Genomic DNA, 53,863 nt, shown 5'->3' with positions numbered 1-53,863 from the left:
GGCCCACCTCTTCGCCGTACTCCGGATCGTCGGAGTCGTAGCCGCACTGGGTCGGCAGATCCAGTGCCACCGAAAGCCCGGTGCCACCCTGATCCAGCAGGTAGCGGTATCGGCGATTCGACTCTTCGGCAGTGCCGAACCCGGAATACTGCCGGAACGTCCACAGCTTGCCGCGGTACCCGGACGCGAAGTTGCCCCGGGTGAACGGATAGGCGCCGGGCGCCGGCGGTTCGTGTTCGCGATCGCCCGGCCCGTACACGGGTTCGAGCGGTATGCCCGAGGAGGTCTGCACGAGGTCGCTCATCGATGGATAACGTACTTGCAAAAAATGAGAATGCCAATACCGCTTACAGGGAAACGCCCGCTAGGAGCCGGTGCCGGATGGGACCGCGGCGACCGGGGCACGGTGCGGTCGACCCCGCGTTTCACCTCGACGAGCGGTGCGACACAATCGGTGATTACGCCACTTGCAGATAATGAGAATGGCAATACCATCGAGGGCGAGTCGAGGAGGTCCATTGCCCAGCGAAAACGGGGCGTCCGGCCAGCGAGCGCTGTCCGACCGCACCCTGGTGGTGTCCGGGGGCAGCCGCGGCATCGGACTGGCCATCGCGCTCGGCGCCGCCAAGGCCGGTGCCGAAATCGTTCTGCTGGCCAAGACGGCCGAACCCCATCCCAAGCTGCCGGGCACCGTGCATACCGCGGTCGCCGAGATCGAGGCCGTAGGCGGCCGGGCCGTCGCCGTGGTGGGCGACGTCCGCGAGGAAGACGATGTGCAGCGCGCCGTCGACACGGCCGTCGAACACTTCGGCGGGGTGGACATCGTGGTGAACAACGCCAGCGCCATCGCCACGGAGACGACCGAACACCTCAGGGTCAAGAAGTTCGACCTGATGATGGACATCAATGTGCGCGGGACCTTTCTGCTGACCCAGGCGGCGCTGCCCCACCTTCGCGCGTCCTCGAATCCGCATGTGCTGACCCTGGCGCCGCCGCTGAACACCAGCCCGCACTGGCTCGGCGCGCATCCGGCCTACACCCTGTCCAAATACGGCATGACGCTGCTGACGCTGGGCTGGGCCGAGGAGTACCGCGACGCCGGTATCGCCTGCAACTGCCTGTGGCCCGAGACCTACATCGCCACCTCCGCCGTGGCGAACATGGCCGACGGGCAGCAGGCGCTCGAGTCGGCGAGGAGCCCTGAGATCATGGCCGACGCCGCAGTCGAGGTGCTGTCGCGCCCCGCCCGGGAAGCGACCGGACGGTGCTACATCGACTCCGCGGTGCTGACCGAGGCCGGCGTGACGGACCTCGCCCGCTACGGCGGCGGCGACCGTCCGACCCTCGACATCTTCGTCGACGAATACGTGGACAAGGGCGTGGAAGTGAACGTGGACAAGGCAGCGGCCGGGGTATGAGTATCTCGCTGCTGCTGGAGATGGCGGTGTCGGCCGGGCCCGACCGCACGGCCGTGGTTTGCGACGATCTACGGCTGAGCACAGACGAGCTGAGCACGCTGGCCGACGGCGGAGCCGGTGCCATCGCCGGCTCCGGAGCGGCGCATGTCGTCTACGTCGGCACCGGCGGTGCGCTGCTGCCACTGCTCATCTTCGCCTCCGCGCGCGCGGCGGTCCCCTTCACTCCGCTGAACTACCGCCTGAGCGCCGAGGGCCTGAGTGAGCTGATCGGGCGGCTGCCGGATCCGCTGGTGATCGCCGACACCGAGTACCGCGACATGGTCGCCGGGTCCGGACGGCCCGTCATCGACTCCGCTGACTTCCTCACCGCCGCACGGCAGGCCGAGCCGGCCGCCGAATTCGCCGACCCCGACGCTGTCGCGGTGGTGTTGTTCACCTCCGGCACCACATCGCGACCCAAAGCCGTCGAGCTGACGCACAACAACCTCACCAGCTACGTCACCGGAACCGTCGAATTCGCCTCCGCCGACCCCGCCGACGCCGCGCTGATCTGTGTACCGCCGTACCACATCGCGGGCGTCGGGGCGGCGATGTCGAATCTGTACGCCGGTCGGAAGATGGTGTACCTGCGCCACTTCGACGCCCGCGAGTGGATCCGGCTGGTCCGCAGCGAGGGGGTCACCACCGCGACCGTGGTGCCCACCATGCTCGACCGGATCGTGACCGCGCTGGCCCACGAGCCGGTCGCGCTGCCCACGCTGCGCAACCTGGCCTACGGCGGGTCGAAGGTGGCGCTGCCGCTGGTACGCAGGGCTCTGGAACTGCTGCCGGGGGTGGGCTTCGTCAATGCCTACGGGCTCACCGAGACCAGCTCCACGATCGCGGTGCTCGGCCCGGAGGATCACCGTGCCGCACTGGACTCCGACGAGGATGCGGTGATCCGACGGCTCGGATCGGTGGGCCAGGTGGTACCGGGCGTCGAGGTGCAGATCCGCGCCGAGGACGGGACGGTCCTGGGGCCGGGGCAGACCGGTGAGCTGTTCGTGCGCGGCGATCAGGTCTCCGGGCGCTACACCGAGATCGGCTCAGTGCTCGACGCCGAGGGCTGGTTTCCGACCAAGGATGTCGCCGCCCTGGATGCGGACGGCTACCTGTTCATCGGCGGCCGGTTCGACGACACGATCATCCGGGGCGGAGAGAACATCGCACCGGCCGAGATCGAGGACGTCCTCGTGGAGCATCCGGACGTCCGCGACGTCGCGGTGGTCGGACCCGAGGACCCCGAATGGGGACAGATCATCGTCGCCGTCGTGGTGCCCCGCCCCGGCGCGTCGCCCGACGCCGACGATCTGCGTCGTCACGTACGCAGGCACCTGCGTGGCTCGCGGACCCCCGACCGGGTGGTCTTCCGCGAAGAACTGCCCACCAATGCCACCGGTAAAGTCTTGCGCCGCGAGCTGATCCGAGAATTGCACGCCGCCGCCGACGAACCCACGAAGGAGCCCGCATGATCAAGAACGGCACGCGCCTGCAGAGTCAGGTGTGCGACACCCAGGTGATCGTCGTGCGCAGCGCCGACAGCCTCGACGACCTACGGGCCGGCGGGGTGCCGATGGTCGCGCTGGACGCACCGAAGTCCGACGATGTCGCGCTGGACCCGGCCTTCGGCGGCGGATCCGTGATGGGTAAGCGCTACGTCGACGAAAGCGGCGCGGAGGTCCTGGTCACCAAGGCCGGTCAGGGCACGCTGTCGGTCGGCGGGACTGCGCTGAGCCTCAAGGAGGCCAAGCCACTGCCAGCCAGCGACTGAGCAGCTGACGCGCCGGGATGTTGATTTCCCGGCGCGATCGGGAATGCACAGCTTCACACCATCCGGGGAGCTGCCATGACCATCGCCGAAGGAAGTAAGCGCCGCGACGCCCCACCAGCCGAACTGCGCCGAGCGATCCGTGGCGCGTCGGTCGGTAACACCGTGGAATGGTTCGACTTCGCCATCTACGGCTTTCTCGCCTCCTACATCGCCGACAAGTTCTTCCCTTCCGGCGATGACACCGCGGCGCTGCTCAACACCTTCGCCATCTTCGCCGCCGCCTTCTTCATGCGGCCGCTCGGCGGTTTCTTCTTCGGCCCGCTCGGCGACCGCATCGGCCGCCAGCGGGTGCTCGCCCTGGTGATCCTGCTGATGTCGGGTTCGACGCTGGCCATCGGTCTGGTGCCCAGCTACGACACCATCGGGGTGTTCGCGCCGATCCTGCTGCTTCTGCTGCGCTGTCTGCAGGGGTTTTCCGCCGGCGGCGAATACGGCAGCGGCGCCTGCTTTCTCGCCGAATACGCGCCCGACCGCCACCGCGGCTTCGTGGTGTCCTTCCTGGTGTGGTCGGTCGTCATCGGATTCCTGCTCGGCTCGATCACCGTCACGGCGCTCGAGGCGATGCTCAGCGAATCGGCGATGGACGCCTACGGCTGGCGAATCCCGTTCCTGCTCGCCGGGGCGCTCGGCGGCGTCGGCCTCTACATCAGGCTGCGTCTGGGTGACACGCCGGAATTCGAACAGTTGCGGGAATCAGGTGAGGTGTCGACGTCACCGTTGCGCGACGCGGTCACCACGTCGTGGAGACCGATCCTGCAGATCGCCGGTCTGGTGGTCATCCACAACGTCGGCTTCTACACGGTGTACACCTTCCTGCCCAGCTATTTCACCGAGACCCTGGGATTTTCGAAGACCGACGCGTTCATCTCGATCACCGTGGCCAGTGTGGTCGGTCTGGTACTGATCCTCCCGCTGGGCGCGCTGTCGGACCGCATCGGGCGCAAGCCCGTGCTCATCTGCGGTGCAACAGCTTTCGCGGTGTTCGCCTACCCACTGTTCCTGCTGCTGACCTCCGGGTCGCTGCCGGCAGCGGTGGCCGGGCACGCGGGGCTGGCCGCGCTGGAGGCGCTGTTCGTCTCGACCTCGCTCGCGGCGGGCGCCGAACTGTTCGCCACCAAGGTGCGCTCCAGCGGCTATTCGATCGGCTACAACGCCTCGGTCGCGCTGTTCGGTGGAACCGCACCCTACGTCGCGACGTGGCTGACCGACCGCACCGGCAACCCGCTCGCGCCCGCCTACTACGTGATCGTCGCCGCGGTGATCTCGTTGGCGACGATCCTGACCATGCGGGAGACCTCGCGACGGCCGTTGCGCAGGCAAGTCTGAATGCTGCGCTAACCGGTGATGTCGGTGATCGCCTCGGCGGTGTGCAGATCGGCGTAAGCGGCTGAATACCGTTGCGCCAGTGCGACGGCGATATCCGGCCGCTGCCATAGTTCGCCCGCGCTGGCGGTGCACAGCCACAACGTCAGTCCGTGTGCGACCGACGCCCGGTAGCGCAGCCAGATGTCGTCGAGGGAGGGGATCTCGGCGGCGGGCAGGTCCAGCGCGTCGCGGTACTCCTCGATCAGCTGCCGTTCGGCCGAGCGGCGGTCCGCGATGGTCAATGCGCCCTGGAGGAAATAACCCAGATCCAGCGACCAGTTGCCCCGCCGGGCGACCTGCCAGTCCAGGAACCCCACCTCATCCGACGGCAGCAGGTACGTGTTGCCGATGTGTGGATCCCCGTGCAGCAGCGTCTGTGTGGTGCTGGTCAGCGTGGTGATGTAGGGCTTCCAGATCCCGTCGATCAGCCGCTCGATGGTCAGTGACATGACCTCGTCGGGGGCGACGTCACCGAGGCGGTTGAGCGCCTCCTGCAGCGGCGCGGCTCCCATACCGTCCCACGGGACGAAGGGTTCCAGCCAGCCGAGCGCCGGGTCATCGGTGACCCGCCCCCAGAATCGGCCGTGCATCCGTGCCAGACCACGCACCCCGGTGGCGGCCTGTTCGACGGTCAGCGGTCGGGTGGCGTCGCGCGGATCAGCGCCGCGGGCGGTCAGATCTTCCATGACCAGGATGAAGTCCTCGGCCTGTTCATCGATCAGCGCGGCGTAGACCGTCGGATGTTCCAGCGGCAGTTCGACACCTGAGGTGAACAGTCGCGGTTCATGGAACAGCCCACTGGTCAGGCGCACCAGATCCCGATGCGCCGGATCGACCGCCTTGACGAAAACCGTCGCGGGACCGTCGCCCGTCGCATAGGTCAGCCCCAGCCGGGCCCGCCGGTTGGTCCCGTCGTCACGCAATTCGACGGTGACCGCGTCGACGACCACATCGGGGTGTCGCTTCGACAGCGCCGCGGTCATCCATTGCGGGGTGATCTCCTCCCAGTCCCGCGGGACGGCGAGCTCGACGCTGGTCACCGCAACACCGCAGGCATCGAATCCCAGCCTCGCACAGTCGATGTCGGTGAGATTCTGGCGTTGGCGAGGTCGACGTCCCACTCGGGGAACCGCTTGAGGATCTCCTCCAGCGCGATGCGGCCCTCCAGCCGCGCCAGCGCCGAACCGAGGCAGTAGTGCGTGCCGACGCTGAACGCGAGATGCTGACGCGGTTCGCGGTGGATGTCGAAGACGTCGCCGTCCGGCGGGAACTGCCGATGATCGCGGACGGCCGCGCCGATGAGCATCATCATCACACTGCCCGCCGGCACCGTCTGTCCGTGGACGTCGACGTCGCGGGTGACGTAACGGGCCACGTGCGGAGCGGGCGGCTCGAAGCGCAGCAACTCCTCGACCGCCAAGGGGATCAACGCCGGATTGTCGACCAGTTCGCGGCGCTGCTCGGGATGTTCGGCGAGCACCTTGGCCGCCCAGCCGATCAGCCGGGTGGTCGTCTCGTTGCCGGCGCCGGCGACGACGTTGAGGTAGACGAGGAGCTCGTCGCGACGCAGCCGGCGTTCGACGCCGTTCTCGTCGGTGAAGACCACGTTGAGCAGGTCGGTCATGATGTCGTCGGACGGGTGGTCAGTACGCCAGTCGATGTATGCCTCGAACACCTCACCGGCCACCATGCCCCGTTCGGCGGCGGCCATCGGCTTGCCCGCCTGGGTGCGCAGCTGGGCGTTGCCATAGTCGCGGATCATCTCCTGGTCGTCCTCCGGGATGCCCAGCAGTGAACTGATCACCTTCATCGGCATCTGCGCGCCGAAGTCGGCGATGAAGTCGAAGCCGCCGGACCCGACCAGCGGATCGAGGCTCTGCGCGCAGAACTCTCGGATTCTCGGTTCCAGCGCGTTGACCTTGCGCGGGGTGAACATTCGCGCCAGCAGCTTGCGGTGCACGTCGTGGATCGGCGGGTCCTCGAAGATCACCGTGCCAGGCGGAATGTCGATGTTGGCTTTGATCAGTTCGACGATCGCACCGCGCGCCGAACTGTAGGTCTCGTGATCGACCAGCGCTTCGCATACGTCGGCGTAGCGACTGACGGCGAAGAAGTCGTGCTGGGTGTTGTAGTACAGCGGCGCCTCTTCCCGCAGCCGCTTGAACATCGGGTACGGATCGGCGTTCAGTTCCACATCGTAGGGATCGAAGTAGATGTCGGGGCTGGCGCTCACGGTCACGGCTATCACCTCTCTCCGCGCAGAGATTACACGCGTAAGTGCACGATAATAGTGACATCAGCGGGCTCGAATGTAATCCTCAGGTGGAGGCGCGCTGAATCAGCCTCGCGACGTCACCCGGGCTGGATTCCGGCTCGGCCGGTAGCCCCAGGGCCGTCATCATCGCCGCAACCGCGACGTCGACGATCACCTCCGCGTCGAAGGCGACCGAACTCAGCGGTGGGCCGGCGACCGCGCCCAGCGGCCGGGCGTCCACACCGAGGACGGCGAGATCGGCCGGGCACCGCAGTCCCGCCTCGCGCACACCGTGCAGGGCCACGAACGCCGTCTCGTCGCTCTGGGCGCAGACGGCGGTCACGTCATCGGCCACCCACCGGGACACCACGACTGCGGCGTTGGCGCCGTCACTGATGAGGGTGTCGACCGCCAGTTCGGGCAGCCCGCGCCGCCGCGCGGCGATGCGCAGCCCCTCGAGCCAGTAGTCGCCCAGCGCCCGCAGTTGCGGGACATCCGAATAGGCGAACGCGATGCGCCGGTGACCGCGGGAGACGAGATGCTTGATCCGAAGTTCGCCGATCGACAGGTGGAGTTCGCCGAGTGCACGCAGCTGGGCACTGCCGAGGTGGATCTGCGGGATCCCGGCCGCGTCGGCGGCGGCCCGTGCCGGCCCGGTCAGGGGGAAGACGCCGGCGACCGCCAGTGGGTTGAGATCGTTGATGGCGTCGACGACGTTGCGGTCGTCGTCAGTCTCGAACTGCAGCGACAACACGATGCCGTGCCGAGCCAGGGCGGTGGTCAGCCGGCTGCCCACCTCCATGAGGAGCTCACCGAGGGACAGCCGTGGCACGATGTAGAGCACGACGCCGCTGCCGCCCACCGCCAGATTTCGCGCCGCGAGGTTTGGACGGTATCCCAGCGTTCTCGCGGCATCGCGGACCGCGTCGCGGGTCCGAGTGGAAATACGTTGCGAGGCAACGTTGTTGAGCACATAACTGACGGTGGCTGTCGACACCCCGGCCAGTCGGGCCACGTCGGCCTTGGTCGGCCGGGCCGATCCCCTGGCGCTCACCGAATCATCGTCGCACGTCCACCCCGCCCGTCGTGGCCAGCGGCCGGCCGGCGGTCTCGGCCACGGTGAGCAGCGCGCCCAGCGATACGACGGCCGCGACGCTCAGATACAGCGCCGGCGCGAGTCGGTTGCCGGACGTCGAGGTCAGCCAGGTCACCACGTACGGGGTGGTGCCGCCGAACGCGGCCACCGAGATGTTGTAGCCGATCGAGAACCCGCTGTAGCGGACCCGCGTCGCGAACAGCTCCACGCCCGCGGTCACCGCCGCCGACACGTACACCGACTCGATCGCGGCGAGGAGGCAGTGCGCGGCGACCGCGGCGACCACCGACCCCGAGTTCAGCAAGACGAACAGCGGATAGGCCAGGACGATGTAGGCCGCCGCCCCGCCGAGGAGCAGCGGCCGTCGGCCCACCCGGTCCGACAGCGTCGCCAGCGGGAGGATCAGCACCAGCGCGACCAGACTCGCCAGCGTGATCGACACGAACGACACCGTCTTGCTGAACTGCAGCGTCCTGATGAAGTACGTGGGCAGGAAGGTGAACACCACGTAGTAGCCGACGTTGAACACGATGAACAGCCCGATCACCTGCAGGATCGGCCGCCAGGCCGTGGTCGTGGCCTCACGTAGCGGCGAGGTGGCGACGTGGTCGGCCCGGCTGAGTGCCTCGAACTGCGGCGTGTCATCCAAGCGCAGACGGATGTAGAGACCGACCAGCCCCAGCGGTGCGGCGATGAGGAAAGGGATGCGCCAGCCGTAGCTCTCCATCGCCTCGGCGGGCAGCAGCGCCTGTAGCAGGGTGACGGTCACCGATCCGAGCAGGAACCCGAGCACCCCGGACCAGGCGATGAACGTCACGGTCAACCCGCGCCTGCCGTCGCGGGCGTATTCAGCGAGATAGACTGCACCACCGCCGTATTCGCCGCCTGCGGAGAAGCCCTGCACACAGCGCAGTAGCAACAGCAGCAGCGGCGCCGCGACACCGATGGTCGCGTAGGTGGGCAGCAGGCCGATGCCGAGTGTGGCGGCCGACATCAGCAGGATGACCACGGCGAGCACCTTCTGGCGACCGATGCGGTCACCGAGCGGTCCGAAGACGAATCCACCCAGCGGGCGGACCAGAAACGCCGCGGCGAAGATCGCGAAAGTGTTGAGCAGGGCGGCGGTGTCGTCACCGGACGGGAAGAAGTTCGCGGCGATGAAGGTGGCCAGGAAGCCATAGATGGCGAAGTCGAACCACTCGACGGCGTTGCCGATGGACGCGCCGGTGATGGCTTTGCGCACCGCGGCGCCACGGGCCGTGTTGTCCTCCATGACGGTGAGACGCTACCCGGACTTACCCGCATAAGCGGCCGTTGAGCAGGGCGCTTAGCAGTTGGTGTCGACCAGCCGGGGCCGTAGCCGCGCGGCGTCGATGTCGGCGCCTGCGTCGAGGGCGGCGACGAGCGCCGTCGCGTGGTCGATCAGCCCGGAGACGTCGATGCGATACGGGCCCGCCGACCGGTACGGTGCGATCCGCTCGGCTCCACGGCTCAGCAGGGTGCGCGCGCCGCGACGGTTGCCCCGCTGGATGTGGGTGATGCCGACCATCAACTGGGCCAGCCCCTGCCACAGCGGCTTCTCCCCCGCCGGACCGTCCTTCCAGGCCGCCTCGAGCACTTCATGGGCGTGGAAAGCCCGGCCGCCGTCGAGGAGTTCCTGGGCGTAGGTCAGCGATTCGGCGGGCGCGAGGTGGAGGTCGTCGGGAATACGGTCGACGCCGGTGCTGCCCGGCGGCAGCGGACGGCCCAACGCGTCGCGGGGGCGGGTGTTGCGCGGCCGGCCCTCGTCGTCGCGATCCCGATCGGCCATCGGTCCATCATGCGCTTCCGGTGTCAGGGCGCCGCCACGCCGCCCATGCCCCGGTCGCCCACAGGGCCCAGATCACCAACAGCGGTTGGAACAGCAACCGGATCGCCCGCGCTCGATCGGAGTCCAGACCGAACGCGTCGGTGTGCGTGACGAACTGCGAGATGTTGCCGGGGAAGACCGCCACGAAGAACGCCGCGGCGAGCCACCCGAGCGCAACCCGCCAGCGGCCGAGCAGGACCAGCGCCGCACCGAGGACGATCTCCACCACACCCGAGGCGAGGACGACGAAATCGGCGTCGAGCGGGAGCCATCCGGGCACCTGCGCCTGGAACTCGGTGCGGGCGAAGCTCAGATGCGCGACACCGGCGTAGCCGAGCATGACGCCCAGCAGCATGCGGAACAACGATCGGATCAAGTGCGGGCGGAGGGACTCGAACCCTCACGCTCTTTCGAACACGGGCACCTAAAGCCCGGGTGTCTGCCAATTCCACCACGCCCGCGAGGCGAGCCCACCTTACCGCCCGCGCGGTGGTGGGCGCTGCGGCCGCGGACCAGGCGGTACCGTGGGAGCGTGTCCACTACACGGCGTAGGAGGCCTGCGCTCATCATGCTGGTCGTGGTCGCCGCGGCCGGCTGCCTGGCGCTGGCCTGGTGGCAGTGGACCCGTTGGGAGTCGACCTCGGGTAGCTTCCAGAACCTGGGCTACGCACTGCAGTGGCCGGCGTTCGCGGTCTTCTGCTTCTACGCGTATTTCAAGTTCGTCCGCTACGAGGAATCGCCGCCCGAACCGCGCCGGGCCGATGAGGTGACCGAACTGCCGGCCGGCCTGCTGCCCGAGCGGCCGACCATCACCCGGACTCCCGACGACGGGGCCGACGACCCGGCACTGCGCGAGTACAACGCATATCTGGCGAACCTCGCCGAAGCCGACAACGAAGGCAGAACCCCCTCATGACCGCATCGCCGACGCCCGCGGGCGTGTCGATCGAGACGATCCGCAAGGCCGTCCGCAACTACCGGGTGCTCGCCTGGGCCACCGGCATCTGGCTCATCGTGCTGTGCGCCGAGATGGTGCTCAAATACATCGTCAAGGTCGACTGGCCCTTCCTGTGGCTGGTCGCGCCCATCCACGGCTGGGTGTATTTCGCCTATCTGCTCGTGACCGCGAATCTGGCGGTGAAGGTCCGCTGGCCGATCGCCAAGACGGTCGGCATCCTGCTGGCCGGCACCATCCCACTGCTCGGCATCATCGTCGAGCAGCGGCAGAGCCGCGTGTTCAAGGAGCGGTACGGGATCTGACGAGTTCTCCGACCGAGTCGGCGACGCCCGGCGCGGAATCGGAGCTCGGCTGCGGGATCATCAGCGCGATCACCCCGGCCAGGGCGGCCGCACAGGCGGCGATCATCAGCGCCGCGTGGAAGCCGGCCAGCGACGGCACGAGCTGGCCGGCGAACGACGTCGTCATCCCGGCGAGCACCGCACCCATCACCGCACTGGAGATCGACGTGCCCAGTGAGCGAGCCAACGCGTTGATCCCGTTGGCCGCCGCCGTCTCGGTCACCGGCACCGCCGCGTTGATCAGCGCGGGCAGCGATGCGAAGGCGAACCCGACCCCGACGCTGACCAGGACATTGAGCATCAGCACCTCGATGGGACTGTCCAGCAACCACAGCCCGCCGACGTAGGACGCGGCGATGATCGCGCATCCGGCGACCAGCGTCGAGCGGGGTCCGCGCCGCGCCGCGATCCGGGCCGCGAGCGGGGCGGACACCATCATGGCCAACCCGCCGGGCGCCATCCACAGGCCGGTGTGCAGCATCGACTGGCCGAGCCCGTAGCCGGTCTGCTCCGGCAACTCCAGCACCTGCGGGGCAACCAGGGAGAGCGCGAAGAGCCCGAAGCCGACGCCGACCGAGGCCAGGTTCGTCGTCAGCACGGGCCGGCGCGCCGTGGTACGCAGATCGACGATCGGCGAGCGGGCGCGCAACTGCCACCAACCGAACAGCACGAAGATCACCGGCGAGGCGACGAACATGCTCAGCGTTGCGGCACTGGACCATCCCCACGTCTGGCCCTTCGAGATGCCCAGCAACAGGGTCACCAGACCACCGGCCAGTCCGAGCGCCCCGACCACGTCCACGCGGTCGGGGCTGCGCGCGTCCACGGCCGGGATGAGCGCCGCGAAGGCCACCAACGCGGCCGCGCCCAGGCCGGCGGCGAACCAGAACAGGACGTGCCAGCTGAAGTTCTCGGCGATCACCGCCGACAGCGGCAGGCCGAGCGCACCCCCGACCCCGAGCGACGCGCTCATCAGACCCATCGCCGTGCCGACCTGCTGCGGCGGGACCGCCGCGCGCAACACGCTGATACCCAGGGGGATGATCGGCATGCCGAAGCCCTGCAGGCCGCGCCCGACGATCACCGGGAGTAGCGAGTCGCTCACCGCGGCGACCACCGAACCGGCGGTCAGCAGCGCCGCACACAGCATCAGGATCGGCTTGGGCCCGTAGATGTCGCCGAGCCGGCCGAACAGCGGGGTCGCGACCGCCGCAGTCAGCAGGGTCGCGGTGATGGCCCACGACGCATTGTCCGCACTGGTCTTCAGGAGTGTGGGCAGCACCGGGATGAGCGGGATGATCAGCGTCTGCATCAACGACACGCTGATGCCCGCGGCGGACAACACGGCGACGAGCACACCGGGATGGGTCGTCGCCTGTCGATTCACGACGGGGATGCTACCCATTAGGTTGTCTATCTAAAACTCGAACCGGTCAGGCCAGTGCGCGCAGCTCCGGCACCAGCTGAGCCAGCGCACGCCCGCGGTGCGAGACGGCGTCCTTCTCCTCGGGCGTCAACTCGGCGGCGGTGCGGTCCGAACCGTCCGGCAGGAACACCGGGTCATAGCCGAAGCCACCGTCGCCCCGGGGCGCATCGACGATCGCTCCACGCCAGACGCCGCGCACCACCACCTCACCCCGGTCGCTGACCAGCGCGCAGGCCGAGACGAATCCGCCGCCGCGCCGCTCACCCGGGACGTCGCGCAGCTGCCCGAGCAGCAATGCGGTGTTCGATTCGTCCTGACCGTGGACGCCCGACCACCGGGCCGACAGCACCCCGGGCATGCCGTTGAGCGCGTCGACCTCGATACCGGAGTCGTCGGCCAGCGCGGCGATACCGGTGGCGCGGTACGCGTCGCGCGCCTTGGCGAGCGCGTTCTCCTCGAACGTCGCGCCCGTCTCGGGGGCCTCGTCGAACCGGTCGACGTCGTCGAGAGAGAGCAGCGTCAGCCCGGAGATGCCTGCCGCGTCGAGGACGCGCTGGAGTTCGGCCAGCTTCTTGCGGTTGCGGCTGGCGACCAAGAGCCGGGTCATGGGCCGATTGTCGCCCATCGCATCGCTCACCTGAACGCCGGTGCGACGAAGCGCCGCAACAGGTGCTTCTCGGTGCGCGGGTCACCGGTCGGCCAGTAGGCCAGCGACACCACCACCCGCACGATCCATTGCGCGGCCTCGGGATCGTCGTCGGTGATACCCGTCAGATCAGCGGCAAGGCGTCCGAGCAGCGGCGAGTCGTGCAGGCCGCCCAGATCGAGCGCGTTCATCCCGGCCACCATGAGCCGGCGCATCGGATCGGCCCGGATCTGTTCGAGGGCCACCTCGATCGCCGCGATCACCCGTTCGGGTCCACTGCGCCCCTCGACGGCGACGCGCACCTTCTCGACGACACCGGCCGCCAACCGCATGAGCACCGCGTCCCGGATCGCCGCCTTACCGCCGGCGTAGCGATACACCGTCGCCCGCGAGCAGTGCAGCCGCGCGGCCAGGACGTCGATGTCCAGCCCGTCGAGCCCGTCGGCGAGCACGAGGTCGACGGCGGCGCGGTGGATCCGCTCGGCGGCGGCCGCGCGCCGGTCTCCGTCGAGCATCCAGTCGTCGCGAGTCATACCGCCCCCTGAGAAGTCGAGTCCCAGTGTCGCAGAACTGAGACAGATTCCGCTCAGCACCACAGCATTCATCCTGCTCGTGGCGTTGCGGTGAGACATCGACGTGTCGGTGCGTTCGAAGGGCGTTTCGACTTCACCGCCACCCGTTGACCCGGCGCACCCACCGCGTCAGCGTGGGGGCCATGACATCCGGGGACGGCGCGCTCGGTCTCGCACTCTTCGACGACCGCTGTCTGCAGGACCGGTATCCGCTGTACGCCCGGATGCACGGCCACGGACCGGTACACCGCATCGGGACCTCGGACTTCTACGCGGTCAGCGGGTTCGACGCCGTCACCGAGGCCGTCCAGCGCTGCGACGTCTTCTCGTCGAACCTGACCGCGACCATGATGTACCAGCCCGGCGGGCAGGTGACAGCCTTCACCGTCGGCGAATTGGGCGGTGCCACACAGGCTCTGGCCACGGCCGACGAACCGTCGCACGACGTCCACCGCAAGGCGCTGCTCCCCCAGCTGGCGGCCAGGCGCATCCAGGCCTTCAAACCGTTCATCGGCGACAGCGCCGCCGAGATCCTGGACGGCGCGGGCGACGGGACCGTCGAGTGGATGGCGACGATGGCCAACCGGCTGCCGATGATGGTCGTGGGCCGGATCATCGGCGTGCCCGACACCGACATCGACCGGCTCATCCGGTGGGGGTACGCGGCCACCCAGGTCGTCGAGGGTCTCGTCACGCCCGAGCAGATGGAATCCGCGGCGGTCGCGGTCATGGAGCTCGGCGGCTACATCACCGAGCAGTTCGCGCGGGCTGCGGCCGACCGGCCCGACAACCTCCTCGGCGATCTCGCGGCGGCATGCGCGGACGGCACCCTGACTGACCTCACGGCGCTGGCCATGATGATCACCCTGTTCAGCGCCGGTGGGGAGTCGACGGCCTCGCTGATCGGTTCGGCGGCGTGGATCCTGGCGACCCGTCCGGAGATTCAGCGCCAGGTGCGCGCGGAACCGAAGTTACTCGGGGCGTTCCTGGAGGAGACCCTGCGCTACGAACCGCCGTTTCGTGGCCACTACCGGCACGTGGTCCGCGACACCGAACTGGCCGGCGTCGAGTTGCCCGCGGGGTCGCGACTGCTCCCACTGTGGGGTGCGGCCAACCGCGACCCGTCCCACTTCGCGGAGCCCGACGACTTCCGGTTGCAGCGCGCGGGCGCCAAGGGCCACGTCGCCTTCGGTAGAGGCGTGCACTTCTGCGTGGGGGCCGCGCTGGCCCGGATGGAGGCCACCGTGGTGATCGGTCAGCTGCTCGAGCGGACCGCCTCGGTGGAAGCGAGCGACGTCGGACGGTGGCTGCCGAGTCTGCTGGTGCGCCGGCTCGAATCGCTGCGACTGACGCTGCGGTGAGCGCCGGTCAGCTTCCGAAAGCCTTCTTCGGCGGCGTCTTCGGCTCGGGCAGCACCCCGGGATACGGCGCCTCGAGGGCCTCGCGCTGAATCGCGAACAGCTGCTCGCTGGCCGACATCGCGAGATCGAGCAGCTTGTCGAGCGTCGACCGCGGGAACGTCGCACCCTCGCCGGTGCCCTGGATCTCCACCAGCGTGCCGGTGTCGGTGGCCACCACGTTCATGTCGACCTCCGCGCGGGAGTCTTCGGAGTAGGGCAGGTCGACGCGGACCCGCCCGTCGACGACGCCGACGCTGACCGCGGCGATCGCGCAGGACAGCGGACGCGGATCCGAGAGCTTCTCGGCGGCCGCGAGATACGTCACCGCGTCCGCCAGCGCCACGTAAGCCCCGGTGATGGCCGCGGTGCGGGTGCCGCCGTCCGCCTGCAGCACGTCGCAGTCGATCGCGATGGTGTTCTCGCCCAACGCATTCAGGTCGATACACGCGCGCAGTGACCGCCCGATCAGCCGGCTGATCTCCTGGGTGCGGCCACCGACCCGGCCTTTGACCGATTCGCGGTCCGAGCGGTCATGGGTGGCCGCGGGCAGCATGGCGTATTCGGCGGTCAACCAGCCCAGCCCGGTTCCCTTACGCCAGCGCGGCACGCCCTCGGTCACGCTGGCGGTGCACATCACCCGGGTCTGGCCGAACTCCACGAGGACCGACCCGGCCGGATGCGAGGTGAAGCCCCGGGTGATCCGCACGGGCCGCAGCTCGTCGTCGAGGCGGCCGTCTTCTCGTCTGGACACCGCCCAACCCTATCGGGTGACCTAACGCCGGGTGACGTCGAAGGACTCGTTGGTCACCACGGCGTGCACCGGACCGTCGAACTCCGCCTTGGCCTCGCTGATGACATCCTCCCGCGACGTCCACGGCGGAATATGGGTCAGCAGCAGTTCGCCGACACCGGCGCGGGCGGCCGCCCGTCCGGCTTCGGTGCCCGACAGGTGCAGCTTCGGTGGGCGATCCGGGGAGTGCGTCCACGACGCTTCGCACAAGAAGACGTCGGCGCCGCGGGCGAGTTCGATCAGCGAATCGCAGAAACCGGTGTCACCGGAGTAGACGAACGTCGCGCCGGAGGGATCGGTCAACCGCATGCCATAGGACTCGGTCGGATGGCAGACCAGCCGCGGCAGAACCGACAGCGCGCCGATCTGCACCTCATGATTGTCCGACCAGTTACGGACGTCGAAGATGTCGGAGAAGTCGTCGATCTCGCCGCCCTCCGGTGAACTGGCCGCGCCCAGACGGGCCCACGTGTTGGCCGGTCCGTAGACGATGCCCCGCGTGGTCGCCGGTGACGGGTGGTAGCGCCGCCATACGAACAACCCGGGCAGATCCAGGCAATGGTCGGCATGCAGATGCGAGAGCAACACGGAGACGTCGTTGGGGTCGGCGTGGCGCTGCAGCGCCCCCAGCACGCCACCGCCGAAGTCGAGTACCAGCGGCGGAGTGTCCGGTGCGGTCACGAGGTATCCAGACGCCGGCGAATCAGGTCCGACGACGCTGCCGGAGCACCCCAGAACGGTGATTCGCACGCCCATTAGCTTGCCATGCCCACCGGGCGGTTGACGAAAACATCGGCCGTTTCGCGCAGGATCTCAGCGAAGCGTCACGCTCACGCGTCGATGTGACGGCGCGCCGGCCGGACCCCGTCCAGACTCGGCCCGAGGAACCGCGCGGCGAGAGCGGTGAACGCGACCGGATCGCCGGTGGACTCGAACTGCCGGATCGGCGGTTCGGCGCCGGGGTCCTGCGGGTGCGGCCGCAACAGGTCACCCTCGGTCAGCACTCGCAGCAAATCCTTGGCCGTCTCCTCGGCGCTGGAGACCAGGGTGACGTGATCGCCCATCGCCAGCTGGATCAGTCCGGACAGCATCGGATAGTGGGTGCAGCCGAGGACCAACGTGTCGACCTCCGCCCGCTGCAGCGGTTCGAGGTAGCCCTCGGCCAGACCGAGGACCTGCCGCCCGCTGGTGACGCCGCGCTCGACGAAGTCGACGAAGCGCGGGCACGCCACCCCCATCACCTCGATGTCGCGGGCGGCGGCGAACGCATCCTGGTAGGCCCCCGAAGCGATGGTGGCGGCGGTGCCGATCACCCCGACACGCCCGGTCCGCGTGGCCGCGACCGCGCGGCGCACCGCGGGCAGGATGACCTCCACCACGGGCACCGGCGCGTAGCGCTCGCGGGCATCGCGCAGACACGCCGCCGAGGCCGAGTTACACGCGATGACGAGCGCCTTGACCCCGCGCTCGACGAGGTCGTCACCGATGGCCAGGGCGTGTGCGCGGATCTGCGAGATGGACAGCGGACCGTAGGGTCCGTTGCCGGTGTCGCCGACATAGACGATGTTCTCGTCGGGGAGCTGGTCGATGACGGCGCGCGCCACGGTGAGCCCACCCACCCCGGAGTCGAAGATCCCGACCGGCAGCAGGCGGGCGTCGGCGTTGTCGGTCACGACGTGAGGTACGGCGGCGTAGTGGGCGACCGGCGGAGTTCGCGCGCTTTGCGCTCCGGACTGGACAGCAGATACGCGGCGACGACACCGGCGACCGCACCGCACAGGTGGCCCTGCCAGGACACCCCGAGCGTCCCCGGTAACACGCCGAGCAGGATGCCACCGTAGACGAACAGGACGACGACCCCGACGACGATCTCCCACACCTTGCGGGTGAAGAACCCGAAGACCAGCAGGAACGTGAGCCATCCGAAGATCAGCCCCGATGCGCCGATGTGGTTGGTCTCGACCGGGACGCCTCGATAGCTGGGTGCACCGACGTTGCCGATCAGCCACGTGCCCAGACCGCCGAGGATCCACACGATCGCGGTGGCGTAGATGAACCGCGCCATCCCGGCCAGGGTCATGAGGAACCCGAGGACCAGCGCTGGACCGGTGTTGGCGATCAGATGCTCCCAGTTGGCGTGCAGCAGCGGGGAGACCACGATGCCCCACAGTCCGTCGGTCTCCAGGGGGCGGATGCCGTTCTCGTCGAGGCGGTGTCCGGTCAGGGAATCGACCAGCTCGATCACATAGAGCAGAGCGACGAAGCTCACGATGGTGACCCCGCCGACCACCCACGCCGGTCGCTTGCCGGCCGCGGGCCGGCCGGGCGAACCGGCCGGATATCCGGTCGGACCGGTCACGCCCATAGCTGCCCTTCCAACGCGTCTTCCGCGTCGTCCAGGCTACCGGCGTAGGCGCCGGTCGACAGATACTTCCAACCGGCGTCGCAGACCACGAACGCGATATCGGCCCGCTCCCCGGCCTTGACCGCTTTCGCCGCCATTCCGAGCGCCGCGTGCAGGATGGCTCCGGTCGAGATACCGGCGAAGATGCCTTCCTCTTCGACGATCTGGCGCGTCCTGCGGATCGCGTCGAATGACCCGACGGAGTAACGGGTGGTCAGGACGTCGGGGTCGTACAGCTCCGGGATGAACCCCTCGTCGATGTTGCGCAGTGCGTAGACCCCTTCGCCGTAGCGGGGTTCGGCCGCCACGATCTGGATGCCGGGCACCTGCTCGCGCAGGAACCGACCGGTCCCCATCAGGGTGCCGGTGGTACCCAGGCCGGCGACGAAGTGGGTGATCTCCGGCAGGTCGGCGAGCAGCTCGGGGCCCGTGCCGTAGTAATGCGCATCGGCGTTGGCCGGGTTGCCGTACTGATAGAGCATCACCCAGTCGGGATGTTCGGCCGCGAGCTGTTTGGCGGTCGCCACGGCGGTGTTGGAGCCGCCCTCGGCCGGGCTGAAGATGATCTCCGCGCCGTAGAGCGCCAGCACCTGGGTGCGTTCGACCGAGGTGTTCTCGGGCATCACGCAGATCATCCGGTAGCCCTTGAGCCGGGCGGCCATCGCCAGCGAGATCCCGGTGTTGCCGGATGTCGGTTCCAGGATGGTGGCGCCCGGTGTGAGCAGCCCGTCGTGTTCGGCCTGCTCGATCATCCGCAGCGCGGGCCGGTCCTTGATGGAACCGGTCGGGTTGCGGTCCTCGAGCTTGGCCCACAGCCGCACGTGCGGACCGTCGGCGTCATCGTCCCAGCGCGGGGAGATCCGCGGCAACCCTACGAGCGGGGTGTTGCCCAACGCCTGCAGCAGGGAGTCGTGCCTCGTCATCGCCCCCGACTCACCCGCCCGCGACGGCGGGCAGGATGGTGACCGAGTCGCCGTCGGAGATCTCGGTGTCCAAGCCGCCGGAAAACCGCACATCCTCGTCGTTGACGTAGACGTTGACGAAGCGGTGCAGCTTGCCCGAGTCGACCAGCCGTTCGGAGATCCCGGAGTAGTTGCTCTCCAGGTCGGTGATCACCTCACCGAGGGTGGCGCCGGTCGCGCTGACCCGCTTCTCGCCGCCGGTGTGCGGGCGCAGGATGGTCGGGATGGAAACGGTCACAGCCATGGGTCGGCCTTTCTAGTACTCGGTCACGATGTTGACGGGCTCCTCGGTCACCACACCGTCGGCGATGCGGTAACTGCGCAACTCGTGGACCTCGGGATCCCTGGTGGAGACCAGGACGTAGTGGGCATCCGGTTCGGACGCGTAGGAGATGTCGGTGCGGCTCGGATACGCCTCGGTCGCCGTGTGGGAGTGGTAGATGACCAAGGGCGCATCGCCCGACTCGTCCAAGGCGCGCCACACTTTGAGCTGTTCACCCGAGTCGAAGCGGTAGAACGTCGGCGACCGTTCGGCGTTGAGCATCGCGATGTGCCGCTCGGGCCGGTCGGATCCCTCCGGACCGGCGATGATGCCGCACGCCTCGTCGGGGTGGTCGGCGCGCGCATGGGCGACCATGGCGTCGACCAGGTCAGCGCGGATTGTCAACACGTCAGGACTCCTTTCCCAGCGCTCCGGGCAACAGGCTGCGGTACGTCGGTATTCCGGCGGCCGGCCCCGCGCCGAGCACACCCACGAGTACCGCCCGGGCCAGACAGTCCGCCGCGGCCGCCCCGATCGCGGTGACCAACGGCACCTCGGGTGACATCGACGCCGGGGTCTGCGGATCCGGGGGCACCTCGACGGCTCCGGTCGCGAGCGCGAACACCGTGTCGCCGTCCAGCGGGGTGTGACAGGGCCGCAGCGTGCGGGCCAGGCCGTCGTGGGCGGCGACCGCGACCCGGCGGCACGCCGCCTTCGACAGCACCGCGTCCGTCGCGACGACCGCGATCGTGGTGTTGAGCGGTCCGAATTCGGCGTGCCGGCCGGCGTAGGACGCGACCTGCTCGGCGGGCGGCGCCGTGAGTCCGAACTCGACGATGTGCTCGGCCATCCACGGCAGCCCGGTGGTGGTGTCGAACGCCTCTCCGGCCGAGTTCACCACCACCAGAGCACCGACGGTCGCACCGGAATCCAGGACGGTCGAGGCGGTGCCCACCCCGCCCTTGAGCACCCCGGCCCGCGCGCCGGCCCCTGCCCCGACCGAGCCGATCGCCACGTCGACACCCGCCGATTGCGCTGCCAGGTAACCGAACTCGGCGGTGGGGCGGCAGGACCACGCCCCGACCGGCAGATCGAAGATCACCGCCGACGGGACGATCGGCACCACACCGCCGTCCAGGGCGACGCCCCGGTCCTGCTCCTCGAGCCAGGTCATCACCCCGTCCGCGGCGGCCAGGCCGTAGGCACTGCCGCCGGTGAGCACGATCGCGTCGACGTGGCGCACCGAATTGCTGGGTTCGAGCAGATCGGTCTCCCGCGTCCCGGGAGCTCCACCCCGGCCGTCGACCGCACCGATGGTGCCCGGCGGGGTCAGCACCACGGTGGTGCCGGTCGCCCACCCGGAGCCCAGTGCGGCGTCCGGGTCGAGGCGGTGGTGCTGGCCCACCCGGATACCGCCGATATCGGTGATCGAGCCCATCGTCATCTCGTGGGTCACCGCTTACCCATGAGGCCGACCACCAGGTATTCCTGCAGCACCGTCAGCCACTGGTAGACGTCGAGATGGTGGGCCATCGGATGTTCGGGCGGCAACCGATCGGGACCGTGCGCCCCGATGTCGAGCATGGCGCCCAGCGCCAACCGCACGTCGTTGACGGCCGCAGCCCAGGCGTGCGCATCGTCCTCGGTGAGCTCGATCTTCCCCCCGCCGGCCGGCACGGTGTCCAGAACCCGTTGCGCGGCCTCGCGTTTGGCGTCGATGATGTCCGGTTCGTGCAGGCTGCGCAGGGCACTGTTGAGGCTCTCGGCGGTTCCCGAACCGGCCGGGTGGTCGGTCTGTGTCCGGTAGAAGTCCGGCAACAGGCGTTTCATGGTGGCGTCTTGCGGTGGACTGGAATGTCCGGTGCGCATCCCGGTGATCTCTTCGAGTTCGTCTGCCGGAGCGGACGATTCACGTTCCTCCAGCATGGCGATCAGCGACGTCACCAGACTGCGCAGCAACGCCGCCTCGTGGGATTCGACGGACGACCGCAGGCGGGCGCCCCGGGATGTCTCCACCCGCTTCCATTTGCGCACTCCGTCGCCCTGCCGGTCAGCGATCCTGCTGCATGGTGGCCCACAGGCCGGCCGCATGCAGCTTGGTGACGTCGATCTCCATGGACTCGCGGCTGCCGGCGGAAACCACGGCCTTGCCCTCGGTGTGCACCTGCATCATCAGTTTCGTGGCGTGCGGCTCGCTGTACCCGAACAGCTTCTGGAACACATAGGTCACATAGGTCATCAGGTTCACCGGGTCGTCCCAGACAATGGTCACCCAGGGTGAGTCGGTGGCCTCCCCGGTCTCCACACTGCGGTCCTCGTGGGTTTCCGGGCGGGCCTTCGCCGGCGTAACCATGTCGCCAGGATACCGGGGCGCCGCCAACGGCTACGGTGACACCTGTGACGGCCGCGCTGCTGACCGACAAGTACGAACTGACGATGCTGGCGGCCGCGCTGCGGGACGGCACCGCGCAGCGGCGCACCTCGTTCGAGGTGTTCGCCCGGCGACTCCCCGAAGGCAGACGCTACGGCGTGGTCGCCGGCACCGGGCGCTTCGTCGATGCGCTGCGTGACTTCGTGTTCGACGACGCGGCGCTGAGCTCGCTGTCGGACTTCGTGGACGCGACCACCCGCGACTACCTGGCCGGCTACCGATTCAGCGGAGACATCGACGGCTACGCCGAAGGCGAGTTGTACTTCCCCGGATCGCCCCTGCTGTCGGTGCACGGCACCTTCGCCGAATGCGTGATCCTCGAGACGCTGGCCCTGTCGGTGTTCAACCACGACAGCGCCATCGCCTCGGCCGCCGCGAGGATGGCCTCGGCGGCCGAGGGCCGACCCATGATCGAGATGGGGTCGCGCCGCACCCACGAGCAGGCCGCCGTCGCCGCCGCCCGCGCCGCCTATCTGGCCGGCTTCGCCGGAACGTCGAACCTAGAGGCGCAACGCCGATACGGCGTGCCCGCCCTGGGCACCAGCGCGCACGCGTTCACGCTGCTGTACACACGGGCACCTGGCCCTGGTGATGAGCCCCTCGAGCGAAGAACATCCGAGTGGGAGAAGGCGGCGTTCCGCGCCCAGGTCGACGCGCTGGGTGCGCAGACCACGCTTCTGGTCGACACCTACGACATCACTGCCGGCGTGGCCAACGCCGTCGACGTGGCAGGTCCGCAGCTCGGCGCGGTGCGCATCGACTCCGGTGACCTCGGTGTGCTCGCCCGGCAGGTGCGCGCCCAACTCGACGGGCTCGGCGCCACGAACACCCGCATCGTCGTCTCCGGCGACCTCGACGAGTTTGCGATCGCCGCCCTGCGCGCAGAACCGGTGGACAGCTACGGCGTCGGGACGTCGGTGGTGACCGGATCGGGCGCACCGACCGCGGGCATGGTCTACAAGCTGGTCGAGGTCGACGGCATCCCGGTGGAGAAACGCAGCAGCCACAAGGAGAGCCACGGCGGCCACAAGGAGGCGGTCCGGTTGGCGCGGGCGTCGGGCACCGTGGTCGAGGAGGTCGTGTACCCGGCCGGCCGCCCGCCCGCCGACGTGGCCGGTCTGTCCGCACGGCCGTTGATCACCCCGCTGGTCCGGGCGGGGGAACCGGTCGCCCCGCCGGATCTGACCGCGGCGCGCGAACGTGTCGCCGCGGGTCTGAAGAGCCTGCCCTGGGACGGGCTGGCGCTCTCGCGTGGTGAACCGGCGATCCCGACCCGGATGGTCGCGCCCAGAACGTGGTGAAGAAGGACTGTCCCGCCTCTGTCGCCGAGCTGCTGGCCGCGGCCGTCGCCGCGGTCGGCGGCGCTGAACGGCCGGGCCAGGTGCAGATGGCCGAAGCCGTCGCGCGCGCCTTCGACGACAGCGAACACCTGGCCGTGCAGGCCGGCACCGGTACCGGCAAATCGCTGGCCTACCTCGTCCCGGCGATCGCGCATGCCCTGGCCGCCGAGGAGCCGGTGGTGGTGTCGACCGCGACCATCGCGCTGCAGCGCCAACTCGTCGACCGCGATCTGCCCCGCCTCGCCGACGCCCTGGCGCCCGTGCTCCCGCGCCGTCCGGAATTCGCACTGCTCAAGGGACGCGGAAACTATCTGTGCCTCAACAAGATCCACAACGGCAGCGCCGGTGCCGCCGACGAACCGGCGGACCGTCCGCAGGAGGAGCTGTTCGATGCGGTCGCGGCCACCGCGCTGGGTCGCGACGTCCAACGCCTCACCGCCTGGGCGTCGGACACCGAGACCGGTGATCGCGACGAGCTCAAACCCGGGGTCGCCGACCGGTCATGGGGTCAGGTCAGCGTGTCGGCCCGCGAGTGCATCGGGGTGGCCCGGTGCTCCTTCGGCGCCGACTGTTTCTCCGAGAAGGCGCGCGGCCGGGCCGGGGCCGCCGATGTGGTGGTGACCAACCACGCCCTGCTGGCCATCGACGCGCTCTCCGACGCCGCGGTGCTGCCCGAACATTCCGTCGTCGTCGTCGACGAAGCGCACGAACTGGCCGACCGGGTGACCTCGGTGGCCACCGCCGAATTGTCGGCCAGCGCGCTGGGCGTCGCCCAACGGCGGGCCGCCCGTCTGGTGGATCCCGAGATCGCACAACGGCTCGAGGCGGTCGCGGCCACGCTGATGTCGGCGCTGCACGATTCCTCACCCGGGCGCATCGATCGCCTCGACGACGAGCTCGCCACCTATCTGACGGCGCTGCGCGACGCCGCCGATCGCGCCCGCACGACCATCGACACCCGGCCGACCGATCCGAAAGCGGCCGCGGCGCGGGCCGAGGCCGTCACCGCGCTGTCCGACATCAGCGCCACGGCCTCCCGGGTGGTCGATTCGTTCGTCCCGGCCATACCGGAGCGCACCGACGTGGTGTGGCTCGACCACGAAGACGTGCGGGGCGCGACGAGGGCCGTGCTGCGGGTGGCGCCGCTGTCGGTGGCGGGCCTGCTGCGCACCCGGCTGTTCGACCACGCCACGACGGTGCTCACGTCGGCGACGCTGACCGTCGGCGGATCGTTCGACGCCATGGCCCGGGCCTGGGGTCTGGCCGAAACGACCTGGCACGGCCTCGACGTGGGATCGCCGTTCGAGCACGCCAAATCGGGAATTCTCTACGTCGCCGCGCATCTGCCGGCCCCGGGCCGCGACAGTACCGGCTCTGCCGAACAGCTCACCGCGATCGAGGAGCTGATCACCGCCGCCGGCGGGCGCACCCTCGGTCTGTTCTCGTCGATGCGGGCTGCCAAGGCGACCGCCGAGGTGATGCGCGACCGGCTCGACACCCCGGTGCTGTGCCAGGGTGAGGACGCCACGTCGGTGCTGGTGCAGCGGTTCGCCGACGATCCGGAGGTGTCGCTGTTCGGGACGCTGTCGCTGTGGCAGGGCGTCGACGTTCCCGGCCCGTCGCTGTCGCTGGTGCTGATCGACCGGATCCCGTTCCCGCGGCCCGACGACCCGCTGCTGACCGCACGCCAGCGGGCGGTCACCGCGCACGGCGGCAACGGGTTCATGGCGGTGGCCGCATCGCACGCAGCCCTGCTGCTGGCCCAGGGCGCGGGCCGGCTGCTGCGCCGCACCGACGACCGCGGCGTCGTGGCGATCCTCGACTCACGGATGGCGACCGCCCGCTACGGCGGATATCTGCGGGCGTCGCTGCCCCCGTTCTGGGCCACGACCGACACCGGCCGGGTGCTGGCCGCGCTCGAACGCCTCCGTGCCGACACCTGAGATCACTATCCTCGGAGCGAACCGTAGAGCGCGACGGCGAGCCGCCGGGCGATGTTTTCGGGAGGAACAGATGGGCCGACGGCAGCTGCTGGGCACGGTCGTCGCCGTGGCGGCAGGGTGGGCGGTGTTCTCCGCGACGGCCTGCACGACCACCTTGGCGGGCCGACCGGTCTCGGTGTTCGACGATCCGTTCCGGGTCGCCGGCATGGTGGCCACCGACGGGCCGACCGGACTGCGCCCGGACGCCGAGAAGCCGTCGCGCGAGGTGCGGGACACCGACGGCGGTGACATCGACCGGCTCGCGTCCTCGGCCCTCAGTGACGTCGAGGCGTTCTGGGCCGGCACCTACCCCCAGGTGTTCGGCCACGACTTCCGTCCGGTCGACGCCCTGATTTCCTGGGACTCGCAGGGGTTCGACGGCTACTTCTGCGGGAGCGACACTTACGACCTGGTCAACGCCGGCTTCTGCGACGCGGACAACACGATCGGCTGGGATCGCGGCGAGCTGCTGCCGGCCCTGCGGTCGGCCAATGGCGACATGGGCGTGGCGATGGTGCTGGCCCACGAATACGGTCATGCGATCCAGCATCAGGCCGGGTTCAACCCGCCGGATGTCCCCATCCTGGTGAACGAGCAGCAGGCCGACTGCTTTGCCGGTGCCTACATGCGCTGGGTGGCCGAGGGTGAATCGCCGCGCTTCACCCTCAACACCGGCGACGGTCTCAACGACGTGCTGGCCGCGGTCATCGCCTTCCGTGATCCGCTGTTCACCGAAGGTGACGCGATGGCGGGTATCGACGAACACGGCTCGGCGTTCGAACGGGTGTCGGCGTTCCAATTCGGCTTCACCGACGGGGTGGCGTCGTGTGCGGCGATCGATCTGCGCGAGATCGGCCAGCGCCGCGGAGATCTACCCGTGCTGCTGCCGGAGGATCAGACCGGCGAACTGCCCGTGACCGAGGACTCGGTGCAGTCCATCGTCGACGCGATGAACGTCGTGTTCTCCCCGGCCGCGCCGCCGAAGCTGGTGTTCGACGCCGCCGCGGCGAAGGACTGCCGGGACGCCCGGCCCAGCCCGCCGGTGTCCTACTGCCCCGACACCAATTCACTCATCGTCGATCTGGACGAACTGGAGGCGATGGGTGCGCTGAACGACGCGGGCGGCGACGGCCTGGCCGCGGGCGACAACACCGCGTACTCGGTGCTGATGTCGCGCTATCTGCAGGCCGTCCAGCACGAGAAGGGGTTGGTACTCGACTCCGCGGAGGCGGCGCTGCGCACCGCGTGCCTGACCGGTGTCGCGACCACCGAACTGTCGCAGGACATCACGACGCCGGGCGGCAACACCATCGCGCTGACCGCAGGCGACCTCGACGAAGCGGTGTCCGGCATCCTGACCAACGGCCTGGCGGCCAGCAATGTCAACGGCGACTCGGTGCCGTCGGGCTTCGCCCGGATCGACGCGTTCCGGATCGGCGTACTCGGCGATCAACAGCGCTGTCTGACCCGGTTCCCGTGAGCCGGCCTCAGATCATCTTGGTGGTGCCGTACCAGGCCAGCACCGCCTCGGACATGTCGGTCTCGTGGGTGAGCAACGCGTACGACCGGATGAACGACTGACCGACGCAACCGTCGATCTTGACGCGGAAGTTGCTCACCATCAGCCACGGCTGCGCGCCGGTGTACTCCTTCTCGCTGACCGGTACGACGTTGATCAAGCCGGGCTTGAGGCCGACGGTGATACCGCCGCCGATGTTTCCGCCGATGCCGGGCAGGATTCCGTCGGGCAACGGGGAGATGACATCGGTGCCGATCACGCCCAGCGACGGGTTGAGGCCGACGGTTCCGGTCAGCGCGACACCGTTGGATGTGCTCATGTCGATGCCGCAGCCGATCTCGTAGCCGACCTCGATCTGGCCGCTCGGGGGCTCGACATCCTCCGGTCCGGTCAGCGCGCCCCGGAAGGTCCCGCCCACGACGTATTCGCGCGAGGACAGTGCGGTGGTCAGCGGCGGAATCGCGGTCTGCGTCTCGTCCTCGGCCGACAGCGTCAGCGTCCAGCCGTCCGGGGTGTCGATGGTCGCCGGCGGGGTCGAGACGACCGCGCCGTCGGGGGCGGGCGGCGGTGCCGCCTCGGGTGCGGGCAGATCGGCGGCGGCGGGTTCGGCATCGGGTTGCGACGATCCGACCGCCGGGTCGATGCCGCCGAGGACACCCAGCAGAACCATCACCAGCGCGCCGCGGCGCAGCGTTGCCCGAACTTTCACGACCGTGCCTTCCCCGGACGAACCGGCGAAAACCAGCCGGACTGACCAGGAACCTACAATGCGGGTCGACGCCTGCGGGCAAGGTGCGGTAAATCGTCACCGGCGTCAGTGCGCTAGTCGCAGCGCATGCCCGGACTCCAGCGCCACCCACACCGCACCCTCGGGCCCCAGGCCCAGTCCATGCGGTTCGCTGCCCGGGGGTAAGTCGACGGTGACGACATCGCCGTCGTTGCTCACCCGGGCGATCTGGTCGGTGCCCCACAGCGTCACCCACACGCCGTCGTCGGGGTCGGCGAGTACCGCGTGCGGCCGCCCGGGCAGGTCCATCTCCTGCAGCGCGCCGTCGACCGGAATGCGCCCGAGCCGGCCCCCGGTGATCTCGGTGAACCACACGGCGTCGTCATGGCTGGCCGCGATGCCCACCGGCCCACTGTCCGGGTGCGGCAGGTCGCGCACGGTGAGCCCGTCGCGCGGATGGAGACGGCCGATCGCGTTGCGCCGGTTCAGGGTGAACCACAGCGCATCGTCGGGGCCGCGGGTGATCATCGCCGGCAGGTCGCCGACCCCCGGGTGCCTGCTGACCTCACCGTCGACGGTGATGCGCCCAACCGCGCCCGCGGCCGTCTCGGTGAACCACAGTGCGTCGTCGGGGCCCGCGCAGATGCCGTAGGGCGCAGCGCCCTCGGGCAGCGCGAACTCGCCGAGCTCGCCCGAGGGGGTGACGCGGCCGATCCGGTCGTCGCCGTTGCGGGTGAACCACATCGCGCCGTCGGCGCCCTGCGCGATCAGCGACGGCCGCGACCCGTCCCCCACCGGGATCCGCTCCACCGAACCGTCACCGTCGATGCGGGCCAATGCGCCGGCCTGCACCAGCGTCACCCACATCGCGCCGTCGAGTCCCGCCGCCAGCGCGTAGGGCCCGCCGTCGACCGCGATGGTCTGCGACCGGCTCACGCCAGCGTGACCAGACCCAATTCGTTGTCGGCGGCCAGCAGGCGGTGATGCGGAAGCACCCGCACGGTGTAGCCGACCGGCCCGGCCACCGGCAACGGTGTGCTCGTCTCGAAGATCTCCACGCCGCCGTCGGAGCTCGCGGTGTGGACCATCGGGATGGTGGTCGGCTCCACCAATGAATCGCCGTCGTCGACGCGGCCCAGCACCGCCTGCACCGACACCTCGTCGGGGCGCAGGCCGGCCAGCTGCACGGTCGCCGTCAGAGTCAGTTCCGAGCCGAGCAGCGGCGTGTCGGGCAATCCGGAGCTGTCCACCTCGGTGATCTCGATCTTCGGCCATGCCTCGCCCACCCGGCGCCGGTAGCTCGCCAGTTCACCGGCCGCACCGAAGGCGGCACCGTCGACCTCCGCCACCGTGCGGCGCAGCGACTGCGCCGCGGGCGCGTAGTACTTCTCGGTGTAGTCACGGACCATCCGCGAGGCCAGCACCTTGGGCCCGAGCACCTTGAGCGTGTGGCGGACCATCTCCACCCACCGCAGCGGCACCCCGTGTTCGTCGCGCTCGTAGAACTTGGGTGCCACCGACCGCTCGATCAGGTCGTAGAGGGCGGCGGCCTCGATGTCGTCGCGGCGCCCCTCGTCGGCCAGCCCGTCTGCGGTGGGAATCTCCCAGCCGTTCTCCCCGTCGAACCACTCGTCCCACCAGCCGTCGCGGATCGACAGGTTCAGACCGCCGTTGAGCGCGCTCTTCATCCCCGACGTGCCGCAGGCCTCGAGCGGGCGCAGCGGATTGTTCAGCCAGACGTCGCAGCCCCAGTAGAGCTGCCGCGCCATCGACATGTCGTAGTCCGGCAGGAAGGCGATGCGGTGCCGGACGTCGTGGCGGTCGGCGAACCGGACCACCTGCTGGATCAGCGCCTTACCGCCGTCGTCGGCCGGATGCGATTTGCCCGCGACGATCAGCTGGACCGGACGTTCGGGGTCGAGCAGCAACCGGGAGAGCCGGTCGGCGTCGCGCAACATCAGGGTCAGCCGCTTGTAGGTCGGAACTCGGCGGGCGAAGCCGATGGTCAGCACGCCGGGGTCGAAAGCGGTTGCGATCCAACCCAATTCGGCATCGGAAGCGCCACGTTCCAGCCAGCTGCGCCGCAACCGGGAACGGACGTCGTCGACGAGCTGACCGCGCAGCTGCGACCGGATCCACCACATGTGGCCCGGGTCCACCTCGTGCAGCCGCTCCCAGGTCTCCGGTTCGGTCAACGAGGCCAGGTCTTGGCTGCCGAGCAGTTCGCGGCCGAGCTCGAGCCACTGCGGGGCCGCCCACGTGGGTCCGTGCACGCCGTTGGTGATCGATCCGATGGGCACCTCACCGGGGTCGAAGCCCGGCCACAGTTCGTTGAACATCTCGCGGCTGACCCGCCCGTGCAGCAGGGAGACGCCGTTGGCCCGCTGCGCCAGCCGCAACCCCATGTGCGCCATGTTGAATTTCGAAGGATCGTCCTCGGCGCCGAAGGCCACGATCCGGTCGAGCGGCACACCGGGCAGCAGGCGGGATTCCCCCCCGGACGGCGGCTCGGCGGGCGGGCGCTCGTCGGCCGGGTCACCGGACGGATCGCCGGCCTGATCACCGAAGTACCTCTTGACCATCTCCACCGGGAACCGGTCGATACCGGCCGGCACCGGGGTGTGGGTGGTGAACACCGTGGAGGACCGCACCACCGTCAGCGCGGTGTCGAAGTCCAGGCCGGCGTCGATCAGTTCGCGGATGCGCTCCACGCCGAGGAAGCCGGCGTGGCCCTCGTTCATGTGGAACACCTCCGGAGCGGGCCTGCCCTCGATCTCGGTGAACGCGCGGATCGCCCGGACGCCGCCGATACCGGCCAGGATCTCCTGCTTGATGCGGTGCTCCTGGTCCCCGCCGTAGAGCCGGTCGGTCACGCCCCGCAGATCGTGCTCGTTCTCCGGGATGTCCGAATCGAGCAGCAGCAACGGAATCCGACCGACCTGCGCAATCCACACGCGGGCGTACAGCCGGCTGTCCTCGAGGTCGAGGTCGATCAGCGCCGGCCGGTCGGCGGCATCGGTGAGCAGCCGCAGCGGCAGACCCTGCGGATCCAGGGACGGATAGTTCTCGTGCTGCCAGCCGTCGGCGGTCAGCGACTGGCGGAAGTATCCGGATCGGTAGTGCAGCCCGACCGCGATGAGCGGTAGGCCCAGGTCCGAGGCGGACTTCAGGTGGTCGCCGGCCAGGATGCCCAGGCCACCGGAATAGTTCGGCAGCACCTCGGCCACCCCGAACTCCATGGAGAAATAGGCGATGCCGTTGGGCAGCTGCACGCCATCGGCGATCTGCTGCTGGTACCAGAGCGGGCGGGTCAGATAGTTGTCGAGATCCGAGGCCAGCGCGTCGAGCCGCCGCAGGAAACCCTCGTCGCCGGCCAGCTGGTCGAGCCGGGCCGGGGTGACGCCGCCGAGCAGCGCCACCGGATCGCAGCCGAGCCGTTGCCACAGGGCGGGGTCGATGTCGGCGAAGAGATCCTGAGTCGGTTTGTCCCACGACCAGCGCAGGTTCACCGACAGCCGCTCGAGGGCGGCGAGCCGGTCGGGTAGATGGGCGCGGACGGTGAACCGGCGCAGTGCTTTCACGCGGATTTACCTTACTGACTTCTCGGCTCGGCGCAGGCCGCTCCGGCCAGCCGGTCGCCTCGGCCACGAATCGGTCGGCCTTCGGTGGTTGGGCCGGACGCTGGTGTGGGTATAGGCCGCGGGAGAGGATGGAAGAGCTTCCCGCGGCAGTTCGGTGAATGCAGCCGGAACAGCGGGTTCCAACCGACAGTGCACCCGATTCAGGGGCCGCGCGCAACGACGCTCGTGGCTGCGCCGATCTAAGGAGTGGTGGTGGCCGGTCGTATCGGCATCGATGACGTCCAGCCCGTCGTATCAGGCGGAAAGTACCCGGCGAAGGCAGTGACCGGTGAGGTGGTGCCGGTCAGCGCCACGGTGTGGCGCGAGGGCCACGACGCCGTGTCGGCGACCTTGGTGGTGCGCTATCACGGGACGGCGTACCCGCAGTTGGCCGACGACCCGGCCGGCCGGGTGAAGACGCCCCCGGTTCCCATCGAGGACGTCATCGCACCGGCGCCGCGCAAGCGGCCTCAGGCGCTGCCGATGTCACAGGGCCGCACACCCGACGTCTTCCACGGTCAGTTCGTCCCGGATGCGGTGGGGTTGTGGACGTACCGGGTGGACGGCTGGGGAGACCCGATCGCGACCTGGCGCAAGGCCATCAACGCCAAGCTCGACGCCGGCCAGGGCGAATCCGAGCTCGACAACGACCTGCTGGTGGGCGCCAAGCTCCTCGAACGTGCCGCCGCGGGCGTGCCGCGCCAGGACCGCTATCCGCTGATCGAGGCTGCCGAACAACTCAGCCGGCCCGGTGACCCGTTCACCCGCGCGGCGGCCGCGCTGGCACCCGATGTCACCGAACTGCTCGAGCAGTATCCGCTGCGTGAACTGATCACCCGTGGTGACCAGTACGGCATCTGGGTCGATCGTCCGTTGGCCCGGTTCGGCTCGTGGTACGAGTTCTTCCCGCGTTCGACCGGCGGGTGGGACGCCAGCGGCAATCCCGTGCACGGCACGTTCGCCACGGCCACCAAGGCGCTCCCGCGAGTCGCGCGGATGGGGTTCGACGTGGTGTATCTGCCGCCGATCCACCCGATCGGAAAGGTGCACCGGAAGGGACGCAACAACTCCGTCACCGCCGCCCCCGGCGACGTGGGTTCACCATGGGCGATCGGCAGCGACGAGGGCGGCCATGATGCCGTGCATCCCGACCTGGGCACGATCGAAGACTTCGACGAGTTCGTGGCCGCCGCCCGCAGCGAAGGTTTGGAGGTGGCGCTCGACCTGGCGCTGCAATGCGCACCGGACCATCCGTGGGCCCGGGATCACCCGGAATGGTTCACCGTCCTGCCCGACGGGACCATCGCCTATGCGGAGAATCCGCCGAAGAAGTACCAGGACATCTATCCACTGAACTTCGACAACGACCCGGCGGGGTTGTACGAAGAGGTGCTGCGGGTGGTGCGGTTCTGGATCTCCCACGGGGTGAAGGTATTCCGCGTCGACAACCCGCACACCAAGCCGCCGAACTTCTGGGCGTGGCTGATCGGCCAGGTCAAGAACGAGGAACCCGACGTGCTGTTCCTGGCCGAGGCATTCACCCGGCCCGCTCGGCTCTACGGGCTGGCCAAGCTGGGTTACACGCAGTCCTACACGTACTTCACGTGGCGCACCTCGAAGAGCGAGCTCACCGAGTTCGGCCAGCAGATCGCCGAGCACGCCGACTACGCCCGGCCCAACCTCTTCGTCAACACGCCGGACATCCTGCACGAGAGCCTGCAGCACGGCGGTCCGGGCATGTTCGCGATCCGGGCGGTGCTGGCGTCGACGATGAGCCCGATCTGGGGGGTGTACTCCGGGTATGAGCTCTTCGAACACCGCGCGGTGCGGGAGGGCAGCGAGGAGTACCTCAACTCCGAGAAGTACGAACTGCGCCCGCGCGACTTCGACGCCGCGCTGGCCGACGGCGAATCGCTCGAGCCGTTCATCACCCGCCTCAACGAGATCCGCCGAGTCCATCCCGCGTTGCACGAGTTGCGCACCATCACGTTCCACTACCCCGACAACGACGCCATCCTGGCGTACAGCAAATTCGACCCGGTCACCGGCGATCAGGTGCTGGTGGTGGTGACGCTCAACCCGTTCGGGCCCGAAGAGGCCACGTTGTGGTTGGACATGGGCGCATTGGGCATGGAGCCCTATGACCGCTTTTGGGTGCGCGACGAGATCACCGGGGAGGAATACCAGTGGGGCCAGTCGAACTATGTGCGCATCGAACCCTCGAGGGCGGTCGCGCACGTGCTGAACATGCCCCAGATCCCGGCCGACCAACGGCTCAACCTACTGCGTAGGGAGTGACACGCATGACCAATTCGACCAAGCAGACCACCAGCCCGAATCTGCGACCGCACACCGCCGACCTCAACCGGCTGCTGGCCGGGGAGCATCACGATCCGCACTCGATCCTGGGCGCTCACGAATACGACGATCACACCGTCATCCGCGCCTATCGACCGCACGCCACCGAGGTGGTCGCGGTCGTCGGCGGGGACCGTCACGTGTTCACCCACCTCGAGTCCGGTCTGTTCGCCGTGGCGCTCCCGTTCACCGATCTTGCCGACTACCGGCTCGAGATCAGCTATGACCACGGCGGGGACCAGCCGCACGTGCACCGTACTGCCGACGCCTACCGCTTCCTGCCCACCCTGGGCGAAGTCGACCTCCATCTGTTCTCCGAGGGGCGGCATGAGCGGCTGTGGGAGGTCCTCGGGGCGCACCCACGGACCTACACCACCCCCGACGGCGAGGTGAGCGGGGTTTCGTTCGCAGTGTGGGCGCCCAACGCCAAGGGCGTCAGCCTGATCGGCGACTTCAACCACTGGGACGGCACCGAGGCACAGATGCGGGTGCTCGGCTCGACCGGGGTGTGGGAGGTGTTCTGGCCGGACTTCCCGATGGAGGGCCTCTACAAGTTCCGCATCCACGGCGCCGACGGGCAGATCACCGAGCGCGCCGATCCCATGGCGTTCGCCACCGAGGTGCCGCCGCAAACGGCGTCTCGGGTCACCCGCAGCGATTACCGCTGGGCCGACGACGCGTGGATGGCCCAGCGCGCGGCGCAGAACCCGGTGTTCGAGCCGATGTCCACCCTCGAGGTGCACCTGATGTCGTGGCGGCCCGGGCTGTCGTACCGGGAACTGGCCGACCAGCTGACCGAATACGTCCTGGAGAACGGGTTCACCCACGTCGAGATGCTCCCGGTGGCCGAGCACCCGTTCGGCGGATCGTGGGGCTATCAGGTCACGTCCTACTACGCGCCCACATCGCGGCTGGGAAATCCGGACGATTTCCGCTATCTGGTCGACCGGCTGCACCAGGCCGGCGTCGGGGTGATCGTGGACTGGGTTCCCGCCCACTTCCCCAAGGACGCGTGGGCGCTCGGACGATTCGACGGCACCGCACTCTACGAGCACGCCGACCCGCGCCGCGGCGAGCAACTCGACTGGGGCACGTACGTCTTCGACTTCGGTCGGGCCGAGGTGCGCAACTTCCTGGTCGCCAACGCGCTGTACTGGCTGCAGGAGTTCCACGTCGACGGCCTGCGCGTGGACGCCGTCGCATCGATGCTCTACCTGGACTACTCACGCCCCGAGGGCGGGTGGACGCCCAACATCTACGGTGGCCGCGAGAACCTGGAGGCCGTTCAGTTCCTGCAGGAGATGAACGCCACCGTGCACAAGGCCGTGCCCGGCATCGTCACCGTCGCCGAGGAGTCGACGTCCTGGCCGGGTGTCACCCGCCCGACGAACCTCGGCGGCCTGGGCTTCTCGATGAAGTGGAACATGGGCTGGATGAACGACACGCTGGCGTTCATCCAGCGCGACCCGATCCACCGCAGTTTCCACCACCACGAGATGACGTTCTCGATGCTCTACGCCTACAGCGAGAACTACGTCCTGCCGATCAGTCACGACGAGGTGGTGCACGGCAAGGGCACGCTGTGGGGGCGCATGCCCGGCGACGACCACCGCAAAGCGGCGGGGGTGCGTCAGCTGCTGGCCTATCAGTGGGCGCATCCCGGTAAGCAGCTGCTGTTCCAGGGCCAGGAGTTCGGCCAGCGCGCGGAATGGTCCGAGGAGCGCGGGGTCGACTGGTATCAGCTCGACGAGAACAGCTTCTCCGGGGGCATTCTGCGGATGGTCTCCGATATGAACCAGATCTACCAGGGTCGGCGTGCCCTGTGGTCGCAGGACACCAGCCCCCAGGGGTACTCCTGGATCGACGCAAATGATTCCTCGAACAACGTGTTGAGTTTCCTGCGCTATGGCGACGACGGCTCGGTCATGGCCTGCGTGTTCAATTTCTCTGGAGCCGAGCACAGCCACTACCGGCTGGGTCTGCCGCATGCCGGCACGTGGCGTGAGGTGCTCAATACCGACGCGACGTCCTACAACGGCGGTGGCGCGGGCAACTACGGCGCGGTGTACGCCACCGACGAGCCCTGGCATGGCCGCCCGGCATCGGCCGCGATGGTGCTGCCGCCGCTGTCGGCCCTGTGGTTCGAGCCGGTGTCCGAGGACGCGGCGGTCGAGCTGGAACCGGCGACCGACCCCCCGCTGTCGTAGCGGGGGGCGGCGGCGCCGCGGGTCAGTAGAGCGCGTTCGCGAGGTTGCGGCGGCCGGCGATCACCTCGGGGTCGGCCGGATCGAACAGCTCGAATAGCTCGATCAGCCGGGTCCGCACCCTCGTGCGCTCGTCGCCCGCGGTCCGCTTGACGAGCCCGATCAGCCGGTCGAAGGCCGCGTGGACCTGCTGTTGCAAGATCTCGACGTCGGCCGCGGCGAACGCCGCATCGATATCGCCCGGGGCGGCATCGGCGGCGGCCACGGCATCCGGGCGATGGGTCGTCGCACGCTGCAGGAAGGCGATCTGCCGGACCGCACCCTTGGCTTCGGCATGGTTGGGCTGGCCGTCGAGAATCGCCTGATAGGCCGCCAGCGCGGCGTCGAACTCGCCGTCGTCGAGCAGCTCGCGCGCCCGGGCGACCTCGGGATCGATCTCTTCTGGTTCGCCGGTGTCCGGTCCGCCGGCCAGCTTGCCCGCGGTGGCCTCGAGCAGCGAGTCGATCCAGCGGCGCAGCTGATCGGCCGGTTGCGGCCCCTGGAAGCTGGAGATCGGCTGCCCGCCGGCCAGGGCGACGACGGTCGGGACGGCCTGCACCCCGAACATCTGCGCGACGCGCGGGGTGGTGTCGACGTTGACCGTCGCCAGAGACCACTTACCGCGATCGGCGGTGACCAGATCGGCCAGCGTCTGCCCCAGTTCGACGCTGGCGTCGCTGCGAGGTGTCCAGAGCAGCACCACCACCGGAACCTGGGTGGAGCGGACCAGGACCTCGGCTTCGAGGTTGGCTTCGGTGACCTCGACACCGCCGGGTCCGCCCGGGGCGGCAGCGGAGTCGGCGGCCTCTGCCGCGGGTCGCTGTTTGAGAGCTGACAGATCAACGGCGCCGGCCAGCGCGGGCCCGATCGAAGGACGTGGACGTGTCACAGAGGCAAGTCTGTCACGTCGTTTCGGTGGCCGTCCGTCCCGGCCGAGCGACCAGCGGCGCGGCCCCGTGACGGCCCGCCCGCCCCGTCTTGTCGGCCCATATGAGGAAGATCACAGTACCCAGGGGGACGATGCTCGCGAGCAAAGCCAGCAACCACGTTCCGATCCCCCAGGCGAACCCGATCCCCGCGACGATCGCCACCACGACGAACGCCACGAAGACCCCGCCGTGGATCGGCCCGAAGACCTTCACCCCTACCTCGGTGCGCGGGCTGCCGAGATATTTGAAGTACATACCGGTCAGCAGGCCCACCCAGCTGACCGCCTCGAGGAGGCCGACGAGTCGGAGCCAACCGCCCCGGCTGCGGAGATCGAAAGCGCCAGTCATGGCGCCATTGTGCCTGAAGACCCGCCCGATTACTACGGGCCGTCGTAGAGGCGGTGGCGCCGTCAGCGGCGCAGGATCAACGCGTCGCCCTGGCCGCCGGCCCCACACAACGCGGCCACGGCGTATCCGGAGCCGCGGCGCTTGAGCTCGAGTGCCGCGTGCAGCGCGACGCGCGCACCCGACATCCCGATCGGATGGCCGATGGCGATCGCACCGCCGTTGACGTTGACCTTGTCCGGATCGACGCCCAGCTCCCTGGTCGAAGCCAGGGCCACCGCCGCGAAGGCCTCGTTGAGTTCGATCACGTCGAGCTGATCGACGCTGATGCCCTCGCGGGCGACGGCCTTCTTGACGGCGTTGGCCGGCTGCGATTGCAGGGTGGAGTCCGGTCCGGCCACCACGCCGTGCGCGCCGATCTCACAGAGCCAGTCCAGGCCCAGTTCCTCGGCCTTGGCTTTGCGCATCACGACGACCGCACAAGCGCCGTCGGAGATCTGGGAGGCCGAACCCGCGGTGATCGTGCCGTCCTTGCGGAACGCGGGCTTGAGGCCGGCCAATGAGTCGGCGGTGGTGTTGGCCCGGATCCCCTCGTCCTCGGCAAATTCGAGCGGGTCCCCTTTGCGCTGCGGGATGGACACCGGGACGACCTCGTCGGCGAAGACCCCGTCCTTCCACGCGGCGGCCGCGCGCTGGTGGGACTGCGCGGCGTACTCGTCCTGTTCAGCGCGGGTGAAGCGGTCCTCGTCGTTGCGCTGTTCGGTCAGCGCACCCATCGGCTGATCGGTGAAGACGTCGTGCAGCCCGTCGTAGGCCGTGTGGTCCACGGCAGTCACGTCGCCGTACTTGTAGCCGGCACGGCTGCCGATCAGCAGGTGGGGCGCCTGGGTCATCGATTCCTGACCACCGGCCACCACCACGTCGAATTCACCGGCGCGGATCATCTGGTCGGCCAGGGCGATGGCATCGATGCCGGACAGGCACATCTTGTTGATGGTCAGCGCCGGCACGTCCCAGGGGATCCCGGCGGCGACGGCAGCCTGACGGGCCGGCATCTGGCCCGCGCCGGCCGTCAGCACCTGGCCCATGATCACGTATTCGACAGCCGACGGCTCGACCCCGGCCTTCTCGAGGGCGCCCTTGATGGCGATCGCACCGAGATCGCTGCCCGAGAAATCCTTCAGCGAGCCCATCAGTTTGCCGACCGGCGTGCGCGCGCCAGCAACGATCACCGACACCGAATCATTGGCTGCCATCACTACCTCCATGGGGGTTTCGGGGGGCTCCGCGGCGGCTATCCATTTCCCGACGTTTCGGAACCGATGTCGTTAGGTTACCTTTGCGATATGACTGCCGAGCAAATTGACGCCCGTCCAGTACTGGCCACCGCCCTGGTGACCGCCGTCGACCACGTCGGCATCGCGGTGCCCGATCTCGACGCCGCGATCAAGTGGTATCACGACCACCTCGGGATGATCGTCCTGCACGAGGAGATCAACGATGAGCAGGGCATCCGCGAGGCCATGCTGGCCGTGCGCGGCGCGCCGGTCGGCAGCACCCAGATCCAGCTGATGGCGCCGATCGACGACGAATCGACCATCGCGAAATTCCTCGACAAGCGCGGGCCGGGTCTGCAGCAGTTCGCCTACCGCGTGAGCGACATCGAGGCCCTCAGCGACCGCCTGCGCGAGCAGGGCGTGCGGCTGATCTACGACGCTCCGCGACGCGGAACCTCGAATTCACGCATCAACTTCATCCATCCCAAAGACGGTGGCGGCGTGCTGATCGAACTCGTCGAACCGGCCGCTGAGGCACATTAGGCGTCATCGGGACCGCATCAGGACCATTTCCTGGTCGGACCGCGGGTGCCGCGGCGGGCCCAGCACGGGCTGTGCCAATGCCTGCGGTCGTCGGCGGCCGCGTCCCCGCCGTCGGCCGGCCACACCACGAGATGCGGTGTGCCGAGCGCGATCTGATGATCACAGCCCGGGCAGCGGTAGAGCTTGACCGCCCGCGCACCCGCGATCGGCCGCACCTCGTATTCGTAGCCATCCGGGCCGGTCTCCACACGCCGCCCGGCGAACGCCGGCGGCAGCGGACGCGACCGCCGCGGCTGGGGGCGGCGCCTGGGCATCACCCCAGTGTAGGTCCTCAGAACAGCCGGAACTCGTTGCTGTCCATTCCGCGCATCTGATCGTAATCAAGTGTCAGACAACGGATTCCGCGATCAGTAGCGAGCGTGCGCGCCTGGGGCTTGATCTGCTGGGCGGCGAACACGCCACTGACGGGGGCCAGCAGGGTGTCCCGATTGAGCAGTTCGAGATACCGCGTGAGCTGCTCGACGCCATCGATCTCCCCGCGCCGCTTGATCTCCACGGCCACCGAACCGCCGGTCGCATCGCGACACAGCAGGTCCACCGGGCCGATGGGGGTCATGTACTCGCGTCGCACCAGCGTGTAACCCTCACCCAGGAGTTCGACGTGCTCGGCCAGCAGCTTCTGCAGGTGCGCCTCGACGCCGTCCTTGACCAGGCCGGGATCGACGCCGAGTTCGTGGCTGGAGTCGTGTTCGACGTCTTCGACGGTGATCCGCAGCTGTTCGCCGGCCTTGTTCTCGACGACCCAGATCGGATGCGGATCTCCGGATTCCTCTTTGAGCCAGCAGGGCGGGCTCATCCAGTTGAGCGGCTTGTAGGCGCGGTCGTCGGCATGCACGCTCACCGACCCGTCGGCTTTGAACAGCAGCAGCCGCCGGGCCGAAGGCAGGTGGGCGGTCAGCCGGCCGACATAGTCGACGGTGCACTGGGCGATCACGAGGCGCACCCGGACAACCATAGGCGCTGGGCCCGGCGCACCCTAGGCTGACGTCACCATGAACGCCACCAAGAGCGTCCCGCAACGACTGGGCCGTGTCCTCGAACGGGTGACGCGGCAGAGCGGTCGGCTGCCCGACACTCCCGACTACGGTTCCTGGCTGCTGGGCAGACCCGACGAGGATCAGCGCCGCCGGCGCATTCGCATCCAGGTCATCCTCACGTTCTTCCTGATCTTCACGAACCTGTTGGGCATCGGCGTCTCGCTACTGCTCAACGCCGTGGCCATCCCGGTGCCCAGCGTGTTCACCGATGCACCCGCATGGCTCACCTGGGCCGTCGTGCCCGCTTACATGCTGCTCGCGCTGCTCTTCGGCACCGCGTGGATCACGTCGCGGACGGTGAACTCGTTGCGCTGGTCCATCGAGGAGCGCACCCCCACCCGAGCCGATCAGCACAACGTGTTCCTGGCGCCCTGGCGGGTGGCCAAGCAGGCGCTGTTGCTCTGGGGCATCGGCACGGTGCTCCTGACGGTTCTCTACGGTCTGCACGACTCGGCGTTCATCCCGCGGTTCCTGTTCGCCGTCGGCTTCCCCGGCATCGTGGTCGCGACCGCGTGCTATCTGATCACCGAGTTCGCCCTACGACCCGTCGCGGCGCAGGCACTGGAGGCCGGGCGGCCACCGCGCCGGTTGTCCCAAGGCGTGATGGGCCGCACGATGACGGTGTGGCTGCTCGGCTCCGGGGTGCCGGTGCTGGGCATCCTGCTACTCGCGGTGTTCTCACTGTCCCTGCAGAATCTCAGCGCCACCCAGTTCGGCGTGGCGGTGATGATCATCGCGATCGTGGCCCTGGTGTTCGGCATGGTCCTGATGTGGTTGCTGTCCTGGCTGATCGCCACCCCGGTGCGGGTGGTGCGGTCCGCGCTGAAGAACGTCGAACGCGGCGACTTCGATTGCGAGCTGGTGGTTTTCGACGGCACCGAATTGGGCGAACTGCAGCGCGGATTCAACTCGATGGTGCACGGTCTGCGGGAGCGCGAACGGGTACGGGATCTGTTCGGCCGGCACGTCGGCCGTGAGGTCGCCTTGGCCGCCGAGCAGCAACAGGTCGAGCTCGGCGGCGAAGAGCGCCATGCCGCAGTGATCTTCGTCGACATCATCGGCTCGACCCAGATGGTCACGAGCCGGCCGGCCGCGGAGATCGTCGAACTCCTCAACCGGTTCTTCGCGGTGATCGTCGACGAGGTCGACCGTCATCACGGCCTGGTCAACAAATTCGAGGGAGATGCCGTGCTCGCCGTGTTCGGGGCGCCCGTCGCACTCGACAACGCCGAGGACGAGGCGCTGGCCGCCGCGCGGGCGATCGCCGCGCGACTGGCCGACGAGGTGCCCGAGTGCAAAGCCGGCATCGGAGTCGCGGCCGGGACCGTGGTCGCCGGAAATGTCGGCGCGAAGGAACGTTTCGAGTACACCGTCATCGGCGAGCCGGTCAACGAGGCGGCTCGGTTGTGCGAGCTCGCCAAGACCGCGCCCGACCGATTGGTCGCCTCGTTCGAGACGGTCGACAACGCGACCGAGAGCGAGCGGGCGAACTGGACGCTCGGGGACACCGTCACACTGCGGGGCCATGATGAGCCGACCCGGCTGGCGCTGCCGGTCTGACGCGGTCCACGTCACAGCCCAAGGTATGTGATACCAGCCGTCACGGTAACTAAACTCGACGGTATGAGTGAGGGCCTGCTGCAGATCGAGGACTGCCTCGACGACCGGGGCGCCATCGTGCTGCCGCCGGGCGTCACCCTGATCTCGCTGATCGACCGGAACATCGCCCACGTGGGTGACGCGGTGGCCTACCGGTACCTCGACTACACCGCCGGGCAGGACGGCCGGGCCGCGGAACTCACCTGGGACCAGCTCGGCCGCCGGATCAGGGCCATCGGCGCACGGGTCCAGCAGCTGTGCGACCGCGGCGACCGGGTGGCGATCCTCGCGCCCCAGGGGTTGGACTACGTCGCCGGTTTCTTCGGGGCTGTGAAGGCCGGCGCCATCGCCGTACCGCTGTTCGCCCCCGAACTGCAGGGACACGCCGAACGTCTCGACACCGCGCTGCGCGACTCACGCCCGCGCGTCGTGCTCACCACCACGGCCGTGCGCGGTGCGGTCGTCGACCACCTCTGCACCGTCAATCCCGACATCCGCGTGGTGGTGCTCGACGAGATCCCCGATACCGACGGTGACGCCTTTGCTCCGGTGGTGCTCGATGTCGACGACGTCTCCCACCTGCAATACACCTCCGGAGCGACGCGCGCGCCCGTCGGCGTGGAGGTCACCCATCGGGCCGTCGGGACCAATCTGATCCAGATGATCCTGTCCATCGATCTGCTCGACCGCAACACCCACGGCGTCAGCTGGTTGCCGCTGTACCACGACATGGGCCTGTCGATGATCGGCTTTCCCGCCGTGTACGGCGGCCATTCCACGCTGCTGTCCCCCACCGCCTATCTACGCCGGCCGCAGCGCTGGATCTCCGCGCTGTCGGACGGCTCCCGCCACGGACGCGTGGTGACGGCCGCGCCGAATTTCGCCTACGAGTACACCGCTCAGCGCGGTCGGCCCGCCGCCGAGGACGACGTCGACCTGAGCAACGTCGTGATGATCGTCGGATCCGAACCGGTCAGCATGGCCGCCATCCGGACGTTCAGCGCCGCCTTCGCGCCCTACGGTCTGCCGCCGACGGCGATCAAACCGTCCTACGGCATCGCCGAGGCGACGCTGTTCGTCTCGACCATCGCACCCGACGCCGAACCCCGTCAGACGTTCTTCGATCGCGCCGCGCTGACCGACGACCGGGCGGTCGCCGTCGCGCCGGACAGCGACCGCGCCGTGGCGCACGTGCCGTGCGGGCAGATCGCGCGGTCCCAGTGGGCCGTCATCGTGGACCCCGACGGCGCCGAAGTGCCCGACGGGCGGGTGGGCGAGATCTGGTTGCACGGGGACAACGTCGCACGGCGGTACTGGGACCGCCCGACGGAGACGCGGGAGAAATTCGGCGCCGTCCTGCGATCGCGACTCGCTGCGGGCAGCCACGCCGCCGGCGTCCCGGACGGGGCAGGCTTCTTCCGGACCGGCGATCTCGGGGTGTTCGTGGACGGCGATCTCTACGTGACCGGCCGAGTCGCCGATCTGATCGTGCTCGACGGTGCGCACCACTATCCCCAGGACATCGAGAAGACCGCGGCGGACGCGTCGCCGATCGTGCGGGCGGGATACGCGACGGCATTCACGGTGCCCGATGGGCGTCTGGTGATCGTTGCCGAACGTGCGTCGGGCACTCGGCGCGTGGATCCGGAACCGGAGCTACAGGCGATCCGCGCGGCCGTCGCGGCCCGCCACGGGCTGGTGGTCGACGATGTCCGTCTGGTGCCGGCCGGCGCCATTCCGCGCACGACGAGCGGCAAGCTGGCCCGCCGGGCCTGCCGCGACGGCTATCTCGCGGGCACCTTCGCGGGCGTGATCAGCACTCCACGACGTTGACCCCGACCTGGGCGGCCAGCCCTCCGAGTGCGGTCTCCTTGTATTTGTGACTCATGTCGAGTCCGGTGACGCGCATCGTCTCGATGACCTCGTCGAGGCTGACCCGGTGGGTGCCGTCGCCGCGCAGCGCCATCCGCGCCGCGGTGATCGCCTTGTTGGCCGAGATCGCGTTGCGTTCGATACACGGGATCTGCACCAGCCCGCCGATCGGATCGCAGGTCAGCCCGAGGCAGTGCTCCATCGCGATCTCGGCGGCGTTCTCCACCTGTTCGGGCGTGCCACCGAGGATCTCGGCGAGGGCACCCGCGGCCATCGAGGCCGCCGATCCCACCTCTCCCTGACAGCCGACCTCGGCGCCGGAGATGGACGCCCGCTGCTTGTACAGCGATCCGATCGCGCCGGCGGTGAGCAGGAACCGCACCGCGACGCGGTCGCGATCGGCCTGCCCGGCGGCGGTGTAGTGCTCGGCGTAGTGCAGGACCGCGGGAATGATGCCGGCGGCGCCGTTGGTGGGTGCGGTGACGACCCGTCCGCCGGAGGCGTTCTCCTCGTTGACCGCCAGGGCGATGAGGTTGACCCAGTCCTGCGCGAAGAGCGGATCGCGATCGGGGTCTTCGGTGCGCAGGCGCTGATGCCAGCCGTGGGCCCGGCGGTGCACCGCCAACGCGCCCGGCAGATCGCCGGTGCGTGCCATGCCGTTGGCGGCACAGTCGGCCATCACGTCGCGAAGGTGCAGCAGTCCCGCGGTGATCTCGGCGCGGGGTCGCAGCGTCGATTCGTGGGCGAACATGACGTCGCTGACCGGTAGATGATGGCGGCGGGTCAGTTCGAGGAGTTCCGCAGCGCTGCTGAACGTGTAGGGCGACGGAGTCTCGGCGGTTGCGGTCTCGGGTTCACCGTCGGTCACGACGAAGCCGCCGCCGACCGAGTAGTAGGTCCGCTCGAGTGCGACGGCGCCGGCGTGTCGGGCGGTGAACGTCATGGCGTTGGGGTGACGGGAGAGCATCTCGGTGGGACGACGGACGATGTCGGCGCTGCTCAACCGGATGGACGATCGACCGTCGAGGCGGATCTCACCGGTCGCGCGCTGGCGGGCGAGCGTCTGCTCCATCTCGTCCACCGTCACCGCGTCTGGCTGTAGCCCCTCGAGTCCGAGCATCATCGCGGTGAAGGTGGCGTGTCCGTCGCCGGTGGCCGCGAGCGATCCGTACACCGTCACGTCGAGACCGTCGACGACGGAGAGGAGATTCTGTCGGCGCAGGTCTGCGGCGAACGTGGCCGCCGCACGCATCGGTCCGACGGTGTGGGAGCTCGACGGGCCGATACCGACGGAGAAGAGGTCGAAGACGCTGACGGTCATGGGTCGCTCCGGGGATCGGCGTCCGACGGTGATGTCGAACGGCTCGCTGTGGCCCCTCCCCGCTCTGTCCGTGGGACCTGAGAGATTGGCGGCCGACGCAGGCGGCTGCGGTTCACCTTCGGTAAGCGCGGAGCGCTTTCTCCAGAGTTGCCTCGTCGCAGCGGTACTGGTGCCTGAGAGATTCCCGGGGAGGACATTGCTCCTACGGCGCCCACCTCGGTGGGTTCTCCCGCTGCGCGTCGGTGGCGTGTGCAGTTGTATCCGTCATCAAATCACAGGTCCGCGCGGTGGACCACCATGTCGGATTTCCGCCAGTGCTGTCGGTGGCCGGGTGTAAGTGTGGACATCGTGCACGACGACTTCGACCGCTGCTATCGGGCCGTTCAGTCCAAGGACGCGCGATTCGACGGCTGGTTCGTCACGGCGGTGCGCAGTACCGGAATCTACTGCCGCCCGAGTTGCCCGGTCCGGCCGCCGTTCGCCCGCAACATACGCTTCTTCGCCACGGCGGCGGCCGCTCAGGCCGAAGGTTTCCGCGCCTGTAAACGATGCCGGCCCGACGCGTCGCCCGGTTCGCCGGAGTGGAACGTCCGGGGTGACGTCGCGGCGCGGGCGATGCGCCTGATCGCCGACGGGGTGGTCGACCGCGACGGAGTGACCGGGCTGGCGGCGGGGCTGGGCTACACCTCCCGCCAGCTACAGCGCATCCTGCACGCTGAGGTCGGGGCGAATCCGTTGGCGTTGGCGCGGGCGCAGCGCGCGCAGACCGCCCGGCTGCTCATCGAGGCCACCGAGCTGGCATTCTCCGACGTCGCCTTCGCCGCCGGTTTCGCCAGCATCCGCCAGTTCAACGACACGGTGCGCGCGGTGTGCGATCTGACCCCCACCGAACTTCGCCGCCGGGCCCGCGGGCGGACGGTGAACACGTCGGTCGGACCCGGTCCGATGTCGTTGCGCCTGCCGGTGCGGACGCCGTTCGCCTACGAGGGTCTGTTCGGCCACCTCGCGGCCAGCGCCGTCCACGGGGTGGAGGAATTCCGGGACGGCGCATTTCGCCGCACATTGCGGTTGCCCCACGGCAGTGCGGTGGTGAGCCTGACGCCGCAGCACGACCACGTCGGCTGTCGGTTGTATCTCGACGATCTGCGTGATCTGACCAGTGCGATCGCCCGCTGCCGGCGGTTGCTCGATCTCGATGCCGATCCGGAGGCGGTCATCGACGCGCTGTGCGAGGATCCGGCGCTGGCCGCACTGGTCGCCAAGGCACCCGGTCAACGGATCCCGCGCACGGTCGACGAGTCCGAGCTCGCGCTTCGGGTGGTTCTCGGCCAGCAGGTCTCGCTCAAGGCGGCGCGCACCCATGCCGGCCGGCTGGCCGCCAATTACGGCCGGCCCGTCTCGGATCCCGTCGGCGGTCTGACACATGTGTTCCCCAGCGTCGAACAGCTGGCGGAGATCGACCCGGCGCATCTGGCACTTCCCCGCGCCCGGCAACGGACCGTGGTCGCGCTCGTGGGCGCCCTGGCCGCCGGCGAGGTCGAGCTCGGCCCCGGTAGCGACTGGAACGCAGCGCGCGAGCGACTGCTCGCGGTACCGGGCATCGGCCCCTGGACCGCCGAGGTGGTGGCAATGCGCGGCCTCGGCGATCCCGACGCCTTCCCGGTGGGAGACCTCGGCGTGCGCGCCGCAGCGCGGGCGCTCTCGCTGCCCGACGACATCCGCGGGTTGACCGAGCGTAGTTCGGCGTGGCGACCCTGGCGCGCCTACGTCACACAACACCTGTGGACGGCGCTCGATCACGCGGTCAACGACTGGCCGCCGAAGGAGACGATGTCATGAGCATGTTCTTCCGGACCGTGGACAGTCCCGTAGGCCCGCTGACGCTGGCCGGACGCGACGGCCGACTGATGCATCTGCGGATGGTCGATCAGACCTACGATCCGAACCGCACCGGCTGGTCGCGCGATGATGGCATCTTCGACGATGCGGTCGCCCAGTTGGCGGCGTACTTCCGCGGCGAACTCACCACATTCGATCTCGAACTGGAGTTGACGGGAACAGCGTTTCAGCGCCGGGTATGGGAGGCGCTTTTGACGATTCCGTACGGCGAGACCCGCTCCTATGCGGAGATCGCCCGCAAGATCGGGGCGCCGGGTGCGTTCCGGGCGGTGGGGCTGGCCAACGGCCACAATCCCGTCGGCATCATCGTCCCGTGTCATCGCGTGATCGGGGCGAACGGCAGCCTCACCGGATATGGCGGTGGACTCGACCGCAAGCGACTACTGCTCGCATTGGAAAGAATGGCGAATTCGGCGACTCCGACCCTATTCGACTGAAACCAATTCCCTTCGAACACATATGAAAAAGCCTCGGCCCCCAACCGAAGTCGGGGGCCGAGGTGAAAGGGTGTTCGGCGGTGTCCTACTTTTCCACCCGTGTGGGTAGTATCATCGGCGCTGGCAGGCTTAGCTTCCGGGTTCGGGATGGGACCGGGCGTTTCCCTGCCGCTATGGACCGCCGTAACTGTATTCACTCGTTTTTGAGTGATCCCCCGTGGTGGGGGAAGTGTTTTTTGGTGGTGGGGTGTGAATCGTGGTTGATTCTGGTGTGGGTGTGGTTGCGGGCGTCGTTGGTGTTAACACACTCACCTTTGGTTTTGGGTGTGTGTAAGTTTTCGGCCGGTTAGTGCCAGTTCCCTACGCCTATTACTAGGTGTGCAGGTCTGGTCTATCGATCCCGTGGTCTGCGGGGGGCCTTATCCCACTTAATGGGTGAGAAGCCTGGTCTTGGAGGGGGTTTCCCGCTTAGATGCTTTCAGCGGTTATCCTGTCCGAACGTGGCTATCCAGCGGTGCTCCTGGTGGAACAACTGGTAGACCAGAGGTTCGTCCGTCCCGGTCCTCTCGTACTAGGGACAGATTTCCTCAAGCTTCTGACGCGCGCGGCGGATAGAGACCGAACTGTCTCACGACGTTCTAAACCCAGCTCGCGTGCCGCTTTAATGGGCGAACAGCCCAACCCTTGGGACCTGCTCCAGCCCCAGGATGCGACGAGCCGACATCGAGGTGCCAAACCATCCCGTCGATATGGACTCTTGGGGAAGATCAGCCTGTTATCCCCGGGGTACCTTTTATCCGTTGAGCGACACCCCTTCCACTCAGAGGTGCCGGATCACTAGTCCCGACTTTCGTCCCTGCTCGACATGTACGTCTCGCAGTCAAGCTCCCTTGTGCACTTACACTCAACACCTGATTGCCGTCCAGGTTGAGGGAACCTTTGGGCGCCTCCGTTACATTTTAGGAGGCAACCGCCCCAGTTAAACTACCCACCAGGCACTGTCCCTGAACCGGATATACGGTTCGAGGTTAGAAGCCCAATACGACCAGAGTGGTATTTCAACAACGACTCCACACTCACTGGCGTGAATGCTTCACAGTCTCCCACCTATCCTACACAAACCGTATCGAACTCCAATACCAAGTTGTAGTGAAGGTCCCGGGGTCTTTTCGTCCTGCCGCGCGTAACGAGCATCTTTACTCGTAATGCAATTTCGCCGAGTCTATGGTTGAGACAGTTGAGAAGTCGTTACGCCATTCGTGCAGGTCGGAACTTACCCGACAAGGAATTTCGCTACCTTAGGATGGTTATAGTTACCACCGCCGTTTACTGGGGCTTAAATTCTCAGCTTCACCCCGAAGGGTTAACCGGTCCTCTTAACCTTCCAGCACCGGGCAGGCGTCAGTCCGTATACATCGTCTTGCGACTTCGCACGGACCTGTGTTTTTAGTAAACAGTCGCTTCTCACTGGTTTGTGCCACCCCCTCACGCTCGAGACCGTAAAGATCCGTCACGCCATGGGGGTCCCCCTTCTCCCGAAGTTACGGGGGCATTTTGCCGAGTTCCTTAACCATAGTTCACTCGTACGCCTTGGTATTCTCTACCTGACCACCTGTGTCGGTTTGGGGTACGGGCCGTGTGCGCACTCGCTAGAGGCTTTTCTTGGCAGCATAGGATCACCGAATTCGCCTCAAACGGCTATGCATCACCTCTCAGGATCTGTGAACGACGGATTTACCTATCGCTCTCCCTACAGGCTTACCCCAGTACAACCACTGACTGGTACGGCTACCTTCCTGCGTCACCCCATCGCTTGACTACTACCACCGAAGGTCCCACGCAGCGGAGAAGACCCGCACCCCGAAGGGATTGGTGACTCCTCGTTTGGATGGTTAGTACCGGTGATTCATCAGGGACGCTCACACACGGGTACGGGAATATCAACCCGCTGTCCATCGACTACGCCTGTCGGCCTCGCCTTAGGTCCCGACTCACCCTGGGCGGACTGGCCTGGCCCAGGAACCCTTGGTCTTTCGGCGGGCAAGGTTCTCACTTGCCTTATCGCTACTCATGCCTGCATTCTCACTCCCACACCCTCCACAACACGATCACTCGGCTGCTTCACCGGATGCAGGACGCTCCCCTACCCATCAACAAAAGTTGATGCCGCGGCTTCGGCGGTGTGCTTGAGCCCCGCTACATTATCGGCGCACAATCACTTGACCAGTGAGCTATTACGCACTCTTTCAAGGGTGGCTGCTTCTAAGCCAACCTCCTGGTTGTCTTCGCGACTGCACATCCTTTTCCACTTAGCACACGCTTAGGGGCCTTAGCCGGCGATCTGGGCTGTTTCCCTCTCGACGCACGGAGCTTATCCCCCGCCGTCTCACTGCCACACTTTCACTTGTCGGCATTCGGAGTTTGGCTGACGTCAGTAACCTAGTAGGGCCCATCGGCCATCCAGTAGCTCTACCTCCAACAAGAAACATGCAACGCTGCACCTAAATGCATTTCGGGGAGAACCAGCTATCACGGAGTTTGATTGGCCTTTCACCCCTACCCACAGCTCATCCCCTCAGTCTTCAACCTAAGTGGGTTCGGGCCTCCACAACATCTTACTGCTGCTTCACCCTGGCCATGGGTAGATCACTCCGCTTCGGGTCCAGAACACACCACTACACACGCCACTATTGACGTGATACGCCCTATTCAGACTCGCTTTCGCTGCGGCTACCCCACACGGGTTAACCTCGCGACATGTCCCTGACTCGCAGGCTCATTCTTCAAAAGGCACGCCATCACCCCACGTTAAAAACGAAGGCTCTGACGGATTGTAAGCGCACGGTTTCAGGTACTATTTCACTCCCCTCCCGGGGTACTTTTCACCATTCCCTCACGGTACTATCCGCTATCGGTCACTGAGAAGTATTCAGGCTTACCGGGTGGTCCCGGCAGATTCACAGCAGATTCCACGGGCCCGCTGCTACTCGGGCATCCATCACTACAGAGCACGTGTTTTCACCTACGGGACTCTCACCCTCTACGGCCGGCCATCCCAAACCAGTTCGACTAACACGAGCTTTTCTCACTGCAGCCCAGACCGGCAGATCTGAGATTGATGAACCCCACAACACCACACACACAACCCCTGCCGGGTATCACATGCATACGGTTTAGCCATCCTCCGCTTTCGCTCGCCACTACTCACGGAATCACTTTTGTTTTCTCTTCCTACGGGTACTGAGATGTTTCACTTCCCCGCGTTCCCCCCCGTACCCTATGTATTCAGATACGGGTGACACGACATCACTCGTGCCGGGTTTCCCCATTCGGACATCCTCGGATCCACGCTCGGTTGACAGCTCCCCGAGGCATAACGCAGCCTCCCACGTCCTTCATCGGCTCCCAGTGCCAAGGCATCCACCATGCGCCCTTAAACACTTACAACACAACACCAAAAAATGAGTTCAGAAAAATTGCATTAACACCAACAACACACCACACCCAGAAGCACCCCCACCCCACAAGGAGGAAGAAGCCCTCTACGCGCAGTACATCGTTGAGATGCTCGCAACCACTATCCACAAATCAAACACCACACCCCACCACCAAAGCAGGGCAGCAACCAGAACCCCCACCCCCACAGGGGAGAGAGCCGGCACCCACCCCCATTCCGGAGTGAGCCCGCGGGCCTGTTGCCTCAGGACCCAACAGTGTGTCTGGCAATCTCTTTCACCGACATGGGCTTTCCCCACCCACCGGCACGGCTTGTTGTGCACCAAACCCCCACCCACTACAGGTGAGAGCTATTCACACGAATCGCCCGACAACAGCCGATCCCGCGATCTGCGGGGACTGGCCGGGTCTCGTGGTGCTCCTTAGAAAGGAGGTGATCCAGCCGCACCTTCCGGTACGGCTACCTTGTTACGACTTCGTCCCAATCGCCGATCCCACCTTCGACGGCTCCCTCCACAAGGGTTAGGCCACCGGCTTCGGGTGTTACCGACTTTCATGACGTGACGGGCGGTGTGTACAAGGCCCGGGAACGTATTCACCGCAGCGTTGCTGATCTGCGATTACTAGCGACTCCGACTTCACGGGGTCGAGTTGCAGACCCCGATCCGAACTGAGACCGGCTTTCAAGGATTCGCTCCACCTCACGGCATCGCAGCCCTTTGTACCGGCCATTGTAGCATGTGTGAAGCCCTGGACATAAGGGGCATGATGACTTGACGTCATCCCCACCTTCCTCCGAGTTGACCCCGGCAGTCTCCTGCGAGTCCCCACCACGACGTGCTGGCAACACAGGACAAGGGTTGCGCTCGTTGCGGGACTTAACCCAACATCTCACGACACGAGCTGACGACAGCCATGCACCACCTGCACACAGGCCACAAGGGAACCCATATCTCTATGAGCGTCCTGTGCATGTCAAACCCAGGTAAGGTTCTTCGCGTTGCATCGAATTAATCCACATGCTCCGCCGCTTGTGCGGGCCCCCGTCAATTCCTTTGAGTTTTAGCCTTGCGGCCGTACTCCCCAGGCGGGGTACTTAATGCGTTAGCTACGGCACGGATCCCAAGGAAGGAAACCCACACCTAGTACCCACCGTTTACGGCGTGGACTACCAGGGTATCTAATCCTGTTCGCTCCCCACGCTTTCGCTCCTCAGCGTCAGTTACTGCCCAGAGACCCGCCTTCGCCACCGGTGTTCCTCCTGATATCTGCGCATTCCACCGCTACACCAGGAATTCCAGTCTCCCCTGCAGTACTCCAGTCTGCCCGTATCGCCCGCACGCCCACAGTTAAGCTGTGAGTTTTCACGAACAACGCGACAAACCACCTACGAGCTCTTTACGCCCAGTAATTCCGGACAACGCTCGCACCCTACGTATTACCGCGGCTGCTGGCACGTAGTTGGCCGGTGCTTCTTCTGCACATACCGTCACTTGCGCTTCGTCTGTGCTGAAAGAGGTTTACAACCCGAAGGCCGTCATCCCCCACGCGGCGTCGCTGCATCAGGCTTGCGCCCATTGTGCAATATTCCCCACTGCTGCCTCCCGTAGGAGTCTGGGCCGTATCTCAGTCCCAGTGTGGCCGGACACCCTCTCAGGCCGGCTACCCGTCGTCGCCTTGGTAGGCCATCACCCCACCAACAAGCTGATAGGCCGCGGGCCCATCCCACACCGCAAAAGCTTTCCCCCCAAGATCATGCAACCAAGGAGGTATATTCGGTATTAGACCCAGTTTCCCAGGCTTATCCCAAAGTGCAGGGCAGATCACCCACGTGTTACTCACCCGTTCGCCACTCGAGTACCCCGAAAGGCCTTTCCGTTCGACTTGCATGTGTTAAGCACGCCGCCAGCGTTCGTCCTGAGCCAGGATCAAACTCTCCAAACAAAAACAACCCAACCGGCCAAGCCGGCAGGCGAATTCGAATCAGAAAAATCCGATCACAACCAGAAACATCTGGCAAAAAACCACACCCCCTAAACGGGAAAAAGAAGGCATGGCACAACAAAAACAACAAACAAAAACCACCAAACACACTATTGAGTTCTCAAACAACACACCCGTCTCGCAGGCAACCCTGCCAGCTTAATACATCTTGCTCGCCTGGGTCAACCTCTCCTCCGGGTTTTTTCAACCCGGGGGCGTTCGGTATGCGATAACCATACGCGCTGATCCCGTCTTCGCCAAAATCCGCAGGTGAGAGGCCGGATCGGGCACCGATTCGCCAGCGCGAACGACCCTGTTGTGCTAGTCCACGCGCTCGATCTCGGCGCCCAGACTCTTGAGGTTCTCGACGAAGAGCGGGTAGCCGCGGTCGATGTGGAACACGTCGTGCACCTCGGTGTCGCCGTCGGCGACCAGCCCGGCCAACACGAGCCCCGCCCCGGCGCGGATGTCGGACGACCAGACCGGCGCACTCGAAAGCTGCGGGATTCCGCGTACCACCGCGTGATGGCCGTCGGTACGGGCGTCGGCGCCGAGCCGGATCATCTCCTCGACGAAGCGGAATCTCGCCTCGAACACGTTCTCGGTGATCATCGAGGTCCCGTCGGCGATCGCCGCAAGCCCGATGGCCATCGGTTGCAGATCGGTCGGGAAACCCGGGAACGGCAAGGTCGCGACGTTGACCGCTTTCGGCCGCTCGTACTGCACGATCCGGAAGCCGTTGTCGTTCTGCGTGACTGTCGCACCGGCGTCGTGCAGCTTGTGCAGAACCAACTGCAGGTGCGACGGATCGACGCCGGTCACCGAGATGTCACCGCGCGTCATCGCCGCCGCGATGCCCCACGTCGCGGCCACGATCCGGTCCCCGATGACCCGGTGCTCGGTCGGATAGAGCCGGTCGACGCCATGGATGGTCAGGACCGACGAGCCGGCGCCGCTGATCTGCGCGCCCATCTGGTTGAGCATCGTGCACAGGTCCACGACGTCGGGTTCGCGGGCGACGTTGTGGATCGTCGTCACCCCCCGGGCGAGCACCGCAGCCATCAGGATGTTCTCGGTCGCCCCGACCGACGGAAATTCGAGCTGGATGTCGGCGCCGTGCAGCTCGTCGGCCTCGGCGACCACACAACCGTGCTCGATATTGCACTGGGCACCGAGCTGGCGCAGACCGGACTGGTGCATGTCGAGCGGACGCGAACCGATCGCGTCACCACCAGGTAGCGCGACTTTCGCGCGGTTGCAGCGTCCGACCAG

47 protein-coding genes, 1 tRNA gene, 3 rRNA genes and 1 riboswitch (1 of these 52 only partly in view) are annotated in these 53,863 nt (G+C 67.6%); of the genes, 17 read left to right on the top strand and 34 right to left on the bottom strand.

Annotation, left to right across the window (positions count from 1 at the left end):
* A partial coding sequence (locus ACN27E_RS25865) for a methylmalonyl-CoA mutase family protein (RefSeq protein ID WP_422745893.1) occupies nt 1–304 on the bottom strand: 304 nt, incomplete at its 3' end.
* Between the two features lie 214 nt (nt 305–518).
* On the opposite strand from ACN27E_RS25865, the gene ACN27E_RS25860 reads away from it, so the two are divergent.
* The 4 genes from ACN27E_RS25860 (at nt 519) to ACN27E_RS25845 (ending at nt 4,614) form a co-directional block, all read left to right on the top strand.
* The gene (locus ACN27E_RS25860; protein ID WP_422745891.1) at nt 519–1,418 is read left to right on the top strand and encodes an SDR family oxidoreductase; all 900 of its coding nucleotides are present in this window, start codon (nt 519–521) and stop codon (nt 1,416–1,418) included.
* Nucleotides 1,415–2,929 carry a class I adenylate-forming enzyme family protein gene (locus ACN27E_RS25855; protein WP_422745890.1) on the top strand — a complete coding sequence of 505 codons (1,515 nt, stop codon included), beginning with the start codon at nt 1,415–1,417 and terminating at the stop codon, nt 2,927–2,929. Before ACN27E_RS25860 ends, ACN27E_RS25855 begins: the two co-directional genes overlap by 4 nt.
* On the top strand, nt 2,926–3,228 hold the full coding sequence (locus ACN27E_RS25850) for a hypothetical protein (RefSeq protein ID WP_422745888.1): 303 nt from the start codon (nt 2,926–2,928) through the stop codon (nt 3,226–3,228). Before ACN27E_RS25855 ends, ACN27E_RS25850 begins: the two co-directional genes overlap by 4 nt.
* Nucleotides 3,229–3,303: 75 nt before the next feature.
* The gene (locus ACN27E_RS25845; protein ID WP_422745887.1) at nt 3,304–4,614 is read left to right on the top strand and encodes an MFS transporter; all 1,311 of its coding nucleotides are present in this window, start codon (nt 3,304–3,306) and stop codon (nt 4,612–4,614) included.
* An 8-nt stretch (nt 4,615–4,622) separates the two neighbouring features.
* Here ACN27E_RS25845 and ACN27E_RS25840 read toward each other — a convergent pair whose 3' ends face one another.
* The 7 genes from ACN27E_RS25840 to ACN27E_RS25810 form a co-directional block, all read right to left on the bottom strand.
* Nucleotides 4,623–5,636, bottom strand: a complete 1,014-nt coding sequence (locus ACN27E_RS25840) for a phosphotransferase (RefSeq protein WP_422750135.1) — start codon at nt 5,634–5,636, stop codon at nt 4,623–4,625.
* 53 nt (nt 5,637–5,689) lie between these two features.
* On the bottom strand, nt 5,690–6,892 hold the full coding sequence (locus ACN27E_RS25835; protein WP_422745885.1) for a cytochrome P450: 1,203 nt from the start codon (nt 6,890–6,892) through the stop codon (nt 5,690–5,692).
* A gap of 79 nt (nt 6,893–6,971) precedes the next feature.
* Nucleotides 6,972–7,961: a LacI family DNA-binding transcriptional regulator gene (locus ACN27E_RS25830; RefSeq protein WP_422745884.1), complete on the bottom strand. Its 990-nt coding sequence runs from the start codon at nt 7,959–7,961 to the stop codon at nt 6,972–6,974.
* A gap of 4 nt (nt 7,962–7,965) precedes the next feature.
* A complete protein-coding gene (locus ACN27E_RS25825; RefSeq protein ID WP_422745883.1) occupies nt 7,966–9,276 on the bottom strand; it encodes an MFS transporter in 1,311 nt (436 codons plus the stop codon).
* Nucleotides 9,277–9,330: 54 nt separating this feature from the next.
* Complete coding sequence (locus tag ACN27E_RS25820; RefSeq protein WP_422745882.1) at nt 9,331–9,813, bottom strand: DUF309 domain-containing protein; 483 nt, start codon at nt 9,811–9,813, stop codon at nt 9,331–9,333.
* Nucleotides 9,814–9,820: 7 nt separating this feature from the next.
* Nucleotides 9,821–10,207, bottom strand: coding sequence for a DoxX family protein (locus ACN27E_RS25815; RefSeq protein ID WP_422745880.1), 387 nt, complete (start codon nt 10,205–10,207; stop codon nt 9,821–9,823).
* 22 nt (nt 10,208–10,229) lie between these two features.
* Nucleotides 10,230–10,313: transfer RNA gene (locus ACN27E_RS25810), tRNA-Leu, on the bottom strand.
* 71 nt (nt 10,314–10,384) lie between these two features.
* Here ACN27E_RS25810 and ACN27E_RS25805 point away from each other — a divergent pair.
* Together ACN27E_RS25805 and ACN27E_RS25800 are read left to right on the top strand one after the other, a co-directional pair.
* The gene (locus ACN27E_RS25805; protein ID WP_422745878.1) at nt 10,385–10,768 is read left to right on the top strand and encodes a hypothetical protein; all 384 of its coding nucleotides are present in this window, start codon (nt 10,385–10,387) and stop codon (nt 10,766–10,768) included.
* A complete protein-coding gene (locus tag ACN27E_RS25800; RefSeq protein WP_422745876.1) occupies nt 10,765–11,112 on the top strand; it encodes a DUF3817 domain-containing protein in 348 nt (115 codons plus the stop codon). Before ACN27E_RS25805 ends, ACN27E_RS25800 begins: the two co-directional genes overlap by 4 nt.
* Here the strand turns inward: ACN27E_RS25800 and ACN27E_RS25795 are convergent.
* From ACN27E_RS25795 to ACN27E_RS25785, 3 genes are read right to left on the bottom strand one after another with little or no spacing between them, the layout of a single operon-like run.
* A complete protein-coding gene (locus ACN27E_RS25795; protein WP_422745874.1) occupies nt 11,090–12,556 on the bottom strand; it encodes an MFS transporter in 1,467 nt (488 codons plus the stop codon). The two genes, ACN27E_RS25800 and ACN27E_RS25795, sit on opposite strands and share 23 nt — an antisense overlap.
* Nucleotides 12,557–12,584: 28 nt before the next feature.
* The gene (gene rdgB / locus ACN27E_RS25790; protein ID WP_422745873.1) at nt 12,585–13,184 is read right to left on the bottom strand and encodes an RdgB/HAM1 family non-canonical purine NTP pyrophosphatase; all 600 of its coding nucleotides are present in this window, start codon (nt 13,182–13,184) and stop codon (nt 12,585–12,587) included.
* Nucleotides 13,185–13,210: 26 nt separating this feature from the next.
* Nucleotides 13,211–13,756: a TetR/AcrR family transcriptional regulator gene (locus ACN27E_RS25785; protein WP_422745871.1), complete on the bottom strand. Its 546-nt coding sequence runs from the start codon at nt 13,754–13,756 to the stop codon at nt 13,211–13,213.
* A gap of 182 nt (nt 13,757–13,938) precedes the next feature.
* Here ACN27E_RS25785 and ACN27E_RS25780 point away from each other — a divergent pair, with 182 nt between their 5' ends.
* Nucleotides 13,939–15,156: a cytochrome P450 gene (locus ACN27E_RS25780; protein ID WP_422745870.1), complete on the top strand. Its 1,218-nt coding sequence runs from the start codon at nt 13,939–13,941 to the stop codon at nt 15,154–15,156.
* A 7-nt stretch (nt 15,157–15,163) separates the two neighbouring features.
* Here the strand turns inward: ACN27E_RS25780 and rph are convergent, their stop codons facing one another.
* The 10 genes from rph to clpS form a co-directional block, all read right to left on the bottom strand.
* On the bottom strand, nt 15,164–15,946 hold the full coding sequence (gene rph, locus ACN27E_RS25775; protein WP_422745868.1) for a ribonuclease PH: 783 nt from the start codon (nt 15,944–15,946) through the stop codon (nt 15,164–15,166).
* A gap of 21 nt (nt 15,947–15,967) precedes the next feature.
* Entirely contained in the window at nt 15,968–16,741 is a 774-nt protein-coding gene (locus tag ACN27E_RS25770; protein WP_422745866.1) for a cyclic nucleotide-degrading phosphodiesterase, read from the bottom strand.
* A gap of 74 nt (nt 16,742–16,815) precedes the next feature.
* The gene (murI, locus tag ACN27E_RS25765; RefSeq protein WP_422745864.1) at nt 16,816–17,658 is read right to left on the bottom strand and encodes a glutamate racemase; all 843 of its coding nucleotides are present in this window, start codon (nt 17,656–17,658) and stop codon (nt 16,816–16,818) included.
* Complete coding sequence (locus ACN27E_RS25760) at nt 17,655–18,350, bottom strand: rhomboid family intramembrane serine protease (RefSeq protein ID WP_422745863.1); 696 nt, start codon at nt 18,348–18,350, stop codon at nt 17,655–17,657. Before ACN27E_RS25760 ends, murI begins: the two co-directional genes overlap by 4 nt.
* On the bottom strand, nt 18,341–19,312 hold the full coding sequence (locus ACN27E_RS25755) for a cysteine synthase (protein WP_422745861.1): 972 nt from the start codon (nt 19,310–19,312) through the stop codon (nt 18,341–18,343). The genes ACN27E_RS25760 and ACN27E_RS25755 overlap by 10 nt, the downstream gene beginning before the upstream one ends.
* 10 nt (nt 19,313–19,322) lie before the next feature.
* On the bottom strand, nt 19,323–19,595 hold the full coding sequence (locus ACN27E_RS25750) for a MoaD/ThiS family protein (RefSeq protein WP_422745859.1): 273 nt from the start codon (nt 19,593–19,595) through the stop codon (nt 19,323–19,325).
* A gap of 12 nt (nt 19,596–19,607) precedes the next feature.
* Nucleotides 19,608–20,021, bottom strand: a complete 414-nt coding sequence (locus tag ACN27E_RS25745) for a Mov34/MPN/PAD-1 family protein (protein ID WP_422745857.1) — start codon at nt 20,019–20,021, stop codon at nt 19,608–19,610.
* Nucleotide 20,022: 1 nt separating this feature from the next.
* On the bottom strand, nt 20,023–21,051 hold the full coding sequence (locus tag ACN27E_RS25740) for a P1 family peptidase (RefSeq protein WP_422750133.1): 1,029 nt from the start codon (nt 21,049–21,051) through the stop codon (nt 20,023–20,025).
* A 14-nt stretch (nt 21,052–21,065) separates the two neighbouring features.
* Nucleotides 21,066–21,647, bottom strand: coding sequence for a DUF2017 domain-containing protein (locus tag ACN27E_RS25735; RefSeq protein WP_422745856.1), 582 nt, complete (start codon nt 21,645–21,647; stop codon nt 21,066–21,068).
* A gap of 16 nt (nt 21,648–21,663) precedes the next feature.
* On the bottom strand, nt 21,664–21,966 hold the full coding sequence (clpS, locus tag ACN27E_RS25730; protein ID WP_422745854.1) for an ATP-dependent Clp protease adapter ClpS: 303 nt from the start codon (nt 21,964–21,966) through the stop codon (nt 21,664–21,666).
* A gap of 44 nt (nt 21,967–22,010) precedes the next feature.
* Between clpS and ACN27E_RS25725 the strand changes: the two genes are divergently transcribed.
* The 3 genes from ACN27E_RS25725 (at nt 22,011) to ACN27E_RS25715 (ending at nt 26,846) form a co-directional block, all read left to right on the top strand.
* Nucleotides 22,011–23,345, top strand: a complete 1,335-nt coding sequence (locus tag ACN27E_RS25725) for a nicotinate phosphoribosyltransferase (RefSeq protein ID WP_422745853.1) — start codon at nt 22,011–22,013, stop codon at nt 23,343–23,345.
* Nucleotides 23,342–25,327, top strand: a complete 1,986-nt coding sequence (locus tag ACN27E_RS25720; RefSeq protein WP_422750131.1) for an ATP-dependent DNA helicase — start codon at nt 23,342–23,344, stop codon at nt 25,325–25,327. The genes ACN27E_RS25725 and ACN27E_RS25720 overlap by 4 nt, the downstream gene beginning before the upstream one ends.
* 70 nt (nt 25,328–25,397) lie before the next feature.
* A complete protein-coding gene (locus ACN27E_RS25715; protein ID WP_422745852.1) occupies nt 25,398–26,846 on the top strand; it encodes a neutral zinc metallopeptidase in 1,449 nt (482 codons plus the stop codon).
* Nucleotides 26,847–26,853: 7 nt separating this feature from the next.
* Here the strand turns inward: ACN27E_RS25715 and ACN27E_RS25710 are convergent, their stop codons facing one another.
* From ACN27E_RS25710 to glgP, 3 genes are all read right to left on the bottom strand, one after another.
* Nucleotides 26,854–27,555 carry an MspA family porin gene (locus ACN27E_RS25710; protein WP_422750129.1) on the bottom strand — a complete coding sequence of 234 codons (702 nt, stop codon included), beginning with the start codon at nt 27,553–27,555 and terminating at the stop codon, nt 26,854–26,856.
* 144 nt (nt 27,556–27,699) lie between these two features.
* On the bottom strand, nt 27,700–28,548 hold the full coding sequence (locus tag ACN27E_RS25705) for a virginiamycin B lyase family protein (RefSeq protein ID WP_422745850.1): 849 nt from the start codon (nt 28,546–28,548) through the stop codon (nt 27,700–27,702).
* The gene (glgP, locus tag ACN27E_RS25700; protein WP_422745849.1) at nt 28,545–31,193 is read right to left on the bottom strand and encodes an alpha-glucan family phosphorylase; all 2,649 of its coding nucleotides are present in this window, start codon (nt 31,191–31,193) and stop codon (nt 28,545–28,547) included. Before glgP ends, ACN27E_RS25705 begins: the two co-directional genes overlap by 4 nt.
* Before the next feature lie 252 nt (nt 31,194–31,445).
* Between glgP and ACN27E_RS25695 the strand changes: the two genes are divergently transcribed.
* A complete protein-coding gene (locus ACN27E_RS25695; protein ID WP_422745848.1) occupies nt 31,446–33,530 on the top strand; it encodes an alpha-1,4-glucan--maltose-1-phosphate maltosyltransferase in 2,085 nt (694 codons plus the stop codon).
* Nucleotides 33,531–33,535: 5 nt separating this feature from the next.
* Nucleotides 33,536–35,797: a 1,4-alpha-glucan branching protein GlgB gene (gene glgB, locus ACN27E_RS25690; RefSeq protein ID WP_422745846.1), complete on the top strand. Its 2,262-nt coding sequence runs from the start codon at nt 33,536–33,538 to the stop codon at nt 35,795–35,797.
* Between the two features lie 22 nt (nt 35,798–35,819).
* Here the strand turns inward: glgB and ACN27E_RS25685 are convergent, their stop codons facing one another.
* The 3 genes from ACN27E_RS25685 to ACN27E_RS25675 form a co-directional block, all read right to left on the bottom strand.
* Nucleotides 35,820–36,722, bottom strand: a complete 903-nt coding sequence (locus ACN27E_RS25685; protein ID WP_422745844.1) for a tetratricopeptide repeat protein — start codon at nt 36,720–36,722, stop codon at nt 35,820–35,822.
* A gap of 13 nt (nt 36,723–36,735) precedes the next feature.
* Nucleotides 36,736–37,110 (bottom strand): DUF3817 domain-containing protein, encoded by a 375-nt coding sequence (locus ACN27E_RS25680; protein WP_422745843.1) that lies wholly within the window; start codon nt 37,108–37,110, stop codon nt 36,736–36,738.
* A 62-nt stretch (nt 37,111–37,172) separates the two neighbouring features.
* Complete coding sequence (locus tag ACN27E_RS25675; RefSeq protein WP_422745841.1) at nt 37,173–38,363, bottom strand: acetyl-CoA C-acetyltransferase; 1,191 nt, start codon at nt 38,361–38,363, stop codon at nt 37,173–37,175.
* Nucleotides 38,364–38,453: 90 nt separating this feature from the next.
* Here ACN27E_RS25675 and mce point away from each other — a divergent pair, with 90 nt between their 5' ends.
* A complete protein-coding gene (gene mce / locus ACN27E_RS25670) occupies nt 38,454–38,927 on the top strand; it encodes a methylmalonyl-CoA epimerase (protein WP_422745840.1) in 474 nt (157 codons plus the stop codon).
* A 17-nt stretch (nt 38,928–38,944) separates the two neighbouring features.
* Here mce and ACN27E_RS25665 read toward each other — a convergent pair whose 3' ends face one another.
* Entirely contained in the window at nt 38,945–39,241 is a 297-nt protein-coding gene (locus ACN27E_RS25665; RefSeq protein ID WP_422745838.1) for a hypothetical protein, read from the bottom strand.
* A gap of 17 nt (nt 39,242–39,258) precedes the next feature.
* The gene (gene nucS / locus ACN27E_RS25660; protein WP_422745836.1) at nt 39,259–39,930 is read right to left on the bottom strand and encodes an endonuclease NucS; all 672 of its coding nucleotides are present in this window, start codon (nt 39,928–39,930) and stop codon (nt 39,259–39,261) included.
* A gap of 49 nt (nt 39,931–39,979) precedes the next feature.
* On the opposite strand from nucS, the gene ACN27E_RS25655 reads away from it, so the two are divergent.
* Both ACN27E_RS25655 and ACN27E_RS25650 read left to right on the top strand, forming a co-directional pair.
* Nucleotides 39,980–41,584: an adenylate/guanylate cyclase domain-containing protein gene (locus tag ACN27E_RS25655; protein WP_422745835.1), complete on the top strand. Its 1,605-nt coding sequence runs from the start codon at nt 39,980–39,982 to the stop codon at nt 41,582–41,584.
* Nucleotides 41,585–41,647: 63 nt separating this feature from the next.
* Nucleotides 41,648–43,456 (top strand): fatty acyl-AMP ligase, encoded by a 1,809-nt coding sequence (locus ACN27E_RS25650; RefSeq protein WP_422745833.1) that lies wholly within the window; start codon nt 41,648–41,650, stop codon nt 43,454–43,456.
* Here ACN27E_RS25650 and ACN27E_RS25645 read toward each other — a convergent pair.
* Nucleotides 43,437–44,816: an L-serine ammonia-lyase gene (locus tag ACN27E_RS25645; RefSeq protein WP_422745832.1), complete on the bottom strand. Its 1,380-nt coding sequence runs from the start codon at nt 44,814–44,816 to the stop codon at nt 43,437–43,439. The genes ACN27E_RS25650 and ACN27E_RS25645 overlap by 20 nt on opposite strands.
* Before the next feature lie 151 nt (nt 44,817–44,967).
* Nucleotides 44,968–45,058: riboswitch (glycine riboswitch) on the bottom strand.
* 106 nt (nt 45,059–45,164) lie between these two features.
* Between ACN27E_RS25645 and ACN27E_RS25640 the strand changes: the two genes are divergently transcribed.
* Nucleotides 45,165–46,655: an AlkA N-terminal domain-containing protein gene (locus ACN27E_RS25640; RefSeq protein WP_422750127.1), complete on the top strand. Its 1,491-nt coding sequence runs from the start codon at nt 45,165–45,167 to the stop codon at nt 46,653–46,655.
* On the top strand, nt 46,652–47,152 hold the full coding sequence (locus tag ACN27E_RS25635) for a methylated-DNA--[protein]-cysteine S-methyltransferase (RefSeq protein ID WP_422745830.1): 501 nt from the start codon (nt 46,652–46,654) through the stop codon (nt 47,150–47,152). Before ACN27E_RS25640 ends, ACN27E_RS25635 begins: the two co-directional genes overlap by 4 nt.
* Before the next feature lie 72 nt (nt 47,153–47,224).
* Here ACN27E_RS25635 and rrf read toward each other — a convergent pair.
* The 4 genes from rrf to murA form a co-directional block, all read right to left on the bottom strand.
* A 5S ribosomal RNA gene (gene rrf / locus ACN27E_RS25630) occupies nt 47,225–47,338 on the bottom strand.
* A gap of 140 nt (nt 47,339–47,478) precedes the next feature.
* Nucleotides 47,479–50,599, bottom strand: a 23S ribosomal RNA gene (locus ACN27E_RS25625).
* Nucleotides 50,600–51,034: 435 nt separating this feature from the next.
* Nucleotides 51,035–52,552: ribosomal RNA gene (locus tag ACN27E_RS25620) — 16S ribosomal RNA — on the bottom strand.
* The 16S, 23S and 5S rRNA genes sit together here, the layout of an rRNA operon.
* A gap of 360 nt (nt 52,553–52,912) precedes the next feature.
* Nucleotides 52,913–53,863: the 3' portion of a UDP-N-acetylglucosamine 1-carboxyvinyltransferase gene (gene murA, locus ACN27E_RS25615; RefSeq protein WP_422745828.1), read on the bottom strand. The gene runs 303 nt beyond the window's last position; only the last 951 of its 1,254 coding nucleotides appear in the window; its start codon lies off the right edge, out of view; its stop codon occupies nt 52,913–52,915.

This window comes from Mycobacterium sp. WMMD1722 (assembly GCF_049315205.1).
Lineage (GTDB): Bacteria > Actinomycetota > Actinomycetes > Mycobacteriales > Mycobacteriaceae > Mycobacterium.
This window is presented reverse-complemented; position numbering and strand designations above follow the sequence as displayed.

Bases quoted from the DNA above. Each gene is read 5' to 3' on its own strand.
- ACN27E_RS25845 (WP_422745887.1), top strand. From the start codon at position 3,304: ATGACCATCGCCGAAGGAAGTAAGCGCCGCGACGCCCCACCAGCCGAA.
- ACN27E_RS25675 (WP_422745841.1), bottom strand. From the start codon at position 38,363: ATGGCAGCCAATGATTCGGTGTCGGTGATCGTTGCTGGCGCGCGCACG.
- glgB (WP_422745846.1), top strand. From the start codon at position 33,536: ATGACCAATTCGACCAAGCAGACCACCAGCCCGAATCTGCGACCGCAC.
- clpS (WP_422745854.1), bottom strand. From the start codon at position 21,966: ATGGTTACGCCGGCGAAGGCCCGCCCGGAAACCCACGAGGACCGCAGT.
- rdgB (WP_422745873.1), bottom strand. From the start codon at position 13,184: ATGACCCGGCTCTTGGTCGCCAGCCGCAACCGCAAGAAGCTGGCCGAA.
- ACN27E_RS25635 (WP_422745830.1), top strand. From the start codon at position 46,652: ATGAGCATGTTCTTCCGGACCGTGGACAGTCCCGTAGGCCCGCTGACG.
- ACN27E_RS25750 (WP_422745859.1), bottom strand. From the start codon at position 19,595: ATGGCTGTGACCGTTTCCATCCCGACCATCCTGCGCCCGCACACCGGC.
- ACN27E_RS25755 (WP_422745861.1), bottom strand. From the start codon at position 19,312: ATGACGAGGCACGACTCCCTGCTGCAGGCGTTGGGCAACACCCCGCTC.
- ACN27E_RS25825 (WP_422745883.1), bottom strand. From the start codon at position 9,276: ATGGAGGACAACACGGCCCGTGGCGCCGCGGTGCGCAAAGCCATCACC.
- ACN27E_RS25815 (WP_422745880.1), bottom strand. From the start codon at position 10,207: ATGCTGCTGGGCGTCATGCTCGGCTACGCCGGTGTCGCGCATCTGAGC.
- ACN27E_RS25840 (WP_422750135.1), bottom strand. From the start codon at position 5,636: ATGACCGCGGCGCTGTCGAAGCGACACCCCGATGTGGTCGTCGACGCG.
- ACN27E_RS25655 (WP_422745835.1), top strand. From the start codon at position 39,980: ATGAACGCCACCAAGAGCGTCCCGCAACGACTGGGCCGTGTCCTCGAA.
- ACN27E_RS25715 (WP_422745852.1), top strand. From the start codon at position 25,398: ATGGGCCGACGGCAGCTGCTGGGCACGGTCGTCGCCGTGGCGGCAGGG.
- ACN27E_RS25770 (WP_422745866.1), bottom strand. From the start codon at position 16,741: ATGGGCGTGCGAATCACCGTTCTGGGGTGCTCCGGCAGCGTCGTCGGA.
- ACN27E_RS25795 (WP_422745874.1), bottom strand. From the start codon at position 12,556: ATGGGTAGCATCCCCGTCGTGAATCGACAGGCGACGACCCATCCCGGT.
- ACN27E_RS25850 (WP_422745888.1), top strand. From the start codon at position 2,926: ATGATCAAGAACGGCACGCGCCTGCAGAGTCAGGTGTGCGACACCCAG.
- ACN27E_RS25710 (WP_422750129.1), bottom strand. From the start codon at position 27,555: ATGGTTCTGCTGGGTGTCCTCGGCGGCATCGACCCGGCGGTCGGATCG.
- ACN27E_RS25820 (WP_422745882.1), bottom strand. From the start codon at position 9,813: ATGGCCGATCGGGATCGCGACGACGAGGGCCGGCCGCGCAACACCCGC.
- ACN27E_RS25780 (WP_422745870.1), top strand. From the start codon at position 13,939: ATGACATCCGGGGACGGCGCGCTCGGTCTCGCACTCTTCGACGACCGC.
- ACN27E_RS25800 (WP_422745876.1), top strand. From the start codon at position 10,765: ATGACCGCATCGCCGACGCCCGCGGGCGTGTCGATCGAGACGATCCGC.
- ACN27E_RS25665 (WP_422745838.1), bottom strand. From the start codon at position 39,241: ATGCCCAGGCGCCGCCCCCAGCCGCGGCGGTCGCGTCCGCTGCCGCCG.
- ACN27E_RS25855 (WP_422745890.1), top strand. From the start codon at position 1,415: ATGAGTATCTCGCTGCTGCTGGAGATGGCGGTGTCGGCCGGGCCCGAC.
- ACN27E_RS25760 (WP_422745863.1), bottom strand. From the start codon at position 18,350: ATGGGCGTGACCGGTCCGACCGGATATCCGGCCGGTTCGCCCGGCCGG.
- mce (WP_422745840.1), top strand. From the start codon at position 38,454: ATGACTGCCGAGCAAATTGACGCCCGTCCAGTACTGGCCACCGCCCTG.
- ACN27E_RS25650 (WP_422745833.1), top strand. From the start codon at position 41,648: ATGAGTGAGGGCCTGCTGCAGATCGAGGACTGCCTCGACGACCGGGGC.
- ACN27E_RS25680 (WP_422745843.1), bottom strand. From the start codon at position 37,110: ATGACTGGCGCTTTCGATCTCCGCAGCCGGGGCGGTTGGCTCCGACTC.
- ACN27E_RS25645 (WP_422745832.1), bottom strand. From the start codon at position 44,816: ATGACCGTCAGCGTCTTCGACCTCTTCTCCGTCGGTATCGGCCCGTCG.
- ACN27E_RS25740 (WP_422750133.1), bottom strand. From the start codon at position 21,051: ATGGGCTCGATCACCGATATCGGCGGTATCCGGGTGGGCCAGCACCAC.
- ACN27E_RS25785 (WP_422745871.1), bottom strand. From the start codon at position 13,756: ATGACTCGCGACGACTGGATGCTCGACGGAGACCGGCGCGCGGCCGCC.